This window comes from Streptomyces lydicus, from assembly GCF_000717345.1.
Classification (GTDB): Bacteria; Actinomycetota; Actinomycetes; order Streptomycetales; family Streptomycetaceae; genus Streptomyces; species Streptomyces lydicus.
Map to the genome: position 1 here is coordinate 1 of NZ_JNZA01000046.1, position 48,474 is coordinate 48,474.

33 protein-coding genes are annotated in these 48,474 nt (G+C 72.4%); 16 read left to right on the plus strand and 17 right to left on the minus strand.

Annotation, left to right across the window (positions count from 1 at the left end; translation table 11 throughout):
- From OO62_RS36725 to OO62_RS32255, 3 genes are all read right to left on the minus strand, one after another.
- On the minus strand, positions 1–492 hold a 492-nt coding region (locus tag OO62_RS36725), incomplete at its 3' end, for a DEAD/DEAH box helicase (protein WP_037685603.1).
- A 136-nt stretch (positions 493–628) separates the two neighbouring features.
- Positions 629–832, minus strand: a complete 204-nt coding sequence (locus OO62_RS32250) for a cold-shock protein (protein ID WP_033271224.1) — start codon at positions 830–832, stop codon at positions 629–631.
- 381 nt (positions 833–1,213) lie between these two features.
- Positions 1,214–1,774: a MarR family winged helix-turn-helix transcriptional regulator gene (locus tag OO62_RS32255; RefSeq protein WP_063739080.1), complete on the minus strand. Its 561-nt coding sequence runs from the start codon at positions 1,772–1,774 to the stop codon at positions 1,214–1,216.
- A gap of 250 nt (positions 1,775–2,024) precedes the next feature.
- Here OO62_RS32255 and OO62_RS32260 point away from each other — a divergent pair, with 250 nt between their 5' ends.
- From OO62_RS32260 to OO62_RS32275, 3 genes are all read left to right on the plus strand, one after another.
- On the plus strand, positions 2,025–3,095 hold the full coding sequence (locus OO62_RS32260) for an alkene reductase (RefSeq protein WP_033271225.1): 1,071 nt from the start codon (positions 2,025–2,027) through the stop codon (positions 3,093–3,095).
- A 178-nt stretch (positions 3,096–3,273) separates the two neighbouring features.
- Positions 3,274–3,465, plus strand: a complete 192-nt coding sequence (locus OO62_RS32265; protein ID WP_033271226.1) for a hypothetical protein — start codon at positions 3,274–3,276, stop codon at positions 3,463–3,465.
- Positions 3,466–4,790: 1,325 nt separating this feature from the next.
- A complete protein-coding gene (locus tag OO62_RS32275) occupies positions 4,791–6,203 on the plus strand; it encodes an NsdA family TPR-like regulatory protein (RefSeq protein WP_033271228.1) in 1,413 nt (470 codons plus the stop codon).
- Positions 6,204–6,351: 148 nt separating this feature from the next.
- Here OO62_RS32275 and OO62_RS32280 read toward each other — a convergent pair whose 3' ends face one another.
- From OO62_RS32280 to OO62_RS32295, 4 genes are all read right to left on the minus strand, one after another.
- Positions 6,352–6,879 (minus strand): ATP-binding protein, encoded by a 528-nt coding sequence (locus OO62_RS32280; RefSeq protein WP_228332466.1) that lies wholly within the window; start codon positions 6,877–6,879, stop codon positions 6,352–6,354.
- Positions 6,880–7,214: 335 nt separating this feature from the next.
- Entirely contained in the window at positions 7,215–13,556 is a 6,342-nt protein-coding gene (locus OO62_RS32285) for a type I polyketide synthase (protein WP_078617474.1), read from the minus strand.
- Positions 13,557–13,593: 37 nt separating this feature from the next.
- Complete coding sequence (locus OO62_RS32290) at positions 13,594–14,928, minus strand: beta-ketoacyl synthase N-terminal-like domain-containing protein (RefSeq protein WP_180290050.1); 1,335 nt, start codon at positions 14,926–14,928, stop codon at positions 13,594–13,596.
- Between the two features lie 78 nt (positions 14,929–15,006).
- A complete protein-coding gene (locus OO62_RS32295) occupies positions 15,007–15,213 on the minus strand; it encodes a DUF5988 family protein (protein ID WP_033271229.1) in 207 nt (68 codons plus the stop codon).
- Between the two features lie 939 nt (positions 15,214–16,152).
- Here OO62_RS32295 and OO62_RS32300 point away from each other — a divergent pair.
- Positions 16,153–17,112, plus strand: coding sequence for a tyrosine-type recombinase/integrase (locus OO62_RS32300; RefSeq protein ID WP_206738499.1), 960 nt, complete (start codon positions 16,153–16,155; stop codon positions 17,110–17,112).
- A gap of 153 nt (positions 17,113–17,265) precedes the next feature.
- On the opposite strand, the gene OO62_RS32305 is transcribed toward OO62_RS32300, so the two are convergent.
- Complete coding sequence (locus tag OO62_RS32305; protein ID WP_033271230.1) at positions 17,266–18,108, minus strand: IPT/TIG domain-containing protein; 843 nt, start codon at positions 18,106–18,108, stop codon at positions 17,266–17,268.
- A 430-nt stretch (positions 18,109–18,538) separates the two neighbouring features.
- On the opposite strand from OO62_RS32305, the gene recQ reads away from it, so the two are divergent.
- Positions 18,539–20,509: a DNA helicase RecQ gene (gene recQ / locus OO62_RS32310; protein WP_033271252.1), complete on the plus strand. Its 1,971-nt coding sequence runs from the start codon at positions 18,539–18,541 to the stop codon at positions 20,507–20,509.
- A 189-nt stretch (positions 20,510–20,698) separates the two neighbouring features.
- Positions 20,699–20,983, plus strand: coding sequence for a hypothetical protein (locus tag OO62_RS32315; RefSeq protein WP_033271231.1), 285 nt, complete (start codon positions 20,699–20,701; stop codon positions 20,981–20,983).
- 81 nt (positions 20,984–21,064) lie between these two features.
- On the opposite strand, the gene OO62_RS32320 is transcribed toward OO62_RS32315, so the two are convergent.
- The 3 genes from OO62_RS32320 to OO62_RS32330 form a co-directional block, all read right to left on the minus strand.
- Complete coding sequence (locus OO62_RS32320) at positions 21,065–21,895, minus strand: isocitrate lyase/PEP mutase family protein (RefSeq protein ID WP_033271232.1); 831 nt, start codon at positions 21,893–21,895, stop codon at positions 21,065–21,067.
- A gap of 164 nt (positions 21,896–22,059) precedes the next feature.
- A complete protein-coding gene (locus OO62_RS32325; protein WP_228332467.1) occupies positions 22,060–23,541 on the minus strand; it encodes a glycosyltransferase family 39 protein in 1,482 nt (493 codons plus the stop codon).
- A gap of 389 nt (positions 23,542–23,930) precedes the next feature.
- Entirely contained in the window at positions 23,931–26,903 is a 2,973-nt protein-coding gene (locus OO62_RS32330) for a D-alanyl-D-alanine carboxypeptidase family protein (protein WP_033271234.1), read from the minus strand.
- A gap of 241 nt (positions 26,904–27,144) precedes the next feature.
- On the opposite strand from OO62_RS32330, the gene OO62_RS32335 reads away from it, so the two are divergent.
- The 3 genes from OO62_RS32335 to OO62_RS32345 all read left to right on the plus strand — a co-directional run bounded on the left by OO62_RS32335 (position 27,145) and on the right by OO62_RS32345 (position 29,549).
- A complete protein-coding gene (locus OO62_RS32335) occupies positions 27,145–27,915 on the plus strand; it encodes a GOLPH3/VPS74 family protein (protein WP_033271235.1) in 771 nt (256 codons plus the stop codon).
- Between the two features lie 359 nt (positions 27,916–28,274).
- The gene (locus OO62_RS32340; RefSeq protein ID WP_033271236.1) at positions 28,275–29,141 is read left to right on the plus strand and encodes a helix-turn-helix domain-containing protein; all 867 of its coding nucleotides are present in this window, start codon (positions 28,275–28,277) and stop codon (positions 29,139–29,141) included.
- Positions 29,142–29,339: 198 nt separating this feature from the next.
- Entirely contained in the window at positions 29,340–29,549 is a 210-nt protein-coding gene (locus tag OO62_RS32345) for a DUF397 domain-containing protein (RefSeq protein WP_033271237.1), read from the plus strand.
- A 163-nt stretch (positions 29,550–29,712) separates the two neighbouring features.
- Here the strand turns inward: OO62_RS32345 and OO62_RS32350 are convergent, their stop codons facing one another.
- Entirely contained in the window at positions 29,713–30,609 is an 897-nt protein-coding gene (locus OO62_RS32350; protein ID WP_051733802.1) for a hypothetical protein, read from the minus strand.
- 190 nt (positions 30,610–30,799) lie between these two features.
- Here OO62_RS32350 and OO62_RS32355 point away from each other — a divergent pair, with 190 nt between their 5' ends.
- From OO62_RS32355 to OO62_RS32365, 3 genes are all read left to right on the plus strand, one after another.
- Positions 30,800–32,032, plus strand: coding sequence for an aminotransferase-like domain-containing protein (locus OO62_RS32355; RefSeq protein ID WP_051733803.1), 1,233 nt, complete (start codon positions 30,800–30,802; stop codon positions 32,030–32,032).
- A gap of 158 nt (positions 32,033–32,190) precedes the next feature.
- Positions 32,191–32,976 carry an SDR family oxidoreductase gene (locus tag OO62_RS32360; protein ID WP_033271238.1) on the plus strand — a complete coding sequence of 262 codons (786 nt, stop codon included), beginning with the start codon at positions 32,191–32,193 and terminating at the stop codon, positions 32,974–32,976.
- A 410-nt stretch (positions 32,977–33,386) separates the two neighbouring features.
- Positions 33,387–35,093, plus strand: a complete 1,707-nt coding sequence (locus OO62_RS32365; protein WP_228332468.1) for a sodium:solute symporter family protein — start codon at positions 33,387–33,389, stop codon at positions 35,091–35,093.
- A gap of 102 nt (positions 35,094–35,195) precedes the next feature.
- Here OO62_RS32365 and OO62_RS32370 read toward each other — a convergent pair whose 3' ends face one another.
- The gene (locus tag OO62_RS32370) at positions 35,196–36,317 is read right to left on the minus strand and encodes an ADP-ribosylglycohydrolase family protein (RefSeq protein WP_033271239.1); all 1,122 of its coding nucleotides are present in this window, start codon (positions 36,315–36,317) and stop codon (positions 35,196–35,198) included.
- Positions 36,318–36,629: 312 nt separating this feature from the next.
- On the opposite strand from OO62_RS32370, the gene OO62_RS32375 reads away from it, so the two are divergent.
- Together OO62_RS32375 and OO62_RS32380 are read left to right on the plus strand one after the other, a co-directional pair.
- On the plus strand, positions 36,630–37,589 hold the full coding sequence (locus tag OO62_RS32375) for a D-2-hydroxyacid dehydrogenase family protein (protein WP_033271240.1): 960 nt from the start codon (positions 36,630–36,632) through the stop codon (positions 37,587–37,589).
- A gap of 102 nt (positions 37,590–37,691) precedes the next feature.
- Positions 37,692–37,946: a hypothetical protein gene (locus tag OO62_RS32380; RefSeq protein ID WP_033271241.1), complete on the plus strand. Its 255-nt coding sequence runs from the start codon at positions 37,692–37,694 to the stop codon at positions 37,944–37,946.
- A gap of 46 nt (positions 37,947–37,992) precedes the next feature.
- Here OO62_RS32380 and OO62_RS32385 read toward each other — a convergent pair whose 3' ends face one another.
- The 4 genes from OO62_RS32385 to OO62_RS32400 all read right to left on the minus strand — a co-directional run bounded on the left by OO62_RS32385 (position 37,993) and on the right by OO62_RS32400 (position 45,667).
- Positions 37,993–41,181 (minus strand): ATP-binding protein, encoded by a 3,189-nt coding sequence (locus OO62_RS32385; protein ID WP_051733804.1) that lies wholly within the window; start codon positions 41,179–41,181, stop codon positions 37,993–37,995.
- Positions 41,182–41,328: 147 nt separating this feature from the next.
- Entirely contained in the window at positions 41,329–43,977 is a 2,649-nt protein-coding gene (locus tag OO62_RS32390) for a bifunctional FO biosynthesis protein CofGH (protein WP_033271242.1), read from the minus strand.
- A gap of 148 nt (positions 43,978–44,125) precedes the next feature.
- On the minus strand, positions 44,126–44,527 hold the full coding sequence (locus tag OO62_RS32395; RefSeq protein WP_033271243.1) for a VOC family protein: 402 nt from the start codon (positions 44,525–44,527) through the stop codon (positions 44,126–44,128).
- A 315-nt stretch (positions 44,528–44,842) separates the two neighbouring features.
- The gene (locus OO62_RS32400; protein WP_033271244.1) at positions 44,843–45,667 is read right to left on the minus strand and encodes a TIGR03619 family F420-dependent LLM class oxidoreductase; all 825 of its coding nucleotides are present in this window, start codon (positions 45,665–45,667) and stop codon (positions 44,843–44,845) included.
- A 171-nt stretch (positions 45,668–45,838) separates the two neighbouring features.
- On the opposite strand from OO62_RS32400, the gene OO62_RS32405 reads away from it, so the two are divergent.
- Entirely contained in the window at positions 45,839–47,362 is a 1,524-nt protein-coding gene (locus OO62_RS32405; RefSeq protein WP_078617477.1) for a CehA/McbA family metallohydrolase, read from the plus strand.
- A 145-nt stretch (positions 47,363–47,507) separates the two neighbouring features.
- Positions 47,508–48,413, plus strand: coding sequence for a zinc-binding dehydrogenase (locus tag OO62_RS32410; RefSeq protein WP_033271246.1), 906 nt, complete (start codon positions 47,508–47,510; stop codon positions 48,411–48,413).
- The last annotated feature ends 61 nt before the right edge of the window (positions 48,414–48,474 follow it).

The window sequence follows — 48,474 nt, forward strand, 5'->3', positions numbered from 1 at the left end:
CAGCCGCAGCGTCAGCGAACGGGCGTAGGGGGTCAGGGCGTCGGTGACCTGCTGAGCCAGCTCCCGGGTGGGGACCAGGATCAGCGCCAGGGGCCGACGGGACTCGGCACGCCGCCCGGCGATGCGGGCCAGCAGGGCCAGACCGAAGGCGAGCGTCTTGCCCGAACCGGTGCGTCCGCGGCCCAGAACATCACGTCCGGCCAGCGAGTTCGGCAGCGTGGCGGCCTGGATCGGGAACGGGGCGGACATACCTTGCGCACTGAGGGCCGCCAGCAGCGTCGACGGCATGTCCAGCTCGGCGAAAGTCTCGGCCGGGGGCAGTGCGGGAGTGTGGGTGACGGGCAGGGCGAACTCTCCCTGCCGTGTCGCGGGACGCCGTCCGGGGCCCCCCGAACGACCCGTGCCCGAGCGGTTCGGCCCACCGGATCGGTAGCCGCCGCGGCCTGAGCCGGAGCGGGAGTAGCGGTCATTCGTGCGAGCTGTGCGGTTCATGGAGAACCTTCCTCGATGCGGTACGTCGAGGAATTCCCGGCGGCCATGAGCCACAACGCAGAGAATCGCAAGAACGAACCGATGAAGGGGCCCGCACCCAAGGTGCGGGCCCCAGCTACGGTGTGACGCGTCAGCGTCAGGCGGGAACGATGTTCTCGGCCTGCGGGCCCTTCTGGCCCTGCGTGACGTCGAAGTTCACCTTCTGGCCTTCCAGCAGCTCACGGAAGCCCTGGGCGGCGATGTTCGAGTAGTGGGCGAAGACGTCAGCGCCGCCACCGTCCTGCTCGATGAAGCCGAAACCCTTTTCCGCGTTGAACCACTTCACGGTGCCAGTAGCCATGTCTATCTCCTTCGGGGCAGTGCCCGGAGCCCGCACCGTGCGAGCTCCGTATCGCTGCGTTGATTGCCCGTCCGGAAACAAAACACCGGAAATACGAAAGCGCTCCGCCATGTACGACAGCGAGCACGCTTGAAGTCTTGGGAACCACAACTGCAACTGAGATCGAAGGTAGCACGGTGCTGGCGGCGATGCGCGGCACATGATCCCGACGCTTTCGAGAGGGCAAAAAACCCTTACCGCACCAGTGGCCATTTCTGTAGTTGCGGCATGAGATATTCAGCGTCGGCGCTCGCCCGTATTCGATTGGAAATACGTCGGCCTCCTCGGCCACCGCCCAGCGTTCACAGGCGCGGGACGGCACACGCTCCTGCCGTCGAGGTGCTATTCCTCCCCGCCCTCACCCGCAGCACCGGCCACACCAGTCACCCCCGCCGCATCGGCCGCGGCCTGGACGAGGTTCTGTTCCAGGCGTTCCAGGGTGTGCAGGGCCGCGGTGCGCTCGTCGGCGGAGAGGCCGGCCGTCGAGAGTTCCTCCAACTGGGTCCAGACCTGCTCGACCTCGCGGCGCAGGGCGTGGCTGGCCACCGTCGGCTCGATGAGTGAGGCGCGTTTGTCGGTGGGTGAGGGGCGGCGACGGACGAAGCCGGCCTGCTCCAGGCGCCGGACGGTGCGGGTCATGGTGGCGGCGTCGGAGTCCATCAGGCGCACCAGGTCGGTCTGGCGCTGGGGGCCGAGTTCCCACAGGTGCATCATGACCAGCTCCTGACCCGGATGGAGGCCGATCCGGCGCAGGAGCTGTCCGGCGAACATGCGGTGCAGACGGGCCAGGCGGAAGATCGCGTGGCTGACCGGCCCGCCGCCCGCCGCGGCCGGCACCGGAACGGTGGCCTCCGGCCCCACCCCTGCGGGGCCCTTCCCGGCTGCCGGCGTGGACTGCGTCATCTGTATCTCACTTTCCTGTTCGGTCAGCTTAAGTCTATCTCTCAACCCCAGGGCTCATCGCGCCCACGTCGACACCAAGCCACATATGCGCAGGTGACAGGGGTGTTGCGCGCTTCAGATGCGAGCCCGGGAAGGGATTCACGCTGGTTATCTGTTCGGACAGGTGATTTACTTGTTCAGACAGGCATCCGCTGGACCGGGCTCCCGAGTTCCCGTGCCGCGGCACCTCACATCTCCCGAGGAGGAGACCATGACCACTGCTTTCGATCCGATCGTCCTGGGCGGCAAGCACCTGGCGAATCGCCTCGTGATGGCGCCGATGACCCGCAGCCGCGCCTACGGGCCGGACGCCGAGCCGACCGAGCTGATGGCGACGTACTACGCGCAGCGCGCCGGGGCCGGGCTGATCGTCACCGAGGGCATCCAGCCCTCGCCGCTCGGCCAGGGCTACCCCGACACCCCCGGCCTGCACACGGCCGGGCAGGTGCGGGCCTGGCGGACGGTGACCGACGCCGTGCACCGCGAGGGCGGTGTGATCTACGCGCAGCTGATGCACACCGGGCGGATCGGGCACCCGAGCCTGCTGCCCGACGGACTGGTCCCGGTGGGGCCGTCCGCCGTGACCGCCAAGGGCCAGGTCTTCACCCACGAGGGGCCGAAGGAGTTCGTCACGCCGAAGGAGCTGACCGAGGCGGAGATCCGGCAGACCGTCGCCGACTTCGCGGACGCGGCCCGGAACGCGGTCGCGGCCGGGTTCGACGGCGTGGAACTGCACGGCGCCAACGGCTACTTGATCCACCAGTTCCTCGCGCCCAACACCAACCACCGCACCGACGCCTGGGGCGGCGACACCGAGGGCCGGATCCGCTTCGCCGTCGAGGTCGCCACGGCCGTGGCCGAGGCGATCGGCAGCGACCGGGTCGGCCTGCGGATCTCGCCCGGGAACCAGTTCAACGACATCTCCGAGGACAACCCGGACGAGGTCTACCTCGCCCTGCTGGACCGGCTCGCCGGCCTGGACCTGGCCTATCTGCACCTGATGGAGGGGCCGAACCGCGAGCTGACCCCGCGGCTGCGCAAGGTCTGGCCCGGCACGTTCGTCCTCAACCCGTTCACCTACCCCGACGTCACCGGCCCCGACGCGCTGGCGCTGATCGAGGACGGGAGCGCGGACATGGTGGCCTACGGCGCGCTGTTCCTGGCCAACCCCGACCTGCCCCGGCGTCTCGCCTCCGGCGGTCCGTTCAACTCCCCCGACACGGCCACCTTCTACGGCGGCGACCACCGCGGCTACACCGACTACCCCGCCCTCCCCGCCTGAGCGGTGCCCCCGCCGAGGCGGCCGCACCGCGAGTGACGGCGCGTGCGGGCCCTTCTCCACTGGCGACATCGAGGCCCGCCGCAACCGGGGCAAGGTCGTTCTCCTCCCCTGGGGGCCGTTCGCGTGACTACGGCGAATCGGGCCCCGGTTGTCAGTGGTGAGCTGTACCGTTCGCGCCATGGTCACCCCTGTCACACCTGATGAGGCGAACGAGGCGATACGTGCCTTCATGGTCGCGCCCGTCCGCCGTGGCCGGCCGTTGTGGCCGGAGGAGCAGGCCGAGTACGAGGAGTTGCTGGACGCGTGGGCGGCGGCCGTTCGCGGCGGGTCGCACGCGTCCCCGTCGCGCTATGCGTTGAACGGCTCCTGATGCGCGTTGCGCCTCGGCGTACCGGTTGCGGTCCAACTCGTCTGCGTTGAAGGGGCGTTGAGGTCAGGTTACTCACCCGGGCGATGTCAGACCTCGTTCCTGCAGTGGGCCCCATGAGTCGATGGATGGCCGACAACGAAGACGCGCGGCACGAGATGCATCTGTGGGTCGGTGAGATCCCGGAGGCGTTGCGGGAGTTGCGCGCCGAGGAGCCGGTTCGCCTATCGGGATGGAGTCCCGGCGGGCCTTCTGCGCGACGATGTATCTCGGTGAAGTGCTGCTGACCGTCGCCGGCGGGACCTGGGGGTGGAACCGGCGGAAGGGTCCCGGGGCGCCCATGGGGCAGCCCGTCGTCTGTCCTGATCCCGCGCTCGATCTGCAGCCCGTCGCGCCGCTGTTGCTCATCGCGCATGCGATGCGGACGCGTACGGGGGATGCCTTTTCCTGGGAGGTGGCGCGGCTGCGCGCGGCCGTGGCGGAGGTGCGTGAGCGGGAGCCGGGCTGGGAGCCGGTCGTGGTGCTTCCCGTGGAAGAAGTCGCCCGCAAGGCCGGCACGGATCATCCGGAATTGGTGGCGTGGCTGGACCGGCGGGGGGCGGCGTTTCCCGGGTGGGCGGCTGAGGTGGGGTCGCCGGAGCGAGGGGATTTCGGTCTCGACTCCCTTGAACTGCTGGAGGAAATCGTCCGGGAGAGGTTCGCGGACGGTGAGGAAATTCTCGCTGAGAAGAGGAGTGAGTTCGCCTTACCCGATGGAGGGCCACCTGTACGAGGTTCTGGAGGAATTCGGGTGAGGGCCCGTTCCGCCGCCCGGGCATTCCGTGGGCAGACGTCGGCGGCTGCCGGGCGGAGTCGTTTCGGCGGGCGGTGCGCCGGGCCGGAGCGGGTAAGTGTTGGGGGGGTGTGCGTGCGGTGGGTGGTGGAGGCCGGGGTAAGGGGCCCGGGGGGCCCGTATTGGGTGGGCTGTGCAGTAGTTGAGCGGGCTTCCGAATGTACGGGCGCGGGAGCGTACGGCCGTTCTGCGGGCGCGTATCCGCTTGGGGCGGGGCGGGACCAGTGGGGCCGGACGACGCGCTGACCTGGGATGTTGTGCGGGGTGGGGAGCGCCGGCGCCGGAGCGTCCGGTGGGCGTGCGCAGGCGGGCGGACACCACCGGGAGACGCCTGGAGCCGCGCCGCACTCCTTCGCCACTGTGCGCGATGCCGTGGCGGCGACTTGACTGCGGTCATGGCGATTCGTGCCCGCTTATTGGGTAATGACCTGTCCAGTTCCGGTATCACTGGATATGCCAACGTGAAGCGTTGGAGGCATGTGCATGGAGGCGCACCATGGCCGCCCGACCCCTCGTCGCGCGACAGATCAACCAGCAGCTGCGATCGCTCATCCAGGAGGCCGCGGTGTCCAACTCGGGGCTGGCCCGGCAGGTGAACGACCTGGGGCAGGAGCAGGGGCTGGATCTGCGGTACGACAAGACGTCCGTGAGCCGGTGGCTGAGAGGGCAGCGGCCCCGCGGCCGGGTACCGGCCATCATCGCTGAGGCGCTCAGCAGCAAACTCGGCCGTACGGTGTCGACCGAAGAGATCGGCATGGCCAACGGCAACAGTGTGACCTGCGGGATCGGCCTGCACTTCGCGGCGGACGTGGAGGACGCGCTGGCACAGGTGCGCGAACTGTGGCACATGGACGCCGAGTCCAGGGACGCGCTGTCCGGCGCCGCCATGGGCACCTCCGCACTGGTCGAACCGAGCAGGGACTGGCTGATCAGCACCGTGGACCCGGAGGTGGCGCGGGAGCGGCGGCTGGGTCCGCGGGCCGGGACCGCCGAGGTGGAGCTGGTGCGGACGACGACCGAGGCCCTGGTGGAGCTCGACCACCGCATCGGCGGCGGCTATGTGCGTCCGGTGGTGGTCTCGTGCCTCAACAGCGTGCTGTCGGGCCTGATGACCGGCAGCTACGGCGAGACCACCGGGCGCCAGCTGTTCGCCGCGGCCGCCCGGCTGACCGAGTTCGCCGGGTACACCGCCCTGGACACCGGTCAACCGGGCCTGGCGCAGCGGTACTACATCCAGGCGCTGCGCCTCGCACAGGCGGCGGACGACCGCTGCTACGGCGGCTACGTACTGGCGTCGGGGCTCAGCCATCTTGCCGTCGACGCCGGGTGCGCGAGGGAGGCGGTGCAGCTCGCCCGGGCCGCCCAGGAAGGGACGCGGGGGCAGGCGCCACTGGCCGCGCAGGCGCTGTTCTACGTGGCCGAGGCCCGGGGCTACGCCCTCCTCGGGGACGCCCGGATGTGCGGGATGCTGGGCGACAAGGCGTTAGAGGCGATGACGCATGCCGCGCCCGGTGACACCCCGGAATGGATCGCACACTTCGACCGGGCCTATCTGGCCGACGAGTTGGCGCACTGCTACCGCGATCTTCAGCAGCCGCGTCAGGCGGCCCGGCGGGCCACCGAGGCGCTGGCCCGGCATCCGCGGACCCGTGTGCGCCGCCGCGCCATCGATCTGCTGTTGCTGGCCTCCGCGCTGGTGCAGGCCGGTGACGTCGAGGAGGCGTGCCGGGCCGGTGAGCAGGCGCTGGCGCTGCTGGGAAGGATGCGGTCGGCGCTGGGCGAGCGGTACCTGGAGTCGTTCCGGGCCGAGCTGCGGCCGTACCGGGACACCAAGCCGGCCTGCGCGTTCGACGCGCTGGTGCAGGAGAGCGAGACGCGGGTGCCGCTGCAGCGTGCGGCCGGTCGATGACGGGCACGTAGCGGCGCCGGCGGCCAGGTGGACCGCTCCGTCCCGCGGGGGAGGTGGCGCGGAACCGGTACTTCCTGGCCGTCGGCTGTCGGGGGCGGCTCCGGGCGGTGCGCGGAGCCGGCGGGCGCGGGTCGCTCATCGGGGTCCGTCACGGCGGCGTGGGCCGCTCGGTGCACACGCCCGCGGTGAGCGGCAGCGAGGCCCAGACGGTGCAGCCGTTGCCGGCCTCCACCCGGCGGCCCCACTGGACGGCGGACCTGGCGACGAGTTCCAGTCCGCGGCCGTGCTCCTGGCCCTGGCCGGGGCGGCGCATCCGCGGTACCCAGGGGGTGCCGCCGTTGTCGTGCACCTCGACGTGCAGCAGGTCCCCCGCCTTCCGCAGCCGGCAGGTGATGCGCATGCTGGCGGAGTGCTGGATCGCGTTGGTGACGAGCTCGGAGAGCACGAGGAGGACGAGGTGGCGGGTGTCCTCGGCGTGGATCCGCTGCCCGTCGAGCCAGGCGCGGGCCAGGACGCGGCAGACCGGTACGGATCGCTCCAGCGGGGGCAGGCCGATGGAAAGCCGGCCTGCTGTGCGCCAGCCGTCGGCGGGAACCAGCGCGCTCCTGGCGGCGGGCCAGGTGTCGATGTGCCGGGCTGTCAGTATGACGTCGGCGCCGTGCATGGTGGGTAACACGACTACCCCTTTCGTAGGTGCCTCGCGGGACCCCCGATATCACGTCTTGAATTCACGGAAAACCGATCCGTTCCGGGATTCCACTTCTGGCTTTCTCATTCATTCAAGCAGTGCGGAGAGCGCTCCGGAAGGCGCGCTACGAAGCATTGAGCGCGGCCACGAATATTGGGAAGTGAAATACTATCAGCGCAAGAAAACGGTTGCGTATGCGCGAGAAATTGCTGCATTGCCGGGTTATCGGCGCCGGGAACGGTACAGCGTGGCCGGACAGCACCGCGTTCGGCGGACACCGGTCGGGTGCCCGCCGAACGCGGGATGATGCGTGCCGGCCGCCGTTACGTGGCGGTCAGCTCCAGCCCCAGCAGGCCCGCGACGCCCTCGGCGAGCGCCGCGAGCGTCGGGTGCTGCCAGACGAAGTCCCGGGCGAGGGTGACGCCGGCGGAACGCTCGACGCGCCCGCGCAGCTCCATGGCCAGCAGGGAGTCGAATCCCAGTGATTTCAGCGGGGTCTGCGGATCGAGGGGGCCGTCGCCCAGCCTGAGCACGGCGCGGACGTGGCCCGCGAGGAAGTCCTCCAGGGCGGCCCGGCGCGCCAGTCCGGCGGGCAGCGCGACGAGCCGGGCGCGCAGGTCCTCGGTGTCGTCGGGGCCGGCCGGCCGGTCCGCCGGCCGTTCGCCGGAGGCCGCGACCGCGCTGAAGAACGGCAGGTGCCGGCCCGCGGAGGGCAGCCAGGTCTCCGGCGGACCGGGCAGCACACCGGTCTGCACCCGCCGTCGGGCGAGCAGGCTGTGCAGCGCGGCCATGCCCTGGTCGGTGGGGATGGTGCGGTAGCCGCGCCGCCCGAAGTCCGTCGCGACGCCGATCTCGCCCCAGGGGCCCCAGTTGACCGCGAGGGTGGGCAGGCCCTGCCCCGAGCGCCAGGCCGCGAAGCCGTCGAGCCAGGAGTTCGCCGCGGCGTAGGCGCCCTGGCCGGGGTTGCCCAGCAGCGAGGCCATCGAGGAGAACGCCGCGAACCAGTCCAGCGGATGGCCCGCGGTGGCCTGGTGCAGATGCCAGGCGCCGACGGCCTTCGGCAGCCAGACCTTCGCCAGCTGCTCGTCGGAGACGTTGGTGAGCACCGCGTCGTCGAGGACCATCGCGCAGTGCACGATGCCGCGCAGCCGCGATCCGTCGGCGGCCGCGGTGGCCACCAGCCGTTCCGCGGTGCCGGGTTCGGCGATGTCGCCGAGGACCACCGAGACCTTGGTGGTGTCGTCGCCGAGCCCGGCGATCAGCCGGGCGGCCTCCGGGGACGGCGCGGAGCGGCCGTTGAGGACGAGGTGGCCGGCGCCGTGCTCCGCGAGCCACTGCGCGGTGGCCAGGCCCAGGCCGCGCAGGCCGCCGGTGACGACGTAGGCGCCGCCCTCCTGCACGGGCAGGTCCATCTCGGGCAGCACCGCGCGCGCCTCGCCGCCGTTGGGCACGGTCAGGACGAGCTTGCCGACGTGGTCGGCGGCGGCCATCGTGCGGAACGCGGTGGCGGCTTCCCCGAGCGGATACTCGGTGCAGTGCAGGGGCTTCAGCCGCTCCTCCTCGAACTCGTCCAGCACCTCCTGCCAGACGGCGGTGAACACGCCGGGGCGGTGGCGCCGCAGCTCGATCAGGTCGACGGTGCGCAGGGTGACGTTGTGCCGCAGCGGCAGCATGCCCAGCGGGGCGTCGGAGAGGATGTCGCGCACCCCGAGCTCCACGAACCGGCCGAAGGGGCGCAGCGTCTCCAGACCGGTGCGGATGGCCGCCCCGGACAGCGAGTTGAGCACCACGTCGACGCCTTCGCCGGTGACCTCGCGGATGCGCTCGCCGAAGTCCAGCGACCGGGAGTCCATGACGTGGCGGATGCCCATGCCCCGCAGGTAGCGGCGCTTGTCCTCGCTGCCGGCCGTCGCCAGCACCTCGGCGCCCAGCGACCGGGCCACCGCGATCGCCGCCAGCCCGGTGCCGCCGGTGGCCGAGTGGATCAGCACCCGTTCCCCGGCGGTGAGGCGTGCCACGTGGCGCAGCGCGTACCAGGCCGTGACGAAGGCGACCGGCAGTCCGGCCGCGGCGACGGGGTCGACGCCGAACGGGACCGGCGCCACCGTCTCGGCCGGCACGGTCAGGAACGACCCGAAGGCGCCGCCCCGCAGATCGACGGCGATCACCTCGTCGCCGACCTGGAGCCGGTCCACGCCTGCGCCCACCGCGCTGACGACACCGGAGCATTCGAAGCCGATCCGGTAGCGGACGTCCTCGTCGCCGGGGAGCAGGCCCATGGCGGTCAGCACGTCCCGGAAGTTCAGGCCGGCGGCGGTGACCCGCACCTCGACCTCGCCCGCCCGGGGCGGCCGCCGCCCGGTGACCGCGTACTCCAGGCTCGACAGGTCGCCCAGCCGGCCGGCGCGCAACCGGAAGCCGTCCACGCCGTGCCGCACGGTGCAGGGCGTGGCGGCCCGGCTCTCGGGGGCCGCCTGCGGGGCGGGCCGCAGCCGGGCCACCCAGCGGCCGCCGGCGCGCAGCGCGACCTCGTCGTCGTCCGCGTCGGCCAGCAGCTCCAGCGCCACTTCCGTCGGGTCGGCGTGCCGGGGATCGGCGTCGATCAGCGCCGGGCGCAGCTCGGGGTGTTCCAGCGCGGCGACCCGCACCAGCCCGCGCAGGGCGCTCTGGCCCACGTCGACGGTGTCGCCCGGCTCGACGTTGCGGGCTCCCCGGGTGACGACGCACAGCCGCGGCGCGGCCGTGGTGCCGGTGACGGCCTGCACGGCGCCGAGCAGCCGGCGGGTGCGCCGCAGGGACTGCTCGGCCGGCTCCCCGCCGCCCGGGCTCCCGCACACCAGCACCACGCCGCGCGGCGGTTCGAGGCCGGCGGCGAGCCGCTCGGTGAGGGTGTCGCGGAAGGTGTCGAGACCGGTGTCGTCCAGCGGCAGGTCCCAGACGCTCGTACGGGCGCAGCGGGTGCGCAGCGCGGCGGCCAGCACCCGGGCGGCGCCGTCCGCCTCGCCCACGAGCAGCCAGCTCCCCGGTGTGCCGCCGCCGTCCGGGGTGGGCCGGGCCGCCCGCTGCCAGCCGATCTCCAGCAGCCAGTCGTCGGCGGCCGGGGTGTCGCGCACCGCCCGTCGTACGAAGCGGATGCCGTGGGCGGCGAGGACCACCGTGCCGCCTTCGTCCAGGAGGCGGACGTTCGCCACGACGGCGTCCCGCGCGTTCTCGCTGATGTGCGCGTGGCCGTACGCGGCGGTCGCGGGGTCGCCGAGGACCCGTACCGCCTGCATACCGACCGGCAGCACCAGGGCCTGGTCGTCCTCGTGCATCAGCGGCGCGACCGCCAACTGGGCGCACAGGTCGAGGAGTACGGGGTGGACCGGCAGTCCGGGCGCGGGATCGCTCGCCGCGGGCGGCAGCGCGACCCCGGCGACGTAGCTGTCGTGGTGGCGCACGGAGCGCAGCTCGGTGATCCCGGTGAAGGCCGGGCCGTGCTCCAGTCCGCGCCGGCGCAGGCTGCCGTAGAACTCGGCCGGGTCCAGCGGCAGCGGGTGGCGCATCCGCAGCGCGTCGACGGATCTCGTGCGCGCCTCCGGCCGTACGGTCAGCCGGTGCAGCACCGCGTCGGCCTGCCGCTCCCAGCCGCCGTCCTCGCCCCGGGCCAGGATCTCGCAGTGCGCGCGGTCCGGGGCCGTCATCGTGACGACGGTGCTGAGCTCGGTGTGCCGGTCCAGGCGCAGCAGCTGCTCGAAGTGGACGTCGGTGACCTCCACTTCGTGCGGGGCCGCACCGAACACCTCGCAGGCGGCGGCGAGCGCCATCCCGCAGTGGGCCGCACCGGGCAGGACCGTGTTGCCGTGCACGCGGTGGTCGGCGAGCCAGGGCAGCGCGTCCGTGCCCGCGTCGGCGCGCCAGCAGTGCCGCGCCGGCTCACCGGGCACCTCGGTGTGGAGGCCGGGCAGCGGGGCGTCCGCGGCCCCGGCCGGGTCCGCGGGGTCCGGGCCGTGTGCCCAGTGGTGGCGGCGGTCGAAGGTGAGGGTGGGGGCGTCGACGAGCTGCCCGTCGGCGTAGAGGCGACGCCAGTCGACCGGCACGCCGGCGCAGTGCAGGGCGGCGAGCTGGGTGCGCAGCGTGGTCTGTTCGTCCTCCTCGCGGCGCAGCGTGGGCAGCACGACGGGGGTGCCGGCCAGCCCCTCCAGGCTCCGCTCGACGGAGTGGGTGACGACGGGGTGCGGCGAGAGCTCGACGTAGACCTGGTGCCGGTCGGCCGCGGCGGCGGCCACCGCCTCGGCGAACCGGACCGGGCGGCGCAGGTTGTCGCACCAGTAGTCGGCGTCGAAGGCCGGCGTGGTCCCGGCGTCGACGACGGTCGAGTAGAACGGCACCTCGGCCGGCCGGGGGGTGAGCCCGGCCAGCGCGGTGCGCAGCGCCGGCAGCACCGGGTCGACGAGCGGGCAGTGCGAGGCGACGTCCACGGCGATCGGGAAGACCGGGACGCCGCGCGCCTCCCAGGCGGCGGCCAGCCGGCTCACCTCCGCGGTCCGCCCGGCCACCACCGTCGAGTCGGGCGAGGACAGCACGGCCACCGAAACGGTCTCGGACGCTCCGTCGGCGAGCTCCTCGCGGACCGCGGCGGCGCTCAGTCCGACGCTCAGCATGCTGCCGGTGCCGGCGATGTCGCTCAGCAGACCGGAGCGGCGGCAGATCACCCGGACCCCGTCGGCCAGCGACAGGGCCCCGGCCACCACCGCCGCGGCGACCTCGCCCATCGAGTGGCCGATCACCGCGGCCGGTTCCACCCCGTACGCGCGCCAGGTGGCGGCGAGGGCGATCTGGAGGGCGAACAGCACCGGCTGCACGGTGCCGCAGCCCTGCACGGGCTTGCCGCGCCGCAGCACGTCGAGCACCGACACCTCGCTCTGCGCCCGGATGAGTTCGTCGGCCTCGGTGAGCGCGTCGAGGAAGGCCGGTTCGCTCTTCAGCAGGCCGCGGCCCATGCCGGGCCACTGGGAGCCGTGCCCGGAGAACACCCACACCGGCTGCCGCTGCACGGCCGCGCCGACGGCGCCGGTCAACACCGCCGGGTGGCGCCGGCCGTCGGCGAACGCCCGCAGCGCGCCGACCAGTTCGCGCCGCCCGGCCGCCACCAGCCCCAGCCGGCCGCGGCCCGCGCAGCGCCGCAGGGCCAGGGTGTGCGCGAGGTCCCGCAGCGGTACGTTCGCGCCCTCGCTGCCCTCCACCCAGTCCGCGAGCCCGGCGGCCGCGGCGGGCAGTACGTCCGGGGACCCGGCCCCCAGCAGGAACACCTCGGGGGCGGCCGGCGCCGGGGGCGCGGAGCGCCGCGGGGCGGCCGGCTGCGGGGCCTGCTCCAGCAGGACGTGGACGTTGGTCCCCGAGAAGCCGAAGGAGGACACCGCGGCCAGCCGGGTGGGCGTGGCCAGCGGCCAGGAGGTGAGTTCGGTGGGGACGAAGAAGCGGGTGCCGGCCGCGCTGATGGCCGGGTTCCAGCGCCGGAAGTGCAGGTTCGCCGGTACGGCACCGCGCTGGAGGCACAGCACGCTCTTGATCAGGCCGGTGACGCCGGCGGCCGGCTCCAGGTGCCCGACGTTCGTCTTCACCGACGTCAGGGCGCAGCGGCCCGGCCCCTCGCCGTAGACGTCGGCGAGGCCGGCGAACTCGACGGGGTCGCCGACCGGCGTGCCGGTGCCGTGGGCCTCGACCATCCCCACGTCGTGGGGGTCGACCCCGGAGCGGCGGAGGGCCTCCCGGTACAGGGCCCGCTGGGCGTCCGCGGAGGGCGCGGCCAGCCCGTCGGACGAACCGTCCTGGTTCGTCGCCGAGCCGCGCAGCACCGCCAGGATCCGGTCGCCGTCCCGTAACGCGTCGTCGAGGCGCTTGAGCACCACCACGCCGCAGCCCTCACCGCGGACGAACCCGTCGGCGCCGGCATCGAAGCTCCGGCAGCGGCCGCTGGACGACAGCATGCCCATCCTGGCGAACGAGCGGGTGATGCGGGGGTGGAAGGTGAGCGTGACGCCGCCGGCCAGCGCCAGGTCGCACTCGCCGGCGTTCAGCGCCCGGCCCGCCATGTGCACCGCCACCAGCGACGAGGAGCAGGCGGTGTCCAGCGCCACGCACGGGCCGTGCAGCCCCAGCAGGTACGAGATCCGGCCCGCGGCCACGCAGTGGCCGTTGGTCAGGATCGACCCCTCCAGCTCCTGGGGCCCGCCGGCGAGGTGGTCCATGTAGTCGGCGTAGCTGATGCCGGTGAAGACGCCGGTGGGGGTGGCGTGCATCCGCTCCGGCGGGAGGCCGGCGTGCTCCAGCGCCTCCCAGGTGACCTCCAGCAGCAGCCGGTGCTGCGGGTCCAGGGCGTCGGCCTCGCGGCCGGCGACGCCGAAGAAGGCGGCGTCGAACCCGGTGACCTCGCGCAGATAGCCGCCCTGACGCGCGGTCTCGCTCCCGGGGTCGCCGCGGCCCAGGGATCCGCCGGGGGCCAGCCGCCGGCGCTCGGCGGGCAGGTCGCCCACCGCGTCCCGGGCCTCGGCCAGCAGCCGCCACAGGGCGGCCGGCGTGTGGATGTCCCCGGGCAGCCGGCAGCCCATGCCGATGACGGCGAGGGGCTCGGAGCTGCCGGCGGTGTGCGGCCCGGGTGCGGGAAGGGGTGTGTGGTTGGTCATCGCGTCTCCGTACGTACGTCGGCGTGGTCCGGCCGGGTCAGACGGCTTGGTTGCTGCCGAGGAGGATGGCGTTCTTCACGCCGCCGACCTGGTAGTTGAAGGTCAGCGCGTAGTCGAAGTCGAGCGGGCGGGGCCGCACGCCGGGGACGGGGTCGAACGACAGCCCGTCGGCGGGCTGTTCGCAGTTCGCGGTGGGGCACACCTGCCCGTACTCCATCATCATCAGCGTCAGGGCGACGCCCACGCAGCCGGCCGGGGCGCCGTTGTGGCCGAAGCAGCCCTCCTGGGACGTCATCAGCGGACGGCGGTCGGGCCCGTACAGCTCCCGGACGGCTTGCGACTCGAAGGCGGTGACGACGATGTTGCCGTCGCTGCCGCCGTGCACGTACGGCACGTTGTTCAGGTCCCACCGGTCGCCGAGGCAGCGGCGGACCGCGGCGACCAGTTCGCTGCCGGTCTCGTCGCACGCGAGCGGGTTGGCCAGCCCGTCCCGGGTCATGGCGGTGGACAGCACCTGGCCGTAGCGGTGCGCGCCGCGCCGGGTGGCGTGCTCCCGGCTCTCCAGGATCAGGGTGGCCGAGCCCTCCCCGTGGTTGATGCAGTCGGCCCGCCGGTCGTAGGGCCGCATCAGGGAGAGGAAGGACGGCACCAGCTCCGGCATGTCCGGGGTGCGCAGCGCGTCGTAGGTCTGCTGCGCGCCGTGCAGCAGCCGCTGGATGTTCTGGATGAGCCGCATGTCGAAGACGTCGACCCCGGTCACGACGGCGATGTCGACCTCGCCGTGGGCGATCATCCGCTTGGCGTTGGCGATCTGTACGGCGGACGAGGCGCAGCCGCACGAGACGGTGTAGCAGGGGCCGTTGGAGCGGGTCAGCGCGGCCTGCACCAGCGCGACGTCGGACGGGGTGACGGCCTGCTGGGCGGCGACGAACAGCTCCATCGCCTCCGGTGCGGTGGTCGTGGCGGGGTCGGCGCGCAGTACCGAGAGATAGCTCTCGACATTCGCGTCCACACCGCCGCGCCCCACCAGGACCGCGGCCTCGCCGAGCGCCCCGGCGCGGTAATTCAGCCCGGCGTCCGCACATGCCTGCGCGAGCGATACCAGGCCGTATCTGTGGGCCTTGGTGTAATGCCGGGAAAAGAAAGGGGGAAGGTCCGGAAAACGCTCGTCGAACATCTCCTGGGTCAGATTGACGGAGCCGTAATAGACCTCGTCGTACTGCAGACAGGACTGGCCGTTGACGGCGACGTCCCAGGCTTCTTCGGCGGTGAAGACCGGCTTCTCCGCGCCCGGCAGACAGAATCCGACACCGGTCACCACGGCGCTCCGGTCCGGATCGTACTCTTCGGGGTTCCTGACTTCTCGGTTCACGACAGGACTCCGTCCCTCACGAGGATCATCATGTTCCCGCTCCTCTGCGAACTGCGCTCTTCTCGGGCCGCACGGCGCCTACTCGGCGATGGTTGTGCGGTAATGCCAGCGATAGACGGGGACCTGCTCTCCGTCCAACTCGGCGTATTCGCCGTAGAATTCGAAGCGCTCGTAGCCATTGCCACGCACGAGCCTTACCGGGTCCCGGACATCCTCGCGCGAGTTCTCCGGCAGGGCCTTTCCACCGGGCTCGTCGACGAGAATCACGATGTTTCTTCGCGCCATGCTGCACTCTCCGGTGTTCGTCTCAGGGTGTGCTGATCTCAGCCGGTGCGCCGGCTGGTCCGGATACAGATGTGCGGCGGGGGAACCTGCAAAGAGGTCACCGCGAGCGGCGGCTGCCGGGGGGAAGGGGGCGCCGGCCGACCCGGCGTGGCCTGCGGAGCGGCACCGGGCGGGAGGGGCGTGGGCGGCGGCGCGAGCGGCGGCCGCGGCCGCGGGCCGGGGGCGGGACACAGGTGCCGTTCCCCCGCCGGCCGGCGGTATTCGATCGCATGACGCCCCCTCGGTCGAAGGGTGGGGGGCCGATCAGCCGGTGCCGAAATCGACACCGGCTGACGGATCCAAAACCCTCTACCGGGGACGCCCATACGGCACCACGGTCTGACCGCAACCAGGCACGGGGCCGGGCCAACGAGTAGGCCAGATGCCGCTCCCCGGAGAGGGTGGGCGGCCCACCGGTTGGATGCGACAAGTTATCCACGTCGCATAGACGCGCTACAACAGTCAACCGATAAGGCCACCCGTTCGGAGCAGCGCGAAAACTGGAAACTCGTACCAACTTGCGCCGCGGCATTGGTCGATGTCTTTAATTCGCTCATGACTGATGCAGCGCCGCCTTGCTCACTTCTTCCGCTCCACCGCGAAATGGGGCTGTGTGCAACATTGCGCGCGCCGCTCGGCATTCACGCACGGGGTGCCCGGCGCCCGTAGAGCGGCCGCCCGGCCGGCGTTTGGTCCGCCGGGACACCAGTCCCGGCCCGAACACGCCGCCCAGTAAGGCCAATTGACGTGGCCGCCGGTCCCGAACCGGCTCCGCGCGCACGAGTACCCCGCGGTCTCCCCACACACCGGACTGCCGACAACTCCCCATCAGACAAGGGCCATTCGCTAATGACGTTTGATTCGGTGTGCCGGTCTTCCCACGCGAGCGACACCCCCACGATGACGCTCGCCGAGTACGGGGAACACCGGTGGCAGACCGCGATAGACGGGCTGGAGCCGCTGACCATGTCGCCCTACCGGGCCGGGTGGCGGCTGCGCGTCCTGCCCAGCATCGGGCACGTCCTCGTACGCCGGATGACCCGCCGGGTCGTCAACCGCGCGCTGCACTGCTGGATCGCCGACGAGTGCGGCCTGTCGACGGTGAAGAACAGCCTCGCCGTGCTGGTGCGCGTCCTGGAGCAGGCCGTCCGCGACGGCCTGCTGGACGCCAATCCGGCCCGGGTGACCGGCTGGCAGCAGGAGTTCCAGCGCGCCCAGGCCGAGCACGCGGCACCGCGGCAGCTGGCGCTGCCCGGCCCGGAGGCGCTCGACCGGCTGGCGGCCCTCCTCGTCCAGCGGTCCCCGGACGGCTACCCGGGCTGGGGCGACATCGTGCGCTTCGCGGCCTGGACGGGCACCCGCTTCGCCGAGGTCTCCGCCCTCCGGGCGCAGGACATCGACACCGACAGCTGGACCTGGCAGGTGTGCCGGCGCACGGTGTCCGAGCCGGGCGGCCTGGTGGACTGCGCCTCCCGCGGCCGCAGCCGGCGGACGGTGCCGCTGCGCCCCGCCGCCCGGATGCTGGTGGCCGGGCGGCTGGAGGCGGCGCGGCACACCCCGCAGGCCCGGCTGTTCACCGGCCCGGCCCGCCGCCGGTTCTCCACCGCGGTACTGCGCGAGGCGACCGGCTGGGACGACGTCGTGGTCGACCTCGGGCACCCGTATCTGCTGCGCCACGACCTGCGGCACACCGGGCTGACGTGGATGGCGGACGCCGGGGTTCCGCTGCCCGTGCTCTGCCAGGTCGCCGAGCGCCCGTCGCTGGAGGCCGTCCGGCGCTATCTGCCGCCCGGCGGCGTTCCCCCCGCGGCGACGGCGGACGGCCGGGAGCCCCGGCCAGGAGCCGGCCCCCGCCCGTGAAGCGGGCGGGGGCCGGGTCGGTCGTACTGCGCCCTCCGAGGGGCGACGGCACCGGAGCCTTCGGCCGTCTCCTACGGGCAGGACATCCAGCCGCCCGCGGGATCCGGCGTCACGGACCCGGGCCGCCTACCTCCCGGAGAGCTCTCCTTCACCTCACAGGTAGGTGAAGGTACCGGCGTTGGCGGTGCCGCCCAGGGTCTGGACGGTCACCGTCACGGTCGACCCGACGGTGCCGGGCGGGACCGTCCCGGTGAGGGAGGTGCCGGTCCCGTTGACCGTGACTCCGGTGGCGGGAGTGCCCCCGAAGAGCACGGTCGCACCGGACAGGCCGGTGCCGGAGAGGGAGAAGGTGGACCCGGCGGTCGCCGAGGTCGGCGTCACCGGGACGGTGACCACCGGGGCCGGCGGGAGGTAGGTGAATCCGCCGGGGACGGTCGCGGTGCCGCTCGGGGTCGTCACGACGACCGGGACGTTGCCGCCGCCGGCGGGTCCGGCCGGGGTGAGGCCGAACAGCACGGTGCCGGTGGGGTCCGTACCGAGGACCGTGGCCGGGGTGCCACCGAAGGTGACGGTCCCGCCCTGGAGGTTGGCACCGAGGACGGTGAACGGGGTACCGCCCGCGGTCGGCCCCGAGGCGGGGACGATCACCGTGGCGGTGGGCGGCAGCGGCGGCGTCCCCGTCACGTAGACGTATGTCACCGGGTTGGTGGTGCCCACCGCGTTGGTCGCGGTGACCTGTACGGCACCCGCGGCGTGCGCCGGGGCGAGCACCGAGACGGTCAGCCCGAGGGGGTCCTGCCCGACGATGGTGGCCGGCGTGCCCCCCATGAGGACGGTGGTGGTGCCGGCCAGGCCCAGCCCGACCAGGGTCACGGTGTTGCCGCCCGAGGTCGGCCCCGAGTTCGGCAGCACGGCGAGCAGCACGGGCCCCAGCCCGAGGGACTGGAGGTGCGGCTGCTGGACGGGCGAGATCAGTTGGGGTGTGGGTGTGGACATGCAAGTCCTCCTGCTGTCTGCGGCTTGTTGCCCGGCTCCGCTCGCGACGGACGCGGTGCGTCCTCGGAGCCCGGGCACTGGCAGCAGCCGGCCGTACGGGAGAACGGCTCGGGCGGGCACATCGGGCCGGATCACACCTGGGGAGTGTGCGGGGCCGCCGTGCTGCCGGCCGGCCCCCCGCCGCCCCACACGAGGGGCGGCGGGCGGACCGACTGCTGAAGCCCGAGGGGGATGGACGGCCCACCGACCAGGCACCACCAGTAACCCAGAGGTGCTGCCGACCGACAACGGCCTTGACACCAGGGCACCCGTTCGGCCCAGCGCGCATTCCGGCGCAATCACCACGGTTGTCCACAGGCCGCGGCAGAGCACTCCGCGAAGCTCGTAGGCTTCAGGAATGGCTCAGGCGGACGTGGAAGTGGTCGTGGACATGGATGTGGAAGGTGCTCCCGAGGCGGGCGAGGCGGTGCAGGTGCTGCGCCGGGTCTTCGGCTACGACGCGTTCCGCGGCAGTCAGCAGGAGATCATCGAGCACGTCATAGGCGGCGGGGACGCCGTCGTCCTGATGCCGACCGGCGGCGGCAAATCGCTGTGCTACCAGATTCCCTCGCTGGTCAGAAGCGGTGTCGGGGTGGTGATCTCGCCGCTGATCGCCCTGATGCAGGACCAGGTCGACGCCCTGCGGGCACTCGGCGTGCGGGCCGGCTTCCTCAATTCGACGCAGGACCTGGAGGAGCGGCGGCTGGTCGAGGCCGAGTTCCTCTCCGGAGAGCTGGATCTGCTGTACCTCGCGCCGGAGCGGCTGCGGGTGGAGCAGACGCTGAACCTGCTGGACCGGGGCAAGATCTCACTTTTCGCCATCGACGAGGCACACTGCGTCGCCCAGTGGGGCCACGATTTCCGGCCGGACTACCTGGCGCTGTCGATGCTGCACGAGCGCTGGCCCGAGGTGCCGCGGATCGCACTGACCGCCACCGCCACCGAGGCCACCCACGGCGAGATCAGCAGCCGGCTGCGGATGGCGGACGCCCGGCACTTCGTCGCCAGCTTCGACCGGCCGAACATCCAGTACCGGATCGCGACCAAGAGCGAGCCGAAGCGGCAGCTGCTGGAGCTGCTGCGCGGGGAGCACCCGGGCGACGCGGGCATCGTCTACTGCCTCTCGCGCGCCTCGGTGGAGAAGACCGCGCAGTTCCTGGTGGACAACGGCATCGAGGCGGTGCCGTACCACGCCGGCCTCGACGCCCGTACCCGCGCCGCGAACCAGGCGCGCTTCCTGCGGGAGGACGGGCTGGTCGTGGTGGCCACCATCGCCTTCGGCATGGGCATCGACAAGCCGGACGTGCGGTTCGTGGCGCATCTGGACCTGCCGAAGTCGGTGGAGGGCTACTACCAGGAGACCGGCCGCGCCGGGCGTGACGGCCAGCCGTCGACGGCCTGGCTGGCGTACGGCCTCCAGGACGTGGTGCAGCAGCGCAAGATGATCGACGGGTCGGAGGGCGACGAGGCGCACCGCAGGCGGCTGTCGGCGCACCTCGACGCGATGCTGGCGCTGTGCGAGACGGTGCAGTGCCGGCGGGTCCGGCTGCTGGCCTACTTCGGCCAGGAGAGCACCCCCTGCGGCAACTGCGACACCTGCCTGGTGCCCCCGCAGACCTGGGACGGCACGGTCCCCGCGCAGAAGCTGCTCTCGACGGTCGTACGGCTGCAGCGCGAGCGGGGGCAGAAGTTCGGAGCGGGCCAGCTCATCGACATCCTGATGGGCAAGAAAACCGCGAAGGTCATTCAGTTCGACCACGACCAGCTGAGCGTCTTCGGGGTGGGCGCCGATCTCCGCGAGGCCGAATGGCGGGGCGTGGTGCGGCAGTTGCTGGCCCAGGGCCTGCTCGCCGTCGAGGGTGACTACGGCACCCTCGTGCTCACGGACACCAGCGGCGAGGTGCTGCGCGGCGCGCGCGAGGTGCCGATGCGGCGGGAGCCGGAGAAGCCCGCGCGGGCGGCCCGGTCCAAGGCGTCGGGCAAGCGGGCGCCGGTGGACCTGCCCGAGGAGGCGCTGCCGGTCTTCGAGGCACTGCGCGGCTGGCGGGGCCGCACCGCCAAGGAGCAGGGCGTCCCCGCGTATGTGATCTTCCACGACGCCACGCTCCGGGAGATCGCCACGGCCCGGCCGGCGACGGTCGCCGCACTGGGCGCGGTCAACGGCGTCGGCGAGAACAAGCTCGCGAAGTACGGCGAGCAGATCCTGGACGTCCTGGCCGGCGGGGACGGCGGGGACGGCGGGGACGGTGGCGAGGCCCCCGCGGCCCCGGCGGCCGCGCCCGCGGGCCGGGGGACGGCGCCCGAGCCCGAGCCGGCGGACGAGGAGGCGCTGCCCGAGCCGCCGGACGACATCGACTGGTGAGCACACCGGCACTTCGACCCCCTGTGCGGCCTTTGACGGGCCGCGCGGGGCGGTCCGTCACACGACCGGTGCCAGAGATCTTGCTGGCTGTTACACAACGTACGGGTTGCCGTTAAGGACGCTCCGTACCGTGCTGTGCCGTACCGCGCCCCTATCGGCGGCCCACGCCGCCCCCGACGAGGAGTACCCATGCGGAGCCGGAGCCGCTCCATGATCCGTACCGCCACCGTCGCGACCGGCGCGCTGGCCGTCCTGCTGCTTCCCGCGGGCGCCGCCTCCGCCGCCGATTCCACCGCGCCCACGGAGAGCCGGACGTCGATCATGCTGCCCGACAACGGGCTGGCGGGACTGGCCGAGAAGGCCGGCCATCTGCCCAAGGCGGGCCTCATCGGCGGTGCCGGCGCGCTGGGCGTGGCGGGCGCGGTCGCCGTCGTGCACCGCCGGCGGCACGGCAGCCGCAGCCGCCGCATCTGACCCGGACCGGCCGGCCCGGCGTACGGACCGGCCGCCGGAAAACCGCGGCCGGAGCGTGGTCCGTTCCCAGGGAGCGGGCCGCTACTCCCCCAGCATCCGCTGCACGTCCCCGTACCCCAGCACCCCGCCGCCGGTCCCGGTCACGTCCGGCAGCTCCCGCCCCTCCCGGATGGCCTCCGCCGCCCCGAGCGTGGCCTGCAGCGCCGTACGGAAGAGCAGCGAGCCGGTGCTGATGCGGCGCACCCCGAGCTCCGCCAGCCGGCCGAGGGTGTGCCGGCCCGGGGTGAACAGGATGTTCACCGGCGCCGGCACCTCGGCGACCAGCACCGCCACGTCCTCGTCGGCGACCACCCCGGGGACGAAGATCCCGTCCGCGCCCGCCGCCAGATAGCTCTCGGCGCGGGAGAGCGTCACCGACAGCGGCGGCGGGGCGTCCACCAGCCAGTGGGTGTCGATCCGGGCGTTGAGGAACAGCCCCGGCGCCCGCTCCTTCGCGGCGCTGATCAACTCGGCCTGCCGGGCCGGATCCTGCAGCCCCGCGCCACCCGGCAGCCCGTCCTCCAGATTGAGCCCCGCGGCCCCGGCCTCCGCCAACTCCCCCGCGAGATTGGCCACCTGGGCCGCGTCGCCGCCGAATCCGCCCTCGATGTCGACGGTGTACGGGCACTCCAGCCGGCCGTTGAGGCGCAGCGCCAGGGCCAGCGTCGCGTCCCGGGCCTCGGCGAGCGCCCGCCCGTCGGGGTAGCCGTGGGCCGCGGCGACTCCCAGGCTCGTCGTGCCGACCGCCGGGAATCCGGCCCCGGCGAGCACGGCGGCCGAGGCGACGTCCCAGGCGTTGGGCAGCAGCAGCGGCTGGTCGGCGTGGTGCAGCGCGTGGAAATGGAAGGTGGCGTACTCCGGGGAGCTACTCATACCGGCACCGTAGGCATGTCTGCCCGCCGTAGCCACCGAAGACTCGCGGCGGGCCGGGGCGCGATGACCACTCCGGCGTACAGCACCCGCCCGCACGGCCCTCGCCCCCTTCCCGCCGCGGCCCCGCCGCCACGCCCCGGGTGTCCCGGGCGCGGCCGCCGCGGCTACCCCTGCCCCGCGCACGCCCCCGGCCGCCGCCCGTACACCGTGACCCGGGCACCGTGGACGTCCGTGCCGGCGCAGCGCTCGAAGGCGTCGCGCAGGGTGCTGCGCTTGGCGATCTCCTGGTCGCTGTCGTCGGTGGGCCGGCCGTCGGGGTCGCCCGCGACGATGATCCGGCGGACGGTCAGTATCCGGTCGTGGATGGCGTCGCCGGAGCGTTCGGTGCCGTAGAGGGTGTGGGAGGCCCGCGGGCTGCTGGCCAGGGCGAGGTCGGTCAGACCGCGGAAGTCGTGCGGAAGGGTGGCCCGCCAGATCCGCCGCCGGGACGGCATGAACAGCAGGCCGTCGCCGGGCCGGGCCTGCGCGCGTACGGCCTCGGCGACCGCGGTGACGTCGTCGACCCGGCTGTCGGGGCTGCGCAGATGGACGTTGACGGGCAGCAGCGCGGCCACCGCCGCCGCCACCGCGAGGCTTCTGCGCAGCCGCCGGGCGCGGGTCTGGCCCTGTTCGCCGGCCGGACGCAGCAGCCGGGCCAGCGCGGCCCCGGCGAGCAGCGCGAACCCCACGACGTAGTAGAGGACGTAGCGGTCGACGTAGGCCGGCTCGACGTGGGAGAGGAGCAGCAGCAGGAGGGTGGGCAGGAGCAGGAGGGGGATGCCCACGGCCCGCAGGCCGACCGGGCCGCGGGAGCGCACCGGCACGCGGGCGCAGGCGACGCCGAGCACCGCGAGGACGGCGAAGGTCAGCAACTGCAGCGGGTCCGGCCACATCAGCCAGCTGAGCTGCGCGGACTGCCGGCTGCTGTAGACGGCCAGCGGCGCGAGCACCGCGAGGACGGTCAGGCAGCACAGGGCCCAGGCGCGCAGCACCCGGCGCGGCAGACGCGCGAGCACCAGTGCGGCGCCGTGCGCGGCCAGCGCCAGCGACGCGAACTCGTGCAGCAGACAGGCGCACAGCATCAGCGCCGTGTAACCCGGCCACAGTGTTCGGCGCGGCGGCCGGGCCGCGGTCAGCACCAGCAGATACGTCGCCCAGACGACCAGCGCGCAGACCGCCGCGTAGGAACGGCCCTCCTGGGCGTACTGCTGCACGACCGGGACGAGCGCGAAGGTGAGGCCCGCGAGCAGCCCGGCCCGCCGCCCGACCAGGCGCTGCCCCAGCAGGGCGACGCCCGCCGCGGCGGCGGTCATGGCGGCCACGGACGGCAGCCGCAGGCCGATCACCTCGCCCAAGGCGCCACCCAGGGTGGTGTCGTAGACGCGGAACCAGACGTGTATCAGCGCGTAGTACAGGCCGTGGACGACATCGACGTGCTGGAGCGTGGGCCACAGATCGGCGAGGCGGCGGTGCGCCATGTCGTACGTGGCCGCCTCGTCCCGCCATACGGCGTCCCGCCGGCGGATGCCCCACGCCCCCAGGAACAGCATCAGCCCCGAGGGCATCAGGACCACCGTCCCCCGTGCCACCCACTCACGGGCGGACACGGCGGACGCGTACGCCTTGGGTGCTTGCGCTGCGTCGATGACGGACTCCGGTCACATACGGGACGGAGGAGGACGGGCAAGCACACTGTAAGCGGCGGCGCGCCCGGGTTCCGGGCGCGCCGCGTGGATCTTCGCCGGGCCGTTCCCGGCCCAAGTCGCCACGCACGGCCGCCCGGCTGAGCGACGAGGTGCCATCGCGCCGTTTCCTGCCGGTCCGGCCGTCGATCGTGACGAGACCACGACACAGGGGAGGGTACGGGCGTCGGGGTAGGCCGGTTCGACGTGCGACGGCCGAGCAGCAGGAGGGTGGGAGGGAGAAGCCGGGGGACGCCCAAGGCGCGTATGCCGAGGGGCCGCGGGTCGGACGCCCGCGGCCCCCGGCAGCCGGCTCAGGTGATGCGGACCAGCTTCGCTCCGAACGAAGGCTCGACCAGGTCCTCCTTCAGGGCGACCGGCACCTTCTGCATGCTTTCGCCGTTGCCGACGGTCAGCACACCGACCTCGGTGCCGGCCTTCGCGGTGTGCGGGACGGTCTTGCCGCCGTCACCGACACTCAGCTTCAGCTTCTGGCCCGGGACGCCGACCGCCTTCAGGTCCTTGGTGGCGACGACCGGCGTGAGGCCGTTCAGGCCGTCGTCGACATAGCCGACGACCTGGCCCTTCTTCACCGCCGGGGCAGAGGTCAGCGCGTTGCGCACGGCCTCGATGACCTTCTGGCTGTTGTCCTTGACCAGGGTGAGGCTGTTGGCACCGTCGGGGTCCAGGCCCTTGAAGTGCTGGTCCATCATCGTGCCCAGGATCAGCCGGTCCTTGCCGTCGACGGTCTTGTAGGCCGCCCAGGAGAGCGTGCCGCCGGCCGCCGTGCTGGAGCCGGTCTTGATGCCCTTGATGCTCAGGCCGGCCAGCAGCAGGTTGTCGATGTTGCTGTTGATCCGCTGCGACAGGCCCGGGATGTCGGCGTTCGTCATGGCGACGATCGGCCGGAAGGCGTCGTACTTCATGACGGCCTCGGCCAGCTTCAGCTGGTCCACGGCGGTGCTGACGGTCTTGGGGTCCAGGCCGCTGGGGTCCGTGTAGGTGGTGTTCTTCATGCCCAGGTCCTTGGCGGCGGCGTTCATCTTCTTGACGAACGCCGCCTCGTTGTCGGACTTGGTGTCCCAACGGGCCAGCAGCCGGGCGATGTTGTTGCCGGACGGGATCATCAGCATCTTGAGCATGTTCTGCTGGCTGAACTTCTGCCCGGCCTTCAGCCCCTCGATCCGGGACTCGTGCCTGGAACCGCCCTCGGTCACCGCCTTGGCGTCGACCTCGATCTTCGGCCCCCCCTCGTCCTTCTTGAGCGGGTGGTCCCGGAGGATGACGTAGGCCGTCATGATCTTGGCCACGCTCGCGGTCGGCACCGGCTTCTGCGGGCCGAACGTCCCCAGGTCACCGGAGCCCACCACCTTGATTGCCGCCTGGCCCTGCGCAGGCCACGGGATGGTGAGCTTGCCGCCCTCGAAGGTGAACGAGGACGTGGCGTCGCCGACGGTGAGCGTCGGGTCGGGCAGCGGGCGCACGCTCTGGGCCACCACGAAGATGATCGCCAGGAGCACGGCCAGCGGGGTCCAGATCTTGAACCGGCGGACGACGATGCGCAGCGGGGTCTCGGGCGGCGGCGGGGTGTTGGTGAGCTTGGCCAGCAGGTCGAGCGGGGGCAGCGGTTGCTGCTTGGTCCGCTCCGACTCGGGCAGCCCGGCCGCGGCGCCCGCGTCGGCGGCGGGCGGCATGGCACCGGGCCGGTCGGCGGGCTTCGGCGGCGTGCCCGGCTTGGCGGGCGCGGCGGCCGGCAGCGCCCCGGCAGCGGCGGCGGCCTTGCCACTCGCGCCCGGCGCCTTACCGGCAGGCTTGTCCGCCCCCTTCGACGTCTCCTTGGGGACATCCTTGGTCGCGTCCTTCGCCGCGCCCTTCGGGGTCTCCTTGGCCGTCTCCTTCGACGTGTCCTTGCCGGGCGTACGGGCCGGGGTCCTGGGCGCCGTCTTGCCCAGTGACCGCCCCGCCGCGGAGTCGTCGGCCGACTTCAGCGCGACGAACTGACTGGTCCGCTCCGCGTCGCTCTCGGCAGCGGAGCCACCGCCCTTGGCGCCCTTGGACTCGTCCTTGGCCTTGTCCTTGGAAGCGGCCTCTTCCTTGCCCTTGTCGCTGTCCTTGGAACCGAGCGCCCCCTTGGCGCCCTCCGCGGCCTTGCCGTTGGCCTGCTCCGCGGACGTGTCCTTCGTGTCCTTGCTCTGCTCCGCGGACCGGCCCTTGGCGGGCGGGTTGATCTTGAACGCCGTGGTCGCCTGGTCGACGGCCTCGCCCGAGGCAGCCTTCCCCTTACCCTTCGCGACAGCAAACACCCGGGTGGCGTCATCGACCGCCGACCCGCCGTCACCGGCCTCGCCGTCACCCGGCTCGCCGGCCGCGTCGTCGGCCTTCCCGTCACCCTCGGCGCCGGACGCACCCTTCTGCGCCCCGACCGTCTTGAACACGGCCGTCGGCTGATCAACAACCTTGCGCTCAGCCTTGGCCCCGGACTTGGCCCCGGACTCAGCCTTGCCCTTGACCTCGGAGTCAGCCTTGCCCGCAGGCTCGACCTTGGCCTTGGCGTCAGCCTTCGCCTCCGCCTCGTCCGTGACGTCGACGGGGGCCTCAGCCTCCGCGGCCTTCGCGTCCGTCTTCGCCTCGCCCTTCACCCCGACCTTCGCACCGGACTTGCCGCCCTTCGCGTCGGACTTCACTCCGGCCTTCGCATCGGCCTTCGCGTCGGACTTTGCAGCCGGCTTTGCGGCGGCACCCTCGGAGTCGCCCTTCACCGCACCGGAAGACTCCTCGGAGCCGGACTCCTCAGAGCCGGCCTTCTCCGAACCGGCCTTCTCCGAACCGCCCTCGGACACCGACGCCTTGGCGCCGGACTCGCCGGAACCCTCCGACCCGGACCCCTCGGACGCACGGCCCTCAGAGGCCGGACTCCCGGAACTCTCGGAGCCGGACTCCCCGGCGCCACCGGCGCGGTCGGCGCCGTCGCCGCCCTCTTCCGCGTCGCCCTCGTCGCCCTTCCCGGCGACCCAGGCCGCCACGGCGTCCCGCAGACGGCCGTCGCCGCCCTCGGCGCCCTCGGCGTCCGCAGTGGCCCCAGTGGCCTCCTGAGGCGCGTCAGAGCCCTCAGGGGCCTCGCCCTTCCCAGGCGCCTCGGAATCCTCAGCCGCCTCAGCAGCCCCGGTCTCCGTCGCCGGCTCGTCCGGCTTCCCGCGGAGGACCGACAGGCGCGGATCACGTCCGCTCTGCGCCGCCTCCCCCGACGACTGCTTCTTGTCCGACTTGTCGGGGGACTCGCCCGCCACCGATGTCTCCTTCGTACGTCGCACTGCCCTGCCCGGCCCAGTGTTTCCAAGTGTCCTGTGTCCGCGCGACGTCACCCCACCGCCACGCGAATCGGGACGCGCCCCACCCCTCGGAGAGATGTCGCCCACGTGCAAGACGAGAACGACATACCTACCGGTTCCCTACCGAACCCCCCACGCACTCTCGACAGATGAATGTGAGAGGGGTCACCCTGTCATTCATCCACGCGGGGAGGCATGGATGGGCAGGAGCCGCAGAACAATTCCGGAGGAGCTTCTGCTGCTCGCTTTGGACCCGACGACGGGTACCACAGCGCAGCCGCAGTCGCTCGACCTCGGCCTGGCCGGGGCCCAGCTAGTAGAGCTGGCTCTGGCAGGACGGATAGCCCCAGACGGGGATCGTATCGCCGTGGTGATGGCACGGCCGACAGGAGATCCGACTCTGGACTCCGCGCTCGAACTGCTGCGCCGACGCGGCAGTCCGGTGCGGGCGGTCCACTGGATCGGCGGACCCCGACTGGGGCTTCGCCAGACGTACCTCACGCATCTCGAACGGTGCGGCATGGTGCATGCCGTGGCGGGCCAGATGTGCGGGGTGCTGCCGACGACGCGCTACCAAGCGACGGAGACGGCCATCAGCCGGGAAATCAGGGCCCGGCTGGACAACGCGATCCGCACCGGCGTACCCCCGGACCCGCGGACCGCGGCGCTCGCCGCGCTGGCTCATGCGGTCGGACTCGGCAAGCACCTCTACCCAGGGAACGAAGGGCGGTCATCGCGCTCCCGTCTCCGGGATCTGATCCGGCACGACCCGATGGGCGGGCTGGTCGCCCACGCCGTCATGGACGTGCAGAACGGTGCCGCGGCACAGCCCCGACGGCCGCAGGCCGCCGGAGCAACAGCGGGAGCAGGAGCCGTACGGCAGCCGGCGGCCCGTGCCGCGGAACCGGCCGGCGCGCCGGGGCAGGCACGGCACGGCCACGGCAGGATGGCCCGGGTGGGCGCCCGCTGACGCCCTGAGGGCCGCGCCCGTACGCGCCGCACGCCCCTCGCACCACCAGTGCGCACGTACGGCGTTCCGCACCACCGGTGTACGACACCTGACGCCCCCGCAGCACCGGCGCCGGGCCACGTCAGCACCGCTCTTGCACCACCTCCGCACCATTCGCACCACCGTCCCCACAGTCCCGTTCGGGAGCCGCAGCAAGAAGCGCGGGGTGGCGGACCGGCCGTCTCGGACGACGGCCGGCCCGCCACCCCGCGCACATGACCGCTCGCCTTGTGTGTGCGTTTCACTGCGCGGTGTCACTCCGGAGTGGCAGTCTGCTGAAGAAGAAACAACAGCAGTACGGAGCCGGAGGTGCACTTTCCGTGGCGTCCAATGTCAACCCCACCGTCAGGCGACGCCGGTTGGGCCAGGAGCTGCGCAGGCTCCGGGAGCTCAAGGGCATGACGGCGGAAGAGGTGGCCGAGCGGCTGCTGGTCTCCCAGTCGAAGATCAGCAGGCTCGAGAACGGCCGCCGCAGCATCAGCCAGCGCGATGTCCGCGACCTGTGCGGCGTGTACGAGGTCGAGGACCACCGCATAGTCGATTCGCTGATGCAGATGGCGAAGGATTCGCGCCAGCAGGGCTGGTGGCACGCCTTCGGCGACATTCCGTACAGCGTCTACATCGGTCTGGAGACCGAGGCCGCCTCACTGCGGATCTACGAGTCCCTGCTGGTGCCGGGCCTGCTGCAGACTCCCGGTTACGCCGAGGCCGTCATCCCGGGCACGGTCCCCGAGCTGGCGCCGGACCACTTGGAGAAGCGCATCCAGGTGCGGATGCGCCGCCAGGAGCGGGTCAACGACCCCGAGCGGCCGCTGCGGCTGTGGGTGGTGCTGGACGAGAGCGCCCTGCGCCGGGTGGTCGGCAGCCACCTGATCATGCGCGAACAGCTCGACCATCTCGTCGAGATGAGCAATTTGCCACATGTGACGGTGCAGATCCTTCCGTACGACACCGGCGCCCACGCCGGAATGTCGGGAACGTTCTCGATCCTGGAATTCGACGACGCCTCCGATTCCAGCGTGGTGTACATCGAAGGCGTCACCAGCGACCTCTATCTGGAGAAAACCAACGATGTGCACAAATACACGATCATGTACGAGCATTTGCGTGCACAGGCCCTGAGCGCGGAAGCCAGCAGGGAGTTCATCGCCGCGGCGGCGAAATCCCATGCGGACGCGAGGGGGTAAGGCCCGAGCTTCACGGAAAGCGGGCGGAATCCAGGATTCCGGAGAAAGGGTTCGCACGGTACACCTGCCCGCTGGCCGATGAAAAGAGATCAAGGAATATGCCATTCGGACGGGTGAACGGCCTCTGCGGCTCGTGATGTTGGCGCGTAGCGTCATCACTACCGAATCCGCGGTAACTCAGAGTGAGCTGGAGTGAACATGGCCGTGCAGCCGAATTCCGCATTCTCCTGGACCAAGTCCTCGTACTCCGGTGGCAACGGCGCCTGCGTGGAAATCGCCGTCCCCACCACCGCTGCCATCGCGGTGCGCGACTCCAAGGACCCCGAGGGGCCGCGCCTGACCTTCGTCAACTCCGCCTGGAGCCGCTTTGTGTCGGACGTCGCCGATGGCACGTTCGACGTGGCGTGACCTGAACCCTCACGATCCGCTTTCCGCAGATACGAGCCCTCTCGACTGGATCGCCGTCCCGGCCGAGGGGGCTCGGCCCTGCCCGGACCCGCACGCCCCCTCCCGCGAGCGCCCCGCCTCCCCGCTACCAGGCCCCGGGGATATTACGCCCCGTGAGCGGAATTCAGCGCAATTCGGCCACGTACCGGTCCGTCCCCGGGACGGTCGGAACGAACGGCGCCACCAGCTCCACGCGCCCCAGCCCTGACTCCGCCACCTCCCGCCCCAGGTCCGCGAAGTGCGCCGCCCACCCCTCGCGCGGGTCCTGCTGGAGGAACCACAGCAGCGTCAGCCGGGTCTCGACACCCTCGACCTGCTTCACGTACGTCATCCGGTCGCCGGGTAGCGGGGTGGGCCGGAAGACCGTGACCATGGCCGCCGGGGAGCCCGCCAGCCGCTGCGGCAGATGCCGGGTGCGCAACCACGCCAGCAGCTCCGCCCGTTCCCGCGGCCCGGCCGCGTCGATCACCTCCAGCACCAGCCCCGCGTACGGGTGGTCCAGTGCGTGGAAGTCCCGGGGGCCCTCCGCCCCGTCCCGGTAGACCGTCGCCACATGGTCCTGGAAGGCCGTGAAGACGTGCGTACGGTCCTGGTGGATCCGGCCGTCCCGGTTGAGGCGCCGGTTGATGGCGACGGTCCACCGCATGTGCTCGTCGTAGCGGCCCTCGGTGAGCCAGTACGTGGAGAGGTAGCAGCCGGCCGTCACCGGCCGGGCGACGGCGGACTCCTCGGGGTAGCGCAGCAGTTGCAGCGCGCGGGTGGCGACCCAGCGGCGGCCGGCGAAGATCCAGGGCATCGCCATCGCCCCGGCGATGTAGTGGTCGTCCTCGTACCAGCGGTTGTAGCCGTGCTCATGGCCCGGATGCGGTTCGACCATGGTGATCAGCGCATGCCCGGGGTGCACGCCGTAGGGACCGATGGCGGCCAGCTCGGCATAGGTGGCGGCCCGGGTGTCCACGGCAGTCTCGGCGGCGGGTTCGGCAGCCGAGCCCGCCGGTGTGTCCGTGCTGTCTGCGGTCATGACAGACAGGTCTAGCTGACGCAGCATCAGAAGGGGAGGGGTGCGGGAGACGGAGGCGGCGGAGCAGGAGGAACGGGCGCACTTCGTTCACTATGCGGGCACCCCTGCACACCGCCTTCCGCCGCGCTTAAGCTGCCTGGCATCTGCAGCTAACGAGGGTTAACCGCAGATCTGAGCGATGGGAGCTGCCATGCCGGACGTGCCGGACGTGATCCTTTCCGAGGCCCGTACCCCCGCCCCCGCGCTCGCCGCGCGCGCGGCCCGCACCGGCAGCTCGCCCGTACGCGACATCCTGGCGCTCACCGCCCGGCCCGAGGTCATATCGTTCGCCGGCGGGCTGCCCGCGCCCGAGCTGTTCGACGCGGCGGGCATGGCGAACGCCTTCCGGCACGTGCTCGCGGAGGCGCCGCGGCGGGTCCTCCAGTACTCCACGACCGAGGGTGACCCGGCGTTGCGGGCGGCCGTCGCGGCGCGCTACTCCGCCCGCGGACTGCCCACCGAGGCCGACGACCTGCTGGTGACGACCGGTTCCCAGCAGGGCCTGTCGCTGCTGGCCACCGCGCTGCTGGAGCCCGGTGACGTGGTGCTGGTCGAGGACCCCTGCTACCTCGCGGCGCTGCAGATCTTCTCGTTCGCCGGCGCCCGGGTGGTCCCGGTGCCGACCGATGACGGCGGCCTGGACCCGGCCGCGCTGGACAAGATCGCCGCGCGCGAGCGGCCCAAGCTGCTCTACGTCATCCCCACCTTCCAGAACCCGACCGGCCGCACGCTGTCCGCCGAGCGACGGGCCGCGGTCGCCGAGGTGGCCGCCCGCCGCGGCCTGTGGATCGCCGAGGACGACCCGTACGGGGAGCTGCGGTTCGAGGGCGAGCCGGCGCCGTGGGTGGCGGCCTTCCCTGGGGCCGAGGACCGTACGGCGCTGCTCGGGTCGTTCTCCAAGGTGATGGCGCCGGGGCTGCGGCTGGGCACGGTGCGGGCGCCGGCCGCGCTGCGGCGGGCCTGTGCCATCGCCAAGCAGGCCGCCGATCTGCACACCTCGACCATCGATCAGGCCGCCGCCGCCCGGTACTTGGCGGTCACGGACCTGGACGACCATCTGGCGCGGGTGCGCGACGCCTACCGCGCGCGGCGGGACGCGCTGATCGACGGGCTGCCCGCGGCGCTCCCGGAGGGCTCGCGGTGGAACCGTCCGGCGGGCGGCATGTTCGTGTGGGCGACGCTCCCGCCGGGCTACGACGCGGCGGCGCTGCTGCCCGAGGTCGTCAAGCATGACGTCGCCTACGTCCCCGGGGCGCCGTTCTTCGCCGGGGCGCCGGACCCGACCGCCGCCAGGCTGTCGTTCGTGACGCACGCGCCGGAGGAGATCCGCGAGGGCCTGGGCCGCCTGCGCAAGGCACTGGAGGGCGCCCGCCGCGAGGGGTGAGCCCCCGGTGGCCAGGGGGCGGCCCGCCCCGCCCCCTGGCCACCGGATCGCCGCCGCCTCTGGCCTTCCGACGCCCTCCGCCCTACCCTGACGCCTCTACCTGACGCCCCATCAGTTCTGTTGACGGATGCGCCGGGCCGGCCCGACAGGAGGCAGAGATGCTGCTGCGGAACAAGACCGTCATCGTCTCGGGCGTGGGGGCCGGCCTCGGCCATCAGGTCGCGGCGGCGTGCGTACGGGACGGCGCCTCGGTGGTGCTGGGCGCCCGTACGGAGGCGAACCTCGCCAAGTCGGCCGCGCTCATCGACCCTTCGGGCGAGCGGACGGCCTGGCGGGCGACCGACATCAGCGACGAGGGGCAGTGCGAGGCGCTGGCCGGGCTCGCGGTGGAGCGGTTCGGCGGGATCGACGCGGTGGTCCATGTCGCCGCGCTCGACGCGCTCTTCGGCGGCCTGCGGGAGGCCGACTTCGCTTCCTGGCGCGATGTCGTGGACGTCAACCTCTTCGGCACCCTGCGGATGACCCGGGCCTGTCTGCCCTCGCTGACGGCACGCGGCGGCGGTTCGGTGGTGATGATCGGCACCCAGTCGTCGGTCGCCGCCCCCTCACAGGTCCAGCAGGCGGCGTACGCAGCATCCAAGGGCGGGCTGGTCTCCGCGATGTACTCGCTGGCGCGCGAGCTCGGGCCGGACCGGATACGGGTGAACACCGTGCAGCCCGGCTGGATGTGGGGCCCGCCGGTCGAGGCGTACGTACGCTTCCAGGCGCACACCGAGGGCGTACCGGAGGCCGAGGTACTGGCCCGGCTCACCGAACGGATGGCACTGCCCGAGCTGGCGACGGACGCGGACGTGGCGGAGACCGCCGTGTTCCTGGCCTCCGACCGGGCGCGCGCCATCACGGGCCAGTCGCTGCTGGTCAACGCGGGCGAGCTGATGCGGTAGCGGTCCACTGCGAGAGCCGGACCTGCGCGCCGGCCCTGCTCGCCGCCCCGCCGACCCCTCCCCTTCTCTCCCCCCTTCCCCTCTCCCCCCTCCTCCTTCAAACGGCTGTGGCCGCGCGGGATCCCGTTCCCGTGCGGTGGTGCGTGCGGGCCAAGCCAACGGCGCCCGGCGAAGTGTCCGTTCATCGTGGGTTCGGCGGTCGGCGCGGGACAACGCCCGCGAGAGTCAAGGGGATGCAAAATCGTTCGCTTTGCTGATCGTGATTCATATCCATGACCAGTGATGGTCTTGACCAGTCCGCTCAAACGGCGGTTCAATCCCCGAAGTCCCCACTCCCGCAAGGGGACCCCACCCCACAGGACGTCACGGCGAAGTGAAGAACGTTCACAAGGCGGACCCCTGGAGGGGGCATGAACAGTCTCGACTGGGCCGTACTCATCGGCTACTTCGGCGTGATGGTCGCGATCGGTGTGTGGTCGCACAAGAGGGTGGACGACGTCAGCGACTTCTTCACCGCAGGCGGCAAGATGCCGTGGTGGCTGTCCGGCATCTCGCACCACATGTCCGGCTACAGCGCAGTGATGTTCACCGGGTACGCCGGTATCGCCTACCAATACGGCATCACCTCTTATGTCACCTGGTCCTTCCCCATCGCGATCGGTATCGCCATCGGAGCGCGCCTGTTCGCGGGACGGCTCAACCGGCTGCGCTCACGGCTCGGTGTCGCCTCGCCGCTGGAGTACCTCAAGGCCCGCTACAACCTGCCGACGCAGCAGGCGCTGGCCTGGTCCGGCGTACTGCTGAAGATCGTGGACGTGGGCGCCAAGTGGGCGGCCATCGCCACCCTGTTGTCCGTCTTCACCGGCATGTCGCTCAACCAGGGCATCCTCATCACGGGCCTGATCACCGGCGTGTACTGCACCGTCGGCGGACTGTGGGCGGACGCGCTCACCGAGCTGGGGCAGTTCGTCATCCAGCTGCTGGCCGGCGTCGCGATGCTGGTCACCGTCCTGGGCGAGCTGGGCGGTTTCAGCTCGCTGTGGACCGTGTGGGACAAGCTGCCCGACAGCCACACCCAGCCGACCGTCGGCCCGTACACCCTGACCTTTCTGCTCGCCTACCTCTTCATCAAGACCTTCGAGTACAGCGGCGGCATGTGGAACCAGGCCCAGCGCTTCATGGCCACCGCCAGCCCCCGGCAGGCGAAGCGCTCGGCAAGGCTCTCGGCACTGCTGTGGTTCATCTGGCCCGCCGTCCTCTTCTTCCCCATGTGGGTGGCACCGCTGCTGGTCAAGGCGCAGAAGCCGGACGCCTCCGACTCGTACGCGCTGCTGACCGAACGCCTGCTGCCGCACGGCCTTCTGGGGCTGGTCATTGTCGGCTTCTTCTCCCACACGATGGCGATGTGCTCGTCGGACGCCAACGCCATCTCGGCCGTCTTCACCCGCGACATCGCGCCGGCCCTCTCGGCGAGGGCGCGCGCCTGGTCGCACCGGGCCGGGCTGCTGGCCGCGCGGCTGTCGACGGTCGCCTTCCTGGCGCTGTCGATGGCGATAGCGACCCAGGTCAACTCGCCAGCGTTCAAGGACATCATCACCGTCGTCATCAAGTGGGTCGCCGGACTGGTCGGCCCGATCTCCATCCCGTTCCTGCTCGGCATGCTGCGGGTCTTCCGCAGGTCGGGGCCGACGGCGGCGCTGGGTTCGTGGGCGGCCGGCCTGTTCGCCTTCTGGCTGACCAACTACGGCCTGAGTGATGTCCAGTTGCAGATCCAGATCGTCTCGCCGGTCGCCACCTCACTCGTGCTCTACCTCCTGCTCGGCCTCGTACGGCCGGAGGGCACCGAGGAGCGGGACGCGGTGCTGGCGCGGATCAACTCCGGGGGCGACGACGACGGCACCACCGGGGCCTGGGCGGTGGCTGGGGCGGGTGCTGGTGCGGGTGCTGGTGCCGATGGTGGCGCTGGGGCGGGCGCTGGTGCTGGTGGTGCTGGTGGTGCTGGGGCGGCGGCGGGTCTCGCGGGGATTCCGGAGCAGGCGGCCGGGTCGGAGGGGCGGGCCGGGGACGAGCGAAGGGGGGACGGGCGAAGGCAGGACGGGCCGGGGCTCAGGCCGTAGGGCCAACGGGCGTGGCGGCTCGTGCCTCGACGGGTGGGCGCCGGACACGCGGTGGGTCGTGGGGCGTGGGGCCTTATGCCGTGGGGCCTGGTGCCAGGGGTGCTAGGCGCGCGGGTAGCGGGCGAGCCAGCCCGGTGACGAGCCGGCCGGGCCGTGCAGGGCGGGTCCCTGCGTCATCTCCATCGAAAAGTCGTCGGCCAGCTGCAGGATCGTCTCCCGGCCCTCCAGCTCGACCAGCCACTCGGGCGGCAGCGCCGTCTCACCGTGCAGCGTGCCCAGCAGATTGCCGCAGATGGAGCCGGTGGAATCGCTGTCACCACTGTGGTTGACCGCGAGCAGCAGGCCGTGCCGCATGTCCTCGGCGACCAGCGCGCAGTACACACCGATGGACAGCGCCTCCTCCGCCGTCCAGCCCTCGCCCAGTGACTCGACCCGGGCGGGCGTCGGCATGCCCTGCCGTACGGCGCCGAGCGCGCGCTTGAGGGCGTCGGTGGTCTCCTCGTGGCCGGGGCGGGTGGCCAGATGTGCCAGCGCCTTCTGCACGGCACCGTCGAGGTCCTCGCCACGGGCCAGCGAGTGGCTGATGACGGCGAAGGCGCCGGCGGCGAGGTAGCCGGTGGGGTGGCCGTGCGTCTGCGCCGCGCACTCGACGGCGAGCTGGAAGACCAGCTGCGGCTCCCAGCCCACCAGCAGCCCGAACGGCGCGGAGCGCATCACCGCGCCGCAGCCCTTCGAGTCGGGGTTCTTGGGCTTGTCGAGCGTGCCCATCGCCTCGTCGCCGAGGCCGGACAGGCAGGCCCGGCCCGGCGCGCGCCGGGAGTAGAGCCACTCCTCACGGGCGAGCCAGCCGTCGTCCTTCTTGCGCTCGTCGGGGCCCCAGTCGCGCTGGGTGGTGGCCCAGCGCAGATAGGCGCGGTGGACGTCGGTGGGCGGATGCCAGGCCCCGGTGTCGCGGCGGACCTGGGCGCGGATCAGCCCGTCCACGGTGAACAGGGTCATCTGGGTGTCGTCGGTGACCGCACCGCGCCTCCCGAAGGCGGGCACGAAGTCCGTCACGCCCTCCTGGCCGTGCGCCTCACGGATCGCATCGAGCGCGTCGAATTCGATACCGGCGCCCAGCGCATCGCCGATGGCGCCGCCGAGCAGGCAGCCGCGTACCCGGCTGCGGAAGTCCTGCTGTTCCGCGCGCCCCCAGATAGCGGTGCCGCCTCCCGCTGCGCTCACTGCGCCCTCCTGAAGCTCACTACGTCCCGGGGCCTTGTGGGGCCCCTGGCGCAGCACTGTAATCGACCACGATTGATCAATTTCCGGCCAGGTGAGTATGTGAATAGTCGCTGGCTAGGCGGCTTTTGGGCGATACGGTCCGGATGGGGAGGGGGCAGCTGTTTTCCCCCTCCGCCCGGTAACCGACCACCGACCACCGTTCACTCTCCGCCACCCGGCCACCCGGCCCCCGGCCACCTGCCCCTGCCCTCTGCCACCTCCCCCTTACCCCTTGACCCCTTGCCCCTTTCCTCAGCTTTCGGGAGTTTCCGCATGACACCGCGTTGCGCCGTACTCGACGACTACCAGGGCGTCGCCCTCTCCACGGCCGACTGGTCCCCGTTGGCCGACGCCGTGGACGTTCGTACGCTGCGGCAGCCCTTCCGCTCCGAGGACGAGGTGGTCGCGGCGATCGGCGACTGCGAGATCGTGGTCGCCATGCGGGAGCGCACCCCGTTCCCCGCCTCACTCCTCGCCCGGCTCCCCCGGCTACGGCTTCTGATCACCTCCGGAATGCGCAACGCCGCCATCGATCTGGATGCCGCCGCCCGGCACGGCGTCACCGTCTGCGGCACCGCCAGCAACACCGAACCGCCCGTCGAACTCACCTGGGCCCTGATCCTCGGCCTGGCCCGCGACGTCGTCACCGAGAACACCGCCCTCCGCGCAGGCGGCCCCTGGCAGAGCACGCTCGGCGCCGATCTGCACGGCCGCACGCTCGGGCTGCTCGGCCTCGGCAAGATCGGCACCCGGGTCGCTCGGATCGGTCTGGCCTTCGGCATGGACGTGGTCGCCTGGAGCCGGAACCTCACCCCCGAACGCGCGGCGGAGGCCGGCGTACGTGCCGCCGCCACCAAGGAGGAGCTCCTGGAGGGCAGCGACTTCGTCTCCGTGCACCTCGTCCTCGGCGAGCGGACCCGTGGCCTGCTCGGCGCCGCCGAACTCCGCCGCATGCGGCCTACCAGCTATCTCATCAACACCTCCCGTGCCGCGATCGTCGACCAGTCCGCGCTGCTCCAGGCACTGCGCGAGAACTGGATCGCCGGCGCCGGCCTCGACGTCTTCGAGCAGGAACCGCTGCCCGCCGACCATCCGCTGCGCACCCTCCCGAACGTCCTGGCCCTCCCCCACCTCGGCTACGTCACCCGCCGCAACTACGAGGGCTACTTCCAACAGGCCGTCGAGGACATCACCGCCTTTCTCGCAGGCGCCCCGATCCGCCAACTGCACTGAGGGCTTCACTTCCCTCGTGTCCCGTTCCTGACGGTATGCGGCGACGTCGGGGCGCTTATCCGTTCGATGATGGCAACGCCCCACGCTGGGCATGCTCTCCCCATGTCCGAGTACGAGTGGGATCGCACCACGATGGCGGTCGTCGCCTCCGCACTGTCCGGGGACAGCGACGGCGCGGTGGAACTGCTCCGGCCGCTCCCCCAGCGCGATGTCTGCCATATCGCGGTGCGGCTGGCCGCCATGGCCGCGGATGCGCTGATCGTCGCCGCCCAGGACAGCGGAGGCGACCGTGAGGAGGCACTGTCGCAGTGGCAGCAGTGCATCCTCCAGCACGAGGCCGAATACGAGGGCGAGTAGCGCGGCCCGGGCACGGGCCGGTCACTCCGCCAGGCCGGCCGGTCCGTCAGCCCGGTAGGTCAAGGTGGCCGGCCGCGGTTGCCATCCTGCGTATCAGCCCGTCGCGGACGGCCGCCAGCCTCTCCGCGTTCGCCCCCGGCAGCCGTGCCAGATCACGTATCCCCAACTCGGTCTCGGCGACGACCTCCCAGGCAGCTCCGTCGAGCAACCGTGCCGTTGCGTCCTCGGCCCCCGCCCAGTCCCCGAGGGCGCAGCAGCAGACGACCTCCGCCAACACCGTTGCCGCACCTGCGAGGCCGTACGGATCACCGTCGGGTCCGCCGCCACCGCTGCCGCCGTCGACGCCCCCGCCGCCGTGGCCGTCGCGGTCCCCGTCGACAGCGGCGCCGGCGGACCGCAACGCCTGCCATGCGGACACCGGCCCGGCCGCGTCCACCCCTTCGCGTGCCCCGGCCAGCAGTGCCGCCTCGTACCGGACCCTCAGGTGCGCGGCGACCGCGTCGGGGGCTCCCGTCGCCCTGTCGTCCGGGTCCCGCTCGCCCTCGGGGGCGTGCCGCCCGCCGGGGAGCGCGCCGCGCGCCGCCTCCAGCGTCTCGTGCGCGGCGTCGAGGTTTCCGGTGCGGCGCAGGCACCCGGCCTTGAGGGCGAGGAGCGCGGCGTTCGGGCCGCTTGTGGCGAGTGCGCGGTCGAAGTCGGCGAGGGCCTCCGCCGGCCGGCCCGCGAGCAGGTTGGCTCTGCCTCGTGCCGCCGTGGTCTGCCAGGAGTCCGGGGTGAGTTGCAGGGCGGCGGTGAGTTCGGCGCGGGCCTCTTCGCAGCGGCCGAGCGCGCGCAGCGCCAGCCCACGCGCCGTACGGGCCCAGGCGTCGGTGGGCGCGAGGGCCAGGGTCCGTTCGGCCTCCGCGAGCGCCTGCTGGTACCGCTTCATCTCCAACCAGGTGCGGCAGCGCTCCCCCTTCACCCAGGCGTTGTCCGGCCGGAGTTCAGCCGCGCGTCCGAGGGCGGTCAGGGCCTCCTGGTGGCGGCCCATGTCGCGCAGGGTCATTCCCCGGCGGGCGTGGGCCCAGACGTAGGCGGGGTTGACCTCCAGCGCCCGGTCGAACTCCGCCAGGGCCAGGGCGTACTGCCGCCTGTCACGGTAGGTGGCGCCCCGTTCGGCCATCGCCCAGGCGTAGTCGGCGTTGATCTCGATGGCGCGTGCCAGGCCCACCAGCGCCTCGTCGTGGCGGCCGAGGCGCCGCAGGCAGACGGCCCGGCTGCCAAGGGTGAAGGCGTGCCGGGGCTGCCGGGCCAGCACGCCGTCGAAGGCGGTGACGGCCTCCTCGAACCGGCCCATGAGGCGGTATGCCTCGCCGAGCTGGGCGGCGGCGTCCACCGAGTCCGGTGCGACCTCCAGGGCGCGGAGGTAGTCCTCGGTGGCCCGGTCGAAGCGGCGCATGTAGCGGTGGGTCAGCCCCCGTTCGAGCAGCGCCGCGGCGTCGCGCGGGCTCAGCTCCAGACAGCGGTCGAAGTCGGCGAACGCCTGTGGCCACGCTTCGGCCAGGCGGTACTCACGGCCCCGGATGCGGTGGATGCGGGCCTGCTCGGCCACCTCCAGCCCGGGCCGGGCGAGCAGAGCGGTCAGCACCGCGGCCAGGCCGTTGCCCTCCTCCGCGCAGGCGGCGACCAGCCGCTCGCCCCACTCCCTGACCTCGGGGGCATCGGCGTCCTCGCCGGCCTGGCGGATACCCTCGGCCACCCGGCGCACCACGGGCCGTTCGTACTCGGCCGCGTCCCGCATGTCGGCCAGCGCCTCGTCGAGCGCGGGGTGCGGGTCCGCGCAGAGCGCGTGATACGTCTCCCGCAGTCGCTGCTCCACCCAGCGTTCGTCGCCCCAGGACCGCGCCGGGTCGTTGTCGTCGGCGCACTCCCTGCGGCGGTCCCGCGCGGCCTCGGCGAGCCGCCGGTGCCGGGCCGTCCAGGTCTGCGGGGATCTGCGCCGCTGGAGGCGCAGCATCGCGGTGCGCACCACCTCGTGGTACTGCCGGCGGCCCGACCGGCCGGTGACGAACGGCAGCCCGCACAGCCAGCCGAACTGCCCTGCGGCGGCCGGGTCCACCGCGGTCCGGAAGACGTCCTCGTCGAGGGAGCGGGGCAGCGCGGCGGCGAGCGCCGCCTCACGGCGGACGGGGTCCGTCTCCCACTTCAGGAAGCGCTCGACGGCCGTGTCACTGGGATCGTCGACGGCCTCCGCGGCCCGGGGGCGGTTCTCGGCGAGGGTCGACACCAGCACCGGCAGCCCGCCGGACAGCCGCAGGATCACCTCGACGATGCGTTCGTCGACGATGTCCCTGGTCGCCAGGTACTGCCGTGCCTCGCCCTCGGTGAAGGCGTCCAGCGGCAGTGCCGCCACGCAGTCGAGGTGGTCTGCCCAGCAGCGGTGGTCCAGGGCGGTCTGGCCGGCCAGCGTCACCACCACATTGGGTGCCAGCGGGCCGTACCGGTCGCTGACCAGGACGTCGCGCAGCCAGGTGTCGAGCAGCGGGCCGGTCCGTTCGTAGGTGTCGAAGAAGAGGGCCAGCCAGGGCACCTCGTCGGCGACGGCGCCCACCTCGCGGACGAACACCGGTGTCAGGGCCGCCACCGGCTCCATCACCAGTTCGACGTCGTCGTGATTGCGCAGCCGGGCGCTGAGCAGCCCCCGCAGCCGGTCCGCGCCGCGCGCCATCTGCCGGGCGTCCAGCGCCCCGGTGACGGCCCCGACGCCGGGCAGCAGCCCGAGAGCGGCGAGTCCCGCCTGCGCCGCGATGATGCTGCCGGGCGAGGGGCCGCTCCCCTGGGCGTCGCCGCCCGCGTCGGCCGCGCCGGGCGGCCCCTGCTCGGCGACGGCCACCGCCTCGGCCTCGTGCCGTCGTTCCCGGTAGGTGGCGAGGAGCTTGTCGAACACCTTCAAGGGGCGCCCCTGGGCGGCCAGTTGGCGGCTGATGGCCGCCATCGCCTCGGGGATGGTGTGCGCCGACTCGTCGACGTATGCCGTCGGTGCGCCCTGCTCGCGGGCGGTCTCCTCGAACTGCCGGATCAGGGACGTCTTCCCGACGCCTGCCTGGCCGTGCACATGGAACAGGAACTGCTGTCCCGGATCTTCCACGCTGCGGGTGAAGTTGGCCCGGAAGTTCTCGATCTCCGTCCGCCGTCCGACGAACCCGGCCCGTCGTCGCTGCCGGATCAGCTCCTGCCGCGACAGCCTGCTGCGCTCCATCCTGTCCACCCCCGTTCACGACGGCTGGTGCCGCCCGCCGGCTTGCTGCCTGCTCTCGCAGATTAGCTTTCGGCGGAGTTGCGCACGGGGGCCTGTGGATAACCTCGCCGGCCGCAGCGCGGCGGCCGCGTTGCCGCGCCGGCTGCCCTACTCCACCACCGGCAGCAGCTCCGGCAGATGCCCGTCCGAGGCCAGGGCGGCGGCCTGGCGTTCCCCGGACACCGGCCCGTAGGTCGTCGTGCGGGGGCGCGCCGGGCGCCCGGCGCGCTCCGCGATGTCGATCAGGCCCTGGATGGAGCGGTAGGAGCCGTAACCTGAGCCGGCCATACGGGAGATGGTCTCCTCCATCAGGGTGCCGCCCAGGTCGTTGGCGCCCGACCGGAGCATCTCCGCCGCCCCGTCCGTGCCGAGCTTGACCCAGCTCGTCTGGATGTTGGTGATGTGCGGGTGGAGCAGGACCCGGGCCATCGCCGTCACCGCGCGGTTGTCGCGGGTGGTGGGGCCCGGGCGGGCGATGCCGGCCAAGTACACGGGCGCGTTGGTGTGGATGAAGGGGAGGGTGACGAACTCGGTGAAGCCGCCGGTCTCCTGCTGGATCTCGGCCAGCAGACGGAGGTGGCCGAGCCAGTGCCGCGGCTGGTCGACATGGCCGTACATCATCGTCGAGGACGAGCGGATGCCCAGCTCGTGGGCGGTTTTGACGACCTCGACCCAGGTGGCGGTGGGCAGTTTGCCCTTGGTGAGGATCCAGCGGACCTCGTCGTCGAGGATCTCCGCGGCCGTGCCGGGGATGGTGTCGAGCCCGGCGGCCCTGGCCTCGGTCAGCCACTCGCGGATGGACAGCCCGGTGCGGGTGGCGCCGTTGACGACCTCCATGGGCGAGAAGGCGTGCACATGCATCCCGGGCACGCGTTCCTTGACGGCGCGCGCGATGTCGAAGTACGCCGTGCCGGGCAGGTCGGGGTGGATGCCGCCCTGCATGCAGACCTCCACCGCGCCCACGTCCCACGCCTGCTGGGCGCGGTCGGCGACCTGGGAGAGGGACAGGGTGTAGGCGTCGGCGTCGGTGCGGCGCTGGGCGAAGGCGCAGAAGCGGCAGCCGGTGTAGCAGACGTTGGTGAAGTTGATGTTCCTGGTGACGATGTAGGTGACGTCGTCGCCCACCGTGGCGCGCCGCAGATCGTCGGCGATCCCGCAGAGGGCGTCCAGGGCGGGCCCGTCGGCGTGCAGCAGCGCCAGCGCCTCGGCGTCCGTGAGCCGGGTCGGGTCGTCGGCGGCCCGGGCCAGGGCCTGCCGTACGTCGGCGTCGATCCGCTCGGGTGCCATCCCGGGGGCGGCGGCCTCGCGCAGCGCCTCCCAGTCGCCGTAGACCTCGTCGAAGTCGTCGCGGCGGTCGGCGGTGCGGCCTTCGGTGTCGATGGTGTGGTGCAGGTCCGTACGGCCGGAGGGGCTCAGGGTGAAGCCGTCCTCGGGCTCCTGCCAGGGCCGGCCCACCACGGGGGCGTCCTCGATCGCCAGGCCCGTCTCCGGGTCGGCGAGGGCGCGGACGTGCGGCAGCAGCCGGGGGTCGAGCCAGGGTTCGCCGCGCTGGATGAACTCCGGGTAGATGGGGAGGCGTTCGCGCAGCTCGAAGCCGGCGGTGGCGCACCGCTCGGTCAGCTCGTCGATCTGCGGCCAGGGCCGCTCGGGGTTGACGTGGTCGAGGGTCAGCGGGGACACGCCGCCCCAGTCGTCGATGCCGGCGTCGACGATCAGCGCGTATTCGCCGTCGACCAGGTTGGGCGGCGCCTGGATCCGGGTCGAGGGACCCATGATGTGCCGGGCGACCGCGATCGTCGCGGCCAGCTCCTCCAGTTCGGCGTCCGGCATTCCGCGCATCGCCGTGTCCGGCTTGGCGCGGAAGTTCTGCATGATCAATTCTTGGATGCCGTGGTACGCGCGCTGGATGCGGCGCAGCGCGAAGAGCGACTCGGCACGCTCCTCGTAGGTCTCGCCGATGCCGATCAGCAGCCCGCTGGTGAAGGGCACGTTGGAACGGCCGGCGTCCTCCAGGACGCGCAGCCGCACGGCGGGTTCCTTGTCGGGCGAGCCGTGGTGCGGGCCACCGGGCTCGCTCCACAGGCGCTCGGCGGTCGTCTCCAGCATCATCCCCAGGGACGGGGCCACGGGCTTGAGCCGCTGGAAGTCCGTCCAGGACATCACCCCCGGATTGAGGTGCGGCAGCAGCCCGGTCTCCTCCAGGACGCGGATGGCCATGGCGCGGAGGTAGGAGATCGTGTCGTCGTAGCCGTGCGCCTCCAGCCACTCGCGGGCCTCGGGCCAGCGGTCCTCGGGGTTGTCCCCCAAGGTGAACAGGGCTTCCTTGCAGCCCATTTCGGCGCCGCGGCGGGCGATGTCCAGCACCTCGTCGGGCGACATGAACATCCCGTGGCCGTCACGGCGCAGTTTGCCGGGCACGGTGACGAAGGTGCAGTAGTGGCACTTGTCGCGGCACAGGCGCGTCAGGGGGATGAAGACGCCCTTGGAGTACGTGATGACGCCGGGGCGGCCCGCGGCCTCCAGGCCCGCGTCCCGCACCCGGGCCGCGGAGGCGCACAGGTCCTTGAGGTCGTCGCCGCGGGCCTGGAGCAGCACCGCGGCCTCGCCGACGTCCAGCGCCACACCGTCGCGGGCCCGCTTGAGCGCACGACGCATCGCGTTCTCCGTAGGACGGCCCTGCGAAGCGGAGGAAGCGCTCGTCCCGTGGCCGGTCCCCCGGTCGGATGCCTGGTCAGGTCCCTGTGCGCTGGAAGTCATCCTCCGAGCATACGAGCGTCCACCGACAGCGCCGCCGCCGGAGAACACCCGGCCGGTGTGCCACTGATCACGGCAGACGGAGGTTACATCCGGCCCCGAAAGGGGCAATTCCCCGGCGGCGGCTCAGCGCATGCTCACCCGCTCGCGGTCACAGGCCGGCAAGCAGCTCGTCGGAGTACGTGCGGGTCAGGAACTCCATGTAGTGGCCGTCCGGGTCGTCCACGTACAGACCGCGCCCCCCGTCGTGGGTGTTGAACTGCTGCGGCTTGGAGTGCATCGGGTCGGCCCAGTACGGGAGGTCGCGTGCCTTGATCCGGCCGAGTATCGCGTCGAACTCCTCCTCCGTCACCAGGAAGGCATAGTGCGTGGGGACGAACTCCCGGCCGCCCGCGACGTGCTCGGCGTAGTCGAGCGTCACACCGTTGTCGAGCTTGAGGGCGGCGAACGGGCCGAACGCCTTCGGTTCGGGCGCGTCGAGCAGCTCGGCCAGGAAGCGGGCGGAGGCGAAGCGGTCGGTGCTGTGCACGATCGTGTGATCGAGGCTGGGCATGGGATCTCCTTGATCTGGGTGGCCCCGGGCGGGCGGTACGGGCGCTCGCACAGCGCACCGGGCCGCGGACGCTCCGGGAGCCGTTGACCGATCTCCGGAGGACTCCGAACTGCGGGTCCTTCACCTTCGACGCTACGTCCGGCGGGGCCGGCCGCGGATCCGTCTGCGGTACCGACCCGGGAGCGCCGGCCTTACGCCGATGGACCTAGGGCGCGCCGCGTTCCGGCCCGCGATTTCGGGCGTGCGGAAGCCGCGGCGCCACCGATTGCCAGGCCCGGGGCCGCGGCGCCACCGGTACCGCCGGCAGTTCCCTCGTCACAGGTACTGGGCGAAATCGTCCAGCGTCCGCAGCACCTCCGCCTCGCCGGCCGGCGGCAGCTGGAGCACCACTTCCCGCAGGCCCAGCTCGCGGTAGTGGGCCAGCTTCCCGGGCGACGGGACCACCGCGTAGGGCACCACCACCGGCTCACCCGCCCGCCCGGCGTCCGCCCACGCCTGCCGCAGCACCGGGACGGTCTCCGTCAGACCTCGGCCGCCGATCGGCAGCCAGCCGTCGGCGTACTCGGCGATCTGCCCGAAAAGCTTGGGGCCGGCCGAGCCGCCCAGCAGGATGCGGGGCGCGCCGTTGACCGGTTTGGGATGGGCGAGGGAGGCCCGCACGGACCCGAATGTCCCTTTGTACGCGGTCGGTTCGTCGGCCCAGAGGGCGCGCATCAGGGCCACCCGGTCACGGGTCAGCTCGCGCCGGGTCGACCACTCCACCCCGTGGTCGGCGGCCTCCTCGACGTTCCAGCCGTAGCCGACGCCGAGTGTGAAGCGCCCGCCGGAGAGGAAATCGAGGGTGGCGACCTGCTTGGCGAGGTCGACGGGATCGTGCTGGGCGACGAGGGTGATGCCGGTGCCCAGGGCGAGCCGCTCGGTGACCGCGGCGGCCTGGCCCAGGGCGATGAACGGGTCGAGGGTGCGGCCGTATTCACGGGGCAGCGGCTCGCCCATGGGTGCGGGGGTGTCACGGCTGGCGGGGATGTGGGTGTGTTCCGGGAGGTAGAGGCCGGCGAATCCGCGCTGTTCCAGCTCATGGGCCAGCCGGTCCGGCCGGATGGTCTCGTCGGTCAGGAAGATCGTGGTCGCGATCCGCATGCTGTGGACACCTCCGTCAGGCGTGTGGGTGACCGCATGTTGCCTCACCGACCGACGGTTATCCACAGCCCTTTCCCTCCGCGTCACAGCCGCGTACAACAGTTTTCACGCGGCGCAACGAGCCGGCCGCGCAGCGACACCGACGGCTCGACACACACGCGGGGGGCGGAAATGGAGCGACGGGACGTACTGAAACTTTCGGCGGTTGCCGGCGCGACGGGCGCGCTTACGCTCGGACGTGTGAGCTTCGCCGACGCCGCGCCGACGGCCGGGCAGTCCGGCGGCGGACCGGGCGAACAGACCCGCCGGGTCACCGGCCATCTGCCCCCGGGGGCACCTGACTTCGTCTATCTGCCGGTCGACGTCCCGCACGGCGTGCGGGAGATCGCCGTCTCCTACAGCTACGACAGACCCGCGGTCCCCGAAGGCACGGCCGGGAACGCCTGCGACATCGGCATCTTCGACGAGCGGGGCACGGACCTCGGCGGGGCAGGGTTCCGCGGCTGGTCGGGCGGGGCGCGTACGGAGTTCTTCCTGCGCGCCGACGAGGCCACTCCCGGCTACCTCCCCGGGCCCGTCAACGCCGGCACCTGGCACATCACCCTCGGGCCGTACACGGTCGCGCCGCAGGGCCTGTCCTACGACGTCACGATCACCCTGCGGTACGGCCCCCGGGGACGCACACCGGCCCCGGTCCATCCGCCCGAGCGCGCCCGGGGCCGCGGACGCGCCTGGTACCGCGGGGACAGTCATCTGCACTCGGTCCACTCAGACGGCAAGCGCACACCCGCCCAGATCGCGGCGCTGGCCCGGGCCGCCGGGCTGGACTTCCTCAACACCTCCGAGCACAACACCATCTCCTCGCACCGCGCGTGGGAGGGCCTGTGGGGCGACGACCTGCTGATCCTGACCGGCGAGGAGGTCACCACCCGCAACGGGCACGTGGTCGCCATGGGCACCGACCCCGGCGTCTTCATCGACTGGCGCTACCGGGCCCGCGACAACGCCTTCGGCAAGTACGCCCGCGCCATCCGGCGGGCCGGGGGCCTGGTCATCCCGGCGCATCCGCACGCCACATGCATCGGCTGCAACTGGAAGTTCGGGCTCAACGACGCCGATGCGGTGGAGGTCTGGAACGGCCCCTACACGCCCGATGACGAGGTCACCCTCGCCGAGTGGGACAACACCCTCGTGGCGCACACCCACGGACGCGGCGACTGGCTGCCCGCGGTCGGGCACAGCGACGCCCATCGCGATCCGGACGTCGTCGGCCTGCCGCAGACGGTGGTGCTCGCCGACGATCTCTCCCGCCGCGCCCTGCAGGACGGCATACGGGCGGGCCGGGTCTGGATCGCCGAGTCCTCGAAGGTCGACCTGGCGTTCTCCGTCACCGGTGAGCGCGGCGAGCACGCCGGGATCGGCGAGCGCCTGGCGGTCCCTGACACGACGCAGGTCACCGCCCGGCTCAAGGTCACCGGCACCCCCGGCTGCACGGTCTCCTTCGTCACCGACCAGGGACGGCTGTACACGGCGCCGCTCCCGCCGTCCGGCGAGGGCACGGTCAGCTGGCAGACCACCCCGGCCTACGCCGCCTACATACGCGCGGAAGTCCGCCACCCCGCGACCACGGCCGGTCTCCCCGGTCCCATGGCAGCCATGACGAACCCGGTTTTTCTGGGGACCTGGGGGAGCTGAGGCGGCCCGCGCCGTCGGGGGCGGTCCGGACGTACGGAATAACCGGAGTGAGCCACCGGTTACGCCGGTACCTACTCACGCCGCGCTCGCGCGGCACCGTCCGACCAGCAGGCCGTCAGGCCGGCAGGCCCTCAGGAGGCTTTCGATGCGTGCCCTTGTTGTCGATCACTCAGCACCCGGACGGCTCGCTCTCGGGACCGTCGCCGACCCCGAGCCCGGTCCCGACGAAGTTCTCGTGAGGATCAGCGCGATATCACTGAACTACGGCGAACTGCCCAAGTCCGACGACGTCGCCGAGGGCACGGTCCCGGGCTGGGACGCCGCCGGCGTGGTCGAGCGGGCCGCCGCCAACGGTCGCGGCCCCAAGCCCGGCGACCGCGTCATCACCTGGGGCCGGAACGCCGGCTGGGCCGAGTTGCGGGCCGTCCCCGTCGATGAACTCGCCGCGCTGCCCGACGCGGTGGACTTCACGGCGGCCGCGGCACTGCCGGTGGCGGGCCTGACGGCACTGCGCGCACTGCGCACGGCGGGCGTACGGCCGGGGCAGCGCGTCGCGATCACCGGCGCCTCCGGTGGGGTGGGGCGGTTCGCGGTCCAGCTGGCACACCAGGCGGGCGCCGAGGTGTACGCGTTCGTCGGCAGTCCGGCGCGCGGTGCGGGCCTGGCCGAGCTCGGTGCGGACCGTGTCCTGACCGATCCCGCCGGTCTCGACGAGCCGGTGGACGTGGTGCTGGACAACGTCGGCGGTTCACTGCTCGGCGAGCTGCTCGGACGGACGGCCCCTGAGGGCACGGTCATCTCGATCGGCGCGACATCCGGTGAACCGACGCCGATCCAGCCGTACCAGCTGATCCTGGGGCGGTTGCGGCTGATCGGCATCCAGGCGGGCGGCAACACGGGCGCCGATCTGGCCCACCTCGTCCGCCTCGTCGCGGAGGGACGCCTGGAGGCCAGCGTGGACCGGGTGGCCGACTGGGAGCAGGCCGGCAAGGCCGCCACCGCCCTGCTCAACCGAGAGATACGCGGCAAGGCGGTGCTGACCCTGGGGTGAGGCGGGGCGCTGGGGGGCCCGGTGCCTGCTTGGGGCCCTGGCGCTCGGGTGGGGGTGGGGG

Excerpts from the sequence above, each read along its gene's own strand:
- OO62_RS32260 (WP_033271225.1), top strand. The coding sequence starts at position 2,025 with ATGACCACTGCTTTCGATCCGATCGTCCTGGGCGGCAAGCACCTGGCG.
- OO62_RS32295 (WP_033271229.1), bottom strand. The coding sequence starts at position 15,213 with ATGGCGCGAAGAAACATCGTGATTCTCGTCGACGAGCCCGGTGGAAAG.
- OO62_RS32360 (WP_033271238.1), top strand. The coding sequence starts at position 32,191 with ATGCTGCTGCGGAACAAGACCGTCATCGTCTCGGGCGTGGGGGCCGGC.
- OO62_RS32400 (WP_033271244.1), bottom strand. The coding sequence starts at position 45,667 with ATGCGGATCGCGACCACGATCTTCCTGACCGACGAGACCATCCGGCCG.
- OO62_RS32375 (WP_033271240.1), top strand. The coding sequence starts at position 36,630 with ATGACACCGCGTTGCGCCGTACTCGACGACTACCAGGGCGTCGCCCTC.
- OO62_RS32350 (WP_051733802.1), bottom strand. The coding sequence starts at position 30,609 with ATGACCGCAGACAGCACGGACACACCGGCGGGCTCGGCTGCCGAACCC.
- OO62_RS32385 (WP_051733804.1), bottom strand. The coding sequence starts at position 41,181 with ATGGAGCGCAGCAGGCTGTCGCGGCAGGAGCTGATCCGGCAGCGACGA.
- OO62_RS32250 (WP_033271224.1), bottom strand. The coding sequence starts at position 832 with ATGGCTACTGGCACCGTGAAGTGGTTCAACGCGGAAAAGGGTTTCGGC.
- OO62_RS32300 (WP_206738499.1), top strand. The coding sequence starts at position 16,153 with ATGACGCTCGCCGAGTACGGGGAACACCGGTGGCAGACCGCGATAGAC.
- OO62_RS32255 (WP_063739080.1), bottom strand. The coding sequence starts at position 1,774 with ATGACGCAGTCCACGCCGGCAGCCGGGAAGGGCCCCGCAGGGGTGGGG.
- OO62_RS32390 (WP_033271242.1), bottom strand. The coding sequence starts at position 43,977 with ATGACTTCCAGCGCACAGGGACCTGACCAGGCATCCGACCGGGGGACC.
- OO62_RS32335 (WP_033271235.1), top strand. The coding sequence starts at position 27,145 with ATGGGCAGGAGCCGCAGAACAATTCCGGAGGAGCTTCTGCTGCTCGCT.
- OO62_RS32410 (WP_033271246.1), top strand. The coding sequence starts at position 47,508 with ATGCGTGCCCTTGTTGTCGATCACTCAGCACCCGGACGGCTCGCTCTC.
- OO62_RS32265 (WP_033271226.1), top strand. The coding sequence starts at position 3,274 with ATGGTCACCCCTGTCACACCTGATGAGGCGAACGAGGCGATACGTGCC.
- OO62_RS32275 (WP_033271228.1), top strand. The coding sequence starts at position 4,791 with ATGGCCGCCCGACCCCTCGTCGCGCGACAGATCAACCAGCAGCTGCGA.
- OO62_RS32355 (WP_051733803.1), top strand. The coding sequence starts at position 30,800 with ATGCCGGACGTGCCGGACGTGATCCTTTCCGAGGCCCGTACCCCCGCC.
- OO62_RS32345 (WP_033271237.1), top strand. The coding sequence starts at position 29,340 with ATGGCCGTGCAGCCGAATTCCGCATTCTCCTGGACCAAGTCCTCGTAC.
- recQ (WP_033271252.1), top strand. The coding sequence starts at position 18,539 with ATGGATGTGGAAGGTGCTCCCGAGGCGGGCGAGGCGGTGCAGGTGCTG.
- OO62_RS32395 (WP_033271243.1), bottom strand. The coding sequence starts at position 44,527 with ATGCCCAGCCTCGATCACACGATCGTGCACAGCACCGACCGCTTCGCC.
- OO62_RS32315 (WP_033271231.1), top strand. The coding sequence starts at position 20,699 with ATGCGGAGCCGGAGCCGCTCCATGATCCGTACCGCCACCGTCGCGACC.
- OO62_RS32305 (WP_033271230.1), bottom strand. The coding sequence starts at position 18,108 with ATGTCCACACCCACACCCCAACTGATCTCGCCCGTCCAGCAGCCGCAC.
- OO62_RS32380 (WP_033271241.1), top strand. The coding sequence starts at position 37,692 with ATGTCCGAGTACGAGTGGGATCGCACCACGATGGCGGTCGTCGCCTCC.
- OO62_RS32365 (WP_228332468.1), top strand. The coding sequence starts at position 33,387 with ATGAACAGTCTCGACTGGGCCGTACTCATCGGCTACTTCGGCGTGATG.
- OO62_RS32285 (WP_078617474.1), bottom strand. The coding sequence starts at position 13,556 with ATGACCAACCACACACCCCTTCCCGCACCCGGGCCGCACACCGCCGGC.
- OO62_RS32320 (WP_033271232.1), bottom strand. The coding sequence starts at position 21,895 with ATGAGTAGCTCCCCGGAGTACGCCACCTTCCATTTCCACGCGCTGCAC.
- OO62_RS32405 (WP_078617477.1), top strand. The coding sequence starts at position 45,839 with ATGGAGCGACGGGACGTACTGAAACTTTCGGCGGTTGCCGGCGCGACG.